Here is a 55,717-nt window from a genome sequence, read left to right on the forward strand (position 1 = left end):
CGAGGCCGGCGCCGTAGGCGACCGGGATCGCGCCCAGCGAGCGCAGGTAGTCGTGGTTGCCGGGGGAGGCGGTGCCGATGACCGTGGCGCCGCGGGTGACCGCGAGCTGAACACCGACGGCGCCGGTCACCCCCGCGGCTCCGTTCAGCAGGAGCGTGTCGCCTTCCCCGACGCCGAGGGCGTCGAGCACGCGGACCGAGGTCTCGACGGCGACGGGCAATGCCGCGGCGAGGTCCCAGTCGAGGTCTGCGGGCTTCGGGCCGAAGTCGACGGCCAGCGCGTGCTCGGCGTACGCGCCGGTGACGGTCCAGCCCAGGACCTCGTCACCCACCGCGACACCGGTCACGCCTTCGCCGACCTCGTCGACGACGCCGGCCGCCTCCACGCCCGGGATCACCGGGAACGGCGGCGTCACCTGCGGCCTCCACCCGTTGCGGATCTTGGAGTCGAGCGGGTTGACCCCGGCCGCCACGACCTTCAGCCGCACCTGCCCGCGTCCGGCGTGCGGCTCGTCGACCTCTTCGAGGCGGAGGACTTCCGGGCCGCCGAACTCGGTGTAGGTGATCGCCTTCATGTCCTGCTCCATTGCTCGTCGAGCTAGGTGAAAGATCAACCTCGACCTGAACCGGCGGGCGCGGTCCAGCCGGTGGATCGGATCCACTCGGCCAGGTCGAGGGTGGCCGGCTCGATCGCCCGCACCGCCGCAAGATCCGACGGGTGTTCCGCCGCCTTCGCGAACTGGCGGAACATCGCCCGGTCGAGGTCGCTGGGAAGCACGCTCACCGGGAGGGCCTCGTACCGTGCCGGGAGCCCGGCGCGCGCGCCGAACGCCGCGGCGATCTGGGGGCCCGTCAGCTCGTCGCCGACGAGCTCGACGGCTCCGCCGGGTGCCTCCGCGGTGCCGAGCAGGAGCGCGGCGGCGACCCGGCCGACGTCCCTGACCGAGATCATCTTCAGGGCGATGTCCTCCGGCAGCGGCAGCCTCAGCACGATCTCTCCGTGCTCCAGGCTCGGTGCCATCTCCTCCATGAAGGGGGTCGGGCGAACCATCGTGGCCCGGAGGCCGGACTTCCTCAGGTGCTCCTCGATCGAGTGCTTCGAGTCATGGTGCGGCACACCCCGCTCCCGGTCCGCGCCGAAGACCGAGTTGAACACGACGTGCGGAACCCGCGCCGCGACCGCCGCGTCGACGAGCGCGGTGCCGATGCGGATCTCCGTCTCGACCTCTTCGACGTTGTTCGCCTCCGGGGTCATGAAGTAGAACGCCTCGACCGCCGTCAGCGCGGCGGCCAACGACGCCGGGTCGTCGGTCCGGATGGCCGCCAGCTCGACGCCGCGGGCGGCCAGCGCCTGAGCCCGGTCGGATTGCGGGTTGCGGACCAGGGCCCGCACCGTGACCTTGTGGTCCAGCAGCGCGTCGAGCACCGCCCCGCCCTGTCGCCCCGTCGCGCCGAAGACTGCGATCGTGCCGGTCGTCTGGGTGGCGGTGGGGGAGGACGACGCGGGCGCGGCGTCCTCGAGCTTGATCTGTTGTGACATGTCTCCACGATGCGTCTGCGGCGCTAGGCTTACCACCGGTATCGCGCCAGGTTTTCCCGATAACCCGCCAGTGTCGGGTGGCCTCGATCGCGTGTCCGACCCCAGCGGCGAGCCGTTCTGCTGGCCGATGGCGCCGACGTGGCCGCGCACTTCCACGACTACGGCCAGCTCGGGTGCTGTCGCCGCCCGTGACGCTGACCGGACAGCTGCCGGCCGAGCCGTCGGTCTTCGTGGCGAGCGCGTTGCTGCGCGAGGCCTATCTGGCACTGATGAGCGAGGGTGAGCCCCCGTGCGCGGCTGCTGATCGACGTCGTACTCGCCGAGCTCGCCCGCGCCGCACAGGAGCCGAGCGACCGGTGTCTCAAGGCGGTCACCGACCCGCTCCACGTGGACCCGGCAAGCCCGGCGACCCTGGCCGAGCCGGGCCACCGCACCGGCGCCGGCGAACGCACCCTGAGCCGGCTGTTCGGCAGCGAGCTGTCGATGAGCTTCCACGCCTTCACCGAGCTGGTCGGTCAGGCACCTGGGGGTTATCGCTCGTCGGCTCGGTCCTCCCGCGGCTCCCATGGGTGAGAGCACCTGCGCGGGCGTGGCCGGCACCGCCTGATGTCGCAGGTTCGGCACCCCGGGTTTGAGGGGTAGTCGTCGTCCGCGGCGTCGTCGGTGGGTGTGGTGACGGACATGGCAACTCACGCGCTCTCGGTGAGCGCGGCGGCGCGGGTGGGGAACACGCTCAGGCGCCCGCCCATCGGCATGAGGGACGTTGGCCACGTCCGGCTCACCGGGCGTCCCGCAAGCGATCTTCGAACGAGGACGCCAAGCACGTTCATCCGTACACGACTGAGCCAGCAACTCAGTACGCCGACAACTGTGACACCGACGCAACTGCGACAGCTTTGACTGTTCAATCGGAGGTGCGGGCTCGCAGATTCCGGTTCGCAACCGAGCGGAAAGTGGGCCCGGCACCCGCCCCGAGCGAGTGCCGAGCCCACTCTGGCCGGCCTCGTGGGCCGGTCAGTTTCCCGCTGGAACGGTCCCCGCCTGGCCGGTGATGGCGGTGCGGACCGAACTGTAGGAGGTCACAGTGTTGGCTTTGATGCCTTCGATCCCCGCGTCGCCTCCCGGCGTCAACTGGGTCGTCCGTTCCCCGATGAACTCGCCGGTGTCGCAATCGACGATGATCTCGTAGAGATAGCCACCGTCCGGGGGTGTGACACCCAGGGCGACGCCCTTGCGGCCGTCCAGGTTCGCCACCTGCGCGGTGATCTTCAGCCCGGGGATCTTGGCCAGCGCGCGGTACACCGCTTCCTTGAGATCAGCGGGTACGACACCGGTCTTCAGCAGATCGGCAGCGAGTCTCAGCACACCTCCGCCGCGGGGCTTGTTCACCAGATAGGGATCTTTGAGCATGAGGTCGTAGAGCTGTTGCGGGTCGCGGGGCAAGTCGGCCAGCTGCCGTTCGGTGGGGGCGCCCCATTCGCCGGCGCTCCGGCCGGCGAAGATCAACGCTTTCTCGGGGAACTGGCCACCCCGCGCACGCCACTCACCGGACTGACGGATTTCGTTCACGTTCTGGCCCTCGGTGGTGGTGGCGGTTTGCTCGTTGCCCACTAGCCACTGCTTGTTCCCCGTCTGCCCGATCTTGAGCAGCCATTCACTGTCGAAGTCGCTCGGCTGCCAGGTCTGCCTCAGCTCTTCGGCGAGGAAAGCGAACTGCTGCCCTTTCGTGGGCCTGGCGACCAGGTACCAGCCGCGGGTCTCGGTGTACCGGAATTTCCCCGCGGGAATGGGTGCCTCGCCCGTGACATGGATCATGTCGGCCGCTTTGTCCAGCGCCTGCCGCACCGACGCGAATTTCACCGCCGGCACTGACGACACTGACGACGTCGACTGGGCCGACGGGGCACCGTGGTCTCCGCCGGTGATCGCGACGGTGGCGCCGACGGCAACGACCACTACCGCGGCGGCCGCACTGAGCCACCAGCGACGTCCGGCGGGGAGCCCTGGCTTTCGTGTCAGCTCGTTCACCGGATTGGTGTCGGCCACCAGGGTGTCCCTTCCTTCGAGTGAGCGCACTGCGTTCAACAGGGTGGTTCGTGCCTCGGCCAGGGGCTGCCGGTTGGCGAGTTCGCCGGGGCGCATCAAGATCAGCCCTTCGTCCAGCTCTTCGTCGGTCCACAAGCGGTGGACGTTGTCCTCAGTCATCGGCCTGTACTCCTTCCTCATCGCGCGCGGAGCTGGATGCCGCGGACGCCTTCAGCAAGCGCCGGATCCGGTGCAAGCGGGAGCGCACGGTGCCGGCGGGAACACCGAGCGCCTCGCCGATCTCGGTCGGCGCCAGTTCCGCCCAACTGGTCAGCAGCAGCACGTCCAGATCGTTCGGCGAGAGTTTCGCCAACGCCACAGCCAGGTGCTGCACCCGCGTCTGCGCGTCGATCCGTTCGGCCACCCGATCGGCATGCCCGTGCACAACCCGCCTGCTGTGCTCGTGCGCGGCCAGGCGCAACTGCCTGCGTTGGGCAGCGACCTCGTTGCGGACCTCCGTGCGCAGCAGGTTCGTCGCGATACCGAACAGCCAGGACCGGGCGCTTCCTCGCTCACCGTCGTAGCGGTCGCGCTGCTGCAACGCGATCAGGAACGTCTCGCTGAGCAGGTCACCGGCGATGTCGGCACCGATCCTCCCGACCAGATAGCGGTGCAGGACCGCGGCGTGCTCGTCGAACAGACGCCGGAAAGACTCCTCGAGATCACCGCGACGCAGGTCAGGCCGATCATCACCGCTTGCCGGAGTTGATTGCCGCGTCATAGTCACAGCAAGTATTGGGATTGCGCGGCGGAAGCGTTCACGAGGGGGCGCTGTCGGTGCTGGACGAGCACTTCGACCACCACACGATCAGCACCGTGGAACGAGCGAAACGGCGTCGGCACGGACTCGCCGACTACTGGCTCATCCGGTACTCGGACGACTTCGTGATCATGGTGTCCGGCAACCGGGCACGGGCCGAAGGGGGCTGCCCAGACTTCGGTTGACACCGGGGCTGGCTGGTTTCAGGCCGCTGGTGCGGTGGTAGATGGTCTCAAACTCGACCGGTTGAGCTTGCCCAGGGCGCGTTGGCGGCGTTTGCAGTGGTACCGGCTTCGGCCGCCGCGCACTTTTGGGAGCTGATCGAGCAGGTCGAGGACCTGGAACTGGATCTACCTCGCGCCGTCTGCCGGGATCGGGCCCGGTGAGCGGACCGCAACCCCTATGTGGAGCCGGAGGACGTCTCCGAGGCGATCGTTTGGCCCGTCTCGCCCACAGGTCGCTTCATCACCGGCGCTGCGCTGTCGGTGGATGGCGGTACCGTGACGCCTTGATCGGCCCGGCGATTGCTCAGCCGGGGCGCCGCGCTGATGGGTCAACGGGTACGCGATGGGAGCGATTTCCGTCGCCTGCCCGGGCAGCGCCCCGCCTGAACCGAAGATCTCCGTGCCCTTCGAAGACGGCCGCCGGGGCTCGCCCCTGACCTCGACGTCGGTCCAACGCCGGACAGCGTATTCGCCGGCGGCCGCTGTAGGCGGGCTGTTGAGCGTGTTCTCGACGGTAACGCCGTCCTCGTCGATTACGACCTGAGCGTTGGCCGGCGAACTGCCGTTCGCGCCAATGACCTTCACTCCACGCCGAAGTTGCCGTGCTCTGGTAGCCATGCGAGTCAGCAGAGGCGGGGCACCACGCCCCGTGCCGCGTGGCTCAGGATCCGCAGGTCGTCCATGAAGCGTTGGCGGTGGGAGGCGGGTAGGGGCGCGAGGAAGTATTGCTCGATGTTCGCCACGTGCACCCGTGCAGCCTGTACTGCCTTCTCCTCGCCCAGCGTGGTCAGGCGCACCAACCGGCCTCCGCCTGAGGGGCTCGCCCAAGCCCTGCTTGCTGGTCTTCGGGTATGTCGACGAGGCGGTCCCCGGCGAAGGAAGCTGCCTTGGAAATGCTGCCCGTTCGACGATCCACCACGCAAAGCCTGGAGCCGCCGAGGCGCCCATTGCCGAGTAGGCAGCCGAGCCCTGTCGACCTGCAAAAGATCAACAGGTCCGGGCGCTCAGGGCAACTGCGGGTAGATCGCCGAGACGCCCCCGGCCAGCGCGGCCTGCGCCTGGCGGGAGGCGTTGTCCGCGAGGATCTCGTAGGTGCCGGCGGCGAGGCCGTCGACGGCGATCCGGGCGATGTCGGCGGGGTCGGACTTTTCCGAGGTGACGTCACGGACCAGGTCGGTGTCCATGTAGCCCACGTGCAGCGCGGACACCCGGATGCGCCGGCCGGCGAGCTGCTGGCGCAGAGCATTGGTGAGGGACCATTCCGCGGACTTGGCGGCGCAGTACGCGCCGGCCTCCGGGAAGCTGACCCAGGACAGGCCGGACAGGACGTTCAGGATCGCACCGCCGCCGTTGGCCGCGATCTGGGGCGCGAAGGCCCGGGTCACTTCCAGGGTGCCGAAGAAGTGGGTGTCCATCTCCACACGGATGTCGTCCAGATCGCTATTGAGCAGGTCGGCATTGGGTGGCGAGCCGGCGTTGTTGATCAGGATCGTCACGTCACCGGTGGCCTGGGCGGCAGCCTCGACGGAGGTGGGGTCGGTGATGTCGAGCGCGATCGGCTTGGCGCCCGGCAGGTCGACCTGGTCGGGGTTGCGGGCGGCGGCGTAGACCGTGGCGCCGCGGCCGAGCAGTTCGGCGGCGAGTGCCCGGCCGAACCCCCGGTTGGCTCCGGTGACCAGGACGGTGCTGGCGGAGAGGTCCATCGAAAGCTCCTGGTGAACTGAGAAGAGTGATAGGTGGGCCGGCGGGGATCGGCCATGTTCAGTGCCTGGCGGCCGCCGAGACCGCCGCCAGCTCCGGCGCTACCGTGCGAGGAATTCGAGTGCCTTCGTCACGAACTGTCCGTGGTACTGGAAGATGCCGCCGTGGCCGGCGTCGGGGTAGATCACCAGTTCGCTGTCGGGCAGGCGGCGCGCCAGGTCGTAGGTGTTCTTCGTCGGGACCATCCGGTCGTTGTCGCCGTTCGCGACGAGCACCGGCTGGTGGATGACGGAGAGGTCGGACGGCTTCGCCAACCCCCAGCGGTGGATCGCGGTGAGCTGGGCACCGTAGGACCTGAGGGAAATCGCCTTGTCCCGGTTGGCTTTGCGTTCCTTCAGGCGGGCCAGGAACTCTTTGCCCGCCCGCTTCCCGTTCGGCGTCCGGGTGAAGAAGAGGAACTGCTTGGGGTCCTGGCGCGTGAGCAGTGCCCGGATCGTGTCGAGGTGGGAAATCCACGTCACGTTCTTGATGCCCTCGCCACCCGCGGGCCCGGTACCGGCGATGATCAGCTTGCGGACCAGCTCCGGTTCGTCGTGGGCGATCACCTGGGCGATCATGCCGCCCATGGAGAAGGCGAGGATGTCCACTTCGGTCAGGCCGAGGGCGCGGATGAACGTGACGGCGTCGGCCGCCATCGCCTCGATGGTCTTCGGGGTGGTGCCGGTGGATGCGCCGACGCCGCGGTTGTCGAAGGTGATGACGCGGTGCTTCGCGGCGATGCCGTCGACCACCCGGGGGTCCCAGTTGTCGAGTACCGCGGCCAGGTGGGTCAGGAAGACCACCGGGACGCCGGTCTTCGGGCCGAGTTCGCGGTAGGCGAAGTCGACGCCGCCGGCGGAGACGGTGCGGGTCGGGGCGTCCTGGTAGGAGGTGATCACGCGGTCGCGGGATTCTTTTTCGCTGCTCATGGTTTTGCCTTTCGGTTGATTGTGTGGGTCAGTGGCCGAGGAAGAGGTTGATCTGCGCGACGAACTCGTCGATGTGCTGGAACAGGAAGGCGTGCCCGGCGTCGCTGTAGAGCACGAGCGTGGAGTCCGGGACCTGCTCGACCGCCTTGTACGAGCTGACGGCGGGGATCATCACGTCGTGGATCCCGTTGGCGTAGAGGACCGGCTGGCTGATCGACCGCAGCTCGGCTTTCAGCTGGTCCCATTCCACGGCCAGGAGCCGCCCTACGGCGGCGAGCTGCCCCTGGGCGGCGTCCTCCGTCACCGCGGGGCCGCCGCCTTCGAGGCGCTTGGCGACCTTCGCGAGGTGTTCGAGCCCGGCGGCGCGGCCCTGTTCGGTCTCGGGGTAGAAGAGGTAGAGCAGGTCTTCGGCGTCCGCGTCCGGCTTGGCCATGATGGACAGGACCCGCTCGCTCATCTCCGGGGTCCCCGGCGCGACGCCCGGTCCGCTGCTGCCCGCCACGACGATCTTGCGCACGAGGTCGGGCCGGCGAAGGGCGACGTGCTGCGCCACGATGCCACCGAGTGACCAGCCGAGCAGGTCGACCTGCGTCAGGCCGAGAGCCTCGATGAACTCGATCGCGCCGTCGGCGAACCCTTCGGACGTGTCGCGCGGCTCGCCACCGGTGTAGCCGATGCCGACGTTGTCGAACAGGATGACGTCGCGGTCCGCGGCGAGCCGGTCGACGAACTCCGGGTCCCACCAGTCGATGGTGCCGCGGAACCGCATCAGCAGGACCAGCGGCACACCACCTCGCGGGCCGGTGCGGCGGTAGGTGAACACCGCGGACGGTCCGGCGGCGGTGTGGTTCTCAAGGGTGTCAGCCGTGTAGGTCGTCGTCATGCTTTATATTATGACCATACTTCAATGAGGGGTGCAAGCCGAAGGGTCACCGAGATGAAGTGACCCCGCTGACAGGGCGGATTCATCGCCAGGCGACGCGTCCGGCGAGGACCGCCCTGACTTTCGCACTCTCGACCGTCGGGACGCCGCCGACGCTCTCGCCCGGGCTGACTAGCCCCGTTCCTCGGCTGCTGACCCAGAGGTGGCCGCGTGGCCCGCCCGCAGCGCGGGCTTGTCGATCTTGCCGACCGCGTTCTTCGGGATGGCGTCGAGCACCAGCAGTTCGGTCGGTCGCTTGTATCCGCTGAGGCTGTGCGCACAGCGGTCCCTCAGCACGGCGGGGTCGACGGTCCGACCGGGCCGTGGCTGGACGTAGGCGACGACCACTTCTCCCCATTTCTCGTCGGGTACGCCGATCACGGCGGCTTCGAGGACCGCCGGGTCGCCGATGAGGACGTCTTCGATTTCCTTGGGGTAGATGTTCTCGCCGCCACGGATGATCATGTCCTTCGAGCGGCCGACCAGGGTCAGGTAGCCGTCGGCGTCCAGGTGGCCCACGTCGCCGGTGTGCAGCCAGCCGTCGACGACGACCCGGGCGGTGTCGTCCGGGCGGCCGAGATAGCCCCGCATCACGTTCGGGCCACGCACCACGACCTCACCGTCCACACCGGACGGAACTGTGGCGCCGTCCTGGTCGACGATCCGGATTTCCTGTCCGGGGAAGGCGATTCCCACGGTCCCGGGGCGCCGGGGTCCCGCGACGGGGTTGATGGTCGAGGCACACGTTCCTTCGGACAGCCCGTACCCCTCGATGAGGGGGAACCCGTACCGGGCCTCGAACCGGGCCGGCAGGTCGGCCGATGCGGGCGCCGCACCGCAGATCCCGAACCGCAGGGACGAGGTGTCCGGCCGGACGTCGGCGGGCAGCGCGGCGAGCATGCCGTAGATCGTCGGTACCGCGCTGAAGTAGGTCGGGCGGTGCTGCTCGACGACGTCGAAGAAGGTGTGCGGGGAGAACCGGTCGGCGATGACGACGCTCGCGCCGGCGAGCAGGGGCATGAGGACGCTGACCACGATGCCGTTGACGTGGAAGAGCGGGAGGATCAGCAGGCATCGGTCGGCCGGTCCGATGTCGAGGGCGCGTTGTCCCATGTCGGTCATGGCGTCGAGGTTGGCGTGGTCGAGCATCACGCCCTTCGGGACGCCGGTCGTTCCGCTGGTGTAGATGAGCAGAGCCAGCGCGGACGGGTCCGGATCCCGTGCGTGGTCCGGGCCGCCGGGCTCGGTGGGCAGGTCACCGACGGCGAGTGTGGGGACGTCACCGGCTCCGCTCGCGCTGTCTTCGACGACGAGCAGGCGCGCACCGGAGTCGTCGAGCTGCCGGGCGACCTCGGCGTCGGTCAGGCTCGGGTTCACCGGCGTGACGGTCGCGCCGAGCCGCCATGCCGCGAACAGCAGGAGGACGAACTCGAGGCGGTTGGTCAGTTCGAGCGCGACGACGTCGCCTGGGCCGATGCCGAGGTCGTGGAGGTGCGACGCGGTCGCCTGGACCCGGCTGAGCAACTGCGTGTTGGTGAGAAAACCGGTGCGGTCGGATACCGCGGGGCCGTGGGGGTCCAGCCCGGCGCGCCGGTCGGGTAGCGAGGCGAAGTTCATGGCGCACCTGCCGCGGTCGCGGACGCCGGGTTCAGCTGCCGGGTGAGGAATTCCGTCTGGTCGCGGACCAAGGCTTCGAACGGAGCACCGAGGTAGAAGTCGAAATGACCGGCGTCGTAGGTCTTGATCTCGCCCCGAGGCGCGGTCCGCGCGTAGCGGAGAGTTTGGGCGGGCGGGGTGACCGTGTCGGTGTTGCTGACGCAGAAGAGGATGGGGATGGCGATCTTCTTCGCGGCCCGCCCGGGCCGATAGCCGGCGATGGCCGGCACGACCCGGGCCGCGACCTCGTTCCGGAAAGCCGTCCCCGCCGGGACGAGCGCCTGGTAGCCGGGCAGCGCGTCCGGAGCGGTCATGAGCGCCGGCGAACCGGGCGCGCCGGCGAGCGGGATCGTCGCCGGCTCGGTGCGGCGGACTGCGGCCACGAGATCCCGCGCGAGGACCGGCGCCAGCTTGAGGGAACCCACCGGGCCCAGCGCGACCGCGGAGGCGAGACCGTCGGTGAACGGGCACTGGGCCACCGCCGCGCGCAGCTCCGGATGGCGTGCGGCGACGGTGATGGCGTGGCCACCGCCGAAGGAGCTGCCCCAGACCGCGACGCGCGAGCCGTCGACGTCGGGCCGGGCTTGGACGTGGGCGATCGCGGCGTCCCAGTCGGCGAGTTGCCGCCGGATGGAGAGCAGCTGCCGGGGCCGGCCGCCGCTGTCGCCGAAGTAGCGGTAAGTGAAGGCCAGCGCCGCGAATCCCGCCTGGGCGAACCGCTCGGCGAACGCGTCCAGCCGCATCTCGCGGGTCGCCCCGAGACCGTGTCCGAGGATGACGACCGGGGGTGACGGGACTCCGGACGGGAGGTAGAGCCAGGCGGCGCAGGTGGTCTCGCCGGCGGGGAAGGAGACGTCGTGCCGGGTGAACGCGGTCATGACTGCGGCACCGCCGATCGGCGGGGAACGCTGCCGGTCGTGAGGGCCTGCTCGTAGACGTCCGGGTCGTAGAGCGGGAGTTCGCCGGTGGCCTCGGTGGCTTCCAGGTAGTCGAGCATCAGCTGCTGCCCGTCCGCGGACTGGTCCTGAACGAGGAATTCACTGCGCTCGACGTGCAAGCCTTCGGCGAGTGACATCGAGCCACCGAGGTAGACGGCCCGCTTGATGGCCGCGATCGAGGTCTTCGACCGGGACCCGAAGTGCTCCGCGAGCTCGGTCGCGCGCGTGACCACCTCGTGCTGGGGGACGACGTCGTCGACGGCGCCGTCGGCGAGCGCTTCCGCGGGGGTGAAGGGCTTGCCTTCGAGGATGGCGACCAGGGACCGGTGGGTGCCGACCAGGCGGGTCAAGCGTTGGGTTCCGCCGCCGCCCGGCATGATCCCGAGGAGGATTTCCGGCTGGCCGATGAAGAAGTCCCCCTCGGCCATGACCCGCAAGTCGCACGCCCAGGCGAACTCCGCACCGAGGCCGAGCGCCGAACCGTTGAGGGCGGCGACGTAGATGACGCCGCTGGAATTCATCCGCAGGAACGTGGCGTGCAGGCGGTCGAGCTCCAGCGCGCCCCGCAACGGGGTTCGCCGGACCACCGGCTCCACGGCACGGGCCCGGTCCACCCCGCGCGCCATCCGCACCACCGCGGAGGCGCCGCGCCGGCCGAGCGAGGGGACAGCGGCGCCGCCCTCCTGCAGCCACCGGACGTCGGCGTGGCTGACGAACCGCTCCGGATGCGCGCCGGTGAAAACGACGGCGCGCACTCCCGGATCGCTGTCGACCCGGTTCACCAGGTCCTCGAGCTGCTGGGCGAGGTCGAGACCGAACAAACCATGGGGGCCGCCGTCGACACGGACGATCAGGACGGCTCCACGGTCCTCCACGTCGAGGTGGCCTTGCTCTGTGTGTGCCATGACGTCTGCTTCCGTCGAATGATTGTAACGAAGTTACACTAGAATGTAACCAAGTTATAGTGAGCTGGCAAGAGCCGGCCGGCGTGAGGGGAACCGTGAGCAACAGGGCAGAGGACGTGACGTCGGGCAAGGGCGTGCCGGAGCGGCTGATCCAGGCCACGATCGCGCTGCTGGCCGAGCAGGGACCGGCTGCCATCAAGGCGCGGACCGTCGCCTCCGCGGTGGGGTTGTCGCAGACGTCGGTCTACCACCACTTCGGCGGGATCGTCGAACTCGTCCGCGCCGTCGCCGACTACGGCTTCACCGAGCTCGGCCGGGCGTTTTCCCAGGTACCGGTGACGGAAGATCCGGTCGCCGACCTCTTCGCGATGGCGTTGGCCTGCCGCCGGGCCGCCCGCGGGAACCCTCACCTCTACGATCTGATGTTCGGGTTGTCCACCCGGGCGACCTACCGGCCGCCGGCCGAGCCGGCCCCTCGGCCGAGTGGCCGTTCGGCGGCCTTCCGCGATGCCTACGCGCACGTGACCGACGTGTGCGCGCGAGCCGTGCGCTCCGGCAGGTTCGAGCCCCAGGAGCCCGAGGTGGCGGCTGCCCAGCTCTGGAGTTTCGTCCACGGTTACATCACCCTCGAACTGGCGGAACACTTCGCCGAGTTCACCGATCCGGTCACCCAGGTGCTGCTGCCCATGGGGGTGAACTTCGCTGTCGCGCTCGGCGATAGCCGGGAAGACGCCGAGAACTCACATCAGGCGGCCCTGCGCGGCCACGGCACGCCTTAGCCGGTCAGGACGCTTCGGCGTTGCCCCCGCCGGGGACGAGCTGGTCGTTCCGCCCCAGTGCCTCGACTTCGCGCTCGAGGGCCGGAACCGCGTGGGCCGCGAACCGCCTCGTCCAGGGCCATGCCGCGGGCGAGTTGAGGCCCGCCTTCAGCCAGTTGGCGACGACAACCGCCCGCGGCACGTACACGCGGCTGCGTCGCCGCGCGAGTCCGTCGACGATCGCGGTGGCCACCCGGTCGACGCTCGTGGTCACATTGCCCGGATAAGGCAACCGGTTGCGTAAGCGCCGGAAGGACGGGAGGTCCGCATCGGCGCCGCGAACGATGTCGGTGTCGATCCACGACGGATGGACGACGCCGACCGTGACGCCCAGGTGCGCGACCTCCTGGCGGTAGGTCAGAGCGAGCAGTTCGGCTCCGGCCTTGCCGGCGCCGTAGGCGGCCATCCCGGCCAGTGGCATGAACGACAGCGCGGACGCCACGACCGTCACGTGACCCCGGCTGCGCTCGAGGTGCGGTGTCGCGTACTTCAAGGTGCGGAAGACGCCGTTCAGGTTGATGTCCAGGACCCGCTCGAACGACGTCTCGTCGATCTGCCGCACCGTCCCGTAGGCCGCGACCCCGGCATTGGCGACGACGAGGTCGATGCCGGCCATGGCCTGCGCGCAGCCGTCGATCGCCGCCTTCAGGGCCGCACCGTCTCGCACATCGGCCTCTCGCCAGATCGCGGCAGGCCCCAGTTCCCCCGCGAGGGCGCGCAACCTCTCCGGTTCGAGCCCGATCAAGGCGAGGCGCGCGCCCCGGGTGGCGGCGAGCCGGGCCACCCGCTCCCCGATCCCGCGGGCCGCTCCCGTCACAACCAGCCGTCGACCTGCCAAGTCTCGTTTCATGACGGCAATGTAACTTCGTTACAGCCCGAGGGCAACAGGCGTGGCGCGGCGACTCATCCTTCCGGTGCGTCCAGCACCGTCAAGGCGTTGCGGATCCCTTGCTCGAGAATGTCGTCGGAGAGTTGCCGATCGGCCAGCGCGCGGGCGAGCTGCAGGGTCCCGACCATCAGGGCGTAGATGCTGAGCGTCTTGGTGCGCGCCGACCGCGGATCGCCCGGCGCCAGGCGGGCGGCGATGTCGTCGATGACGGCCAGCACGCTGCCCGTGTAGGTCTGCTTGGTCGGATCCGTACAGCGGCCGAGTTCATCCAGCAGCGCGGCGGACGGGCAGCCCTCCTCGGGATTGTCGCGATGTTCGGGCGAAAGGTAGGTGCGCACCATCAGCTCGACGCCGTCGCGTCCGGGCGGGAACGAGGTGAGCCACTCCCGCTGGCCGCGCAGCTGCTCCGAGACCGCGGTGGCGACCAAGTCCTCTTTGGATTCGAAGTGAGCGTAGAAGGCGCCATTGGTCAGGCCCGCGTCCTTCATCAGCGTGGCGACCCCGGAGCCGTCGATCCCGTCACGCTTGAGCCGGCGACCCGCCATCTCGATGATCCGCTGCCTCGTCGCCTGCTTGTGCTCTTTCCCATACCGCGCCACGCGCTTCTCCGCTCACTCAACGGGCTGCCCATCACCCATGTTAGTACGATCATAATCTGAACGCGTTCCACCTCTTGCCTCAAGGTGTCCACTCTGCTTATGGTATTATGACCATAATGCAAAGCAGGGTTTCGAGGAGAGTTACGCCATGAAGGCAGCCATCGTCGATCGCTACGGCACCAACGTTCGGGTCGGCGACATGCCGGTGCCCGAGGTGGGCGAGCACGACGTGCTGGTCCAGATCCACGCGGCCGGCGTCAACGTGCTGGATTCCAAGATCAGGGACGGCGAGTTCAAACTCATCCTTCCTTACCGCCTGCCGCTCATCCTGGGTAACGACGTTGCCGGCGTCGTGGCCGGCGTCGGGCCGGGCGTGCGGAAGTTCAAGCCCGGCGACGAGGTCTACGCGCGACCCGGGAAGGACCGGATCGGCGCCTTCGCCGAATACATCGCCGTCGCCGAAGACGACCTGGCCCCGAAGCCCGAACAGCTCACGATGGAGGAAGCGGCAGCCATCCCGCTGGTCGGACTGACCGCCTGGCAGGCCCTGGTCGAAATCGCCGGCCTACGAGCCGGCCAGAAGGTCTTCATCCAGGCAGGCTCCGGCGGCGTGGGCACGTTGGCGATCCAGCTGGCCAAGCATCTCGGTGCGACCGTCGCCACGACGACCAGCGCGGCCAACGCCGATCTGGTCAAGCGCCTCGGCGCGGACGTCGTGATCGACTACCGCAACGACGACTTCGAAGCCGTCCTGCACGACTACGACGTGGTGCTGCACAGCCTGGACAACGAGACCCTCAAGAAGTCCCTGCGGGTACTGAAGCCGGGCGGAAAGCTCATCTCGATCTCCGGCCCGCCGGATCCCGGCTTCGCGCGGGAGCTCGGCAAGCCATGGATCCTGCGACCGATCATGGGGCTGTTGAGCTATCGGACCCGGAGGGCGGCCAAGCGTCGTCAGGTCGGCTACAAGTTCCTCTTCATGCGGGCAAGCGGGGACCAACTGCGCCAGATCACCGCCCTCGTCGATTCCGGGGTCATCGAGCCGGTCATGGACCGGGTCTTTCCCCTCGAATCGACCGCCGAGGCGATGGCGTACGTCGACAAAGGACGCGCGAAGGGCAAGGTTGTCGTCAAGGTCAAATGACACGGCGCTGTCGGAAGTGGTGCAGCATCAGGGCAGCCGAGTGGTGGTCGCCAGGCGGTTGAAGGCGTTCGCGACGATGGCGACCCACAGGAGCGGCGGCCGCGGCGAACCTGGTCCATCGGTGCGCTTCGGCCACCAAATCGGTGCAGGACACCGGCGCTCCGCTGCGCACGCCGTCGACGCAGGGGGCGTCGTCGGTCTGCACCGCGAACAGCTCCAGCAGCTCGGCCCGCTGCGAAAACGTGGCGACCACCTGCAGCTTTGCCACGGCACCCGATGACCGCACTTCGCCGCGCCCCCCGAAGTACCTGCACGAGCTTGCCGGAAGCGAGCGGCTGTTCGCTGCGCTCGGACTCGGCCTCGTCGTCTTGCTCGCTGCCGTTGCCGCGGCAGTCGGACGGCGGGCGCCGGCGTCGAATGCCGTGGTGGGCAGTGTCCGGCGACGAGTTGTTCGGCCATGTCGCTGCCGGCCCTGTGATGACACGCGATCTTGGTGACGGACGGTCGAGGTCCGGCCGTGGAACGCGAACCGCAGGCCCTTCGATCCTGTCGATGGAACGGGATGCCGCCCGGCTCCGGCTGCAGCCGTTGGCGCCGACGGCGGTGCCGGACTACCCGTTTCCCGGTGCTTCGGTTCGCCAGCCGAGAAGGACCGCGCGGAGCGCCTGCTCGGCGAGTCGCCGGGCGCGCTCATTGCCGATGGTGCCGAGATAGCCGAGCGAGGCTATGCCGTAGAGCGTGCCCCAGATGATCTCGCAGGCCTCATCGGGGTCGGCCAGGACGACGTCATGTGCGTCCGACCAGGCGGCGAGCAGTTCCTTCAGGACGGCGATGGCCGGTTCCGCAGCGTGCCGGCGCTCGTCCGCGTCGACTACGGCACCGTTCATCACCTCGTAGAGGTGTGGGTGCTCGCCGGCGAACCGGACGTACTCGGACGCGATGCGCATCATGCGCCGGTCGATGGCGGGCTCCTCGGCGGCCTGCCGGAACTCGGCCAGCATCAAGCGGTGGCCGTGCGCGACCAATTCCAGTACGAGCGCGTCCTTGTTGGCGAAGTGCTGGTAGACGACGGGTGCGGAGTATTCGATGTCGGTCGCGATGCGCCGGATCGTCAGCGCCGCGACGCCCTCTGTCTCGAGGACGTGCAGTGCGGCCTCGATGATCCGGTCGCGGGTGCTCGCCCGTTCCCGGGCGCGTCTGGTGCTGGTTGGCATGTTCCGTCACTTCGCTTCGGTGATGTCTCGGACACTAGCCGCCACTCTTGACGGCGATGTCTCGGCGTAGCTAAGTTAACGTTGTTAGGAAATCTAACGATGTTAGAAGTGAGGAGTGCGGCATGATTACCTCATCAACCGGGCCACGATGAAGGCCACCGTGACGCCCGAGCAGATCGAGGCGGCGCTGGAGAGCTGGCGCACCCCAGGGCCGGTCGAACCCCGCGATCAAATCCTTCATCGTGCCGCGACCACGGCGGCGACTACGAGTACAGCTCGGTGTTCGTCGTCGAGGACCTCGATGGGCTCTTCGAATATCTGAAGCACCCGACCACGTACCAGACCGACCACCTCGGGCTGACCCTGGTCGAGCGCCTCGGGATCTTCGACGTCAGCGACGACGATCCCGAGCTGAACGCGAAAATCCAGCAACTGCACCGGCGCCGCAACGAGCTCGACCCCGAGGTCGCCGGAATGCCGGCCGAGGTGCCGGCCTACGTCGGCTCCCGTGTCGACGACTGACCGGGATCCCAGGACTCTCAAGGAGAACCCCTTCATGGCCGAACATGTCATCATCGGCGCCGGCTCCATCGGCACGAATGTCGCCCGCCTGCTGGTCGAGCGCGGCGACAGCGTCCGGATCGTCACACGCAGCGGCTCCGGCCCCGAGCACCCGCTGATCGAGCGGGTCGCCGCGGACGCCTCCGACCCCTCACGCATGACCCAGCTGTCCCACGGCGCGAAGGTGATCTACCACTGCGCGAACCCGCCCTCGTACACGATGTGGGAGCGCTTGTTGCCGCCCCTGCAGACCGCAGTGATCGCCGCCGCAAGAGCCAACGACGCGGTCTTGGCGCTCACCGGCAGCCTCTACGCCTACGGACCGCAGCCCGGCGGCCGGATGCGCGAGCACACCCCGATGGCCGCCACCGGGCGCAAGGGCCGCCTGCGCAAACGGATGTGGGAACAGGCCCTCGCCACGGGCATCCGCACCGTCGAGGTCCGCGGCTCCGACTACATCGGCAAGGACGCCAACGGCATCTACTCCCTGCTCATCGAGCCGGCCTTGGAGAAGGGCCGCGCCGCTTGGATCACCGGCCACCTGGACATGCCGCACACCTTCACCTTCAACGGCGACATGGCCCGGGCCTTGATCACGCTGGCCCAGGACGAACGCGCCTGGGGGCGGGCCTGGCACGTGCCCTCCCCACCGGCCGTCACCATCCGCGAGCTGGCGCGGCGCTACGCCGTCGCCGCGGGTCGGCCACCGGTCAAACTGATCCAGATGCCGCGCTTCGCGATGCGCGCGGCCGGGCTGGTCGTGCCGATCGCCCGCGAGATGGCCGAGATGGACTACCAGTGGTATGCGCCATTCCACATGGATGCGACGGAGACGGCGGACACCTTCGGCCTGACCGCCACCGACCTCGACACCGCCGTCCGCGACCAGGTCGGCGCGATCAGGGGGGAACACACCGACAAGGGACCGCGGCCGAACAGGTGACCAGCTTGCCGGCCGGACCCAGCCCTGCCGCCCAGTCTTGAGGAGCCGCTGATCGCGCGCTCAGCACCGTGCTCGGCCGTGCCGACGACGAGCGGTCTCCGGCGCCGACTCCCCGGATTCGGCGCCGTCCGTTTCCAGCGCGCGGAACGGCGATGCGGGCGAAGACCCGCCGCGTCAGTGGGTGGCAGGCAGCCCGGCCGCGGTCGCGGCGATCATGTGCTGCAGCGTCGGCCGGAACGGCGGGAACACCCGGGCGATCTCCGGCTTGCGGTCATACAGCTCCCGCAGTGCGGCCGAGGGACGGGTCAACGGGAACAGTTTCGCGACGAACGCGCTGGCCGCCATGACCAAGGAAGCCCCGTCCGTGCCGGTCAGCTCGGGGCAGGCGGTGGTGAGCTGCCGACCTAGGGTGAAGTAGGTGTCGATGGCCCACCGCTTGTAGACCTCCAAGACCGCGACCGACACGTTGTGCTCCAGCATCGTCTCGGCATGCGTGGTGAGGTCGCAGTACAACGGCCGGTCGGCGTAAGCGTCGGCCAGAGCCGCCGCCGCCGCGGAAAACCCGCTCGCCCCGTGCAGCGCGGCACCGGCGGCGGCTGCCCAGTCCGCGCCCTCCCGCATGGTCAGCTGCAGGTAGATCTCCTCGCGCGTGCCGAAGTAGCGCAGGACGTTGGACTTGGCCAGCCCGACCGCCGCGGCGATGTCGCCGAGGCTGACCCAGGCCACGCCCGACGCCCGGGCGAGGTCGCCGGCGGCGGCGAGGATCGTCTCCCGCCGCTGGTTCTTCTGCTCCGGGCGCCTGGCCCGTTGGAACGACGCTTCCATGGCGGTCACCACCCTAACCCCACGCCTAGCGGAACGGCGTTCTCTTGTTAAAGTTACGCCGTTCTTATAATCTCGGCCGAACCGTCCCCCATCCCGAAACGGCAAGCACATGACCGTCGGCAGCACCGATCTCGGCCAGACCATCGACGCCTTCGTGGCCTCCTTCAACGACCCCGACCTCGACCGGGTCATGTCCTTCTTCGCCGAGGACGCCCGCTACCTGCCCGGCCGCGGCCCCGAGCTGCGCGGCCTCCCCGCGATCCGGGCGGCGTTCGCGCCGCAGTTCGCCGGCCGCTACGGCGCGATGACCTTCGACGTCCACGACCGGGTGATCGACGAGTCCCGCGCCCGGGCGACGATCCGGTGGGCGTGCCGGTTGGACCTGACCGGCGCGCACGGCAAACGCGCGATCCCGCCGCTGCGGTGGTTCGCCCGGCTCCGCTACCGCGGCCGCATGCAGTGGCACGGCTTGGACGTCTTCCACTTCGACTCCGCCGGGAAGATCACCGGCAAGTTCACCTACGCGACCTTTCGCCTGCCGCTCTGGGAACGCGCGAGCTGACCACCCGCACCGGCAGCGAGGAGGCGAAAACCGACGCACCGGGCCGGGACGCCGTCGCGTGGCTCTGGAATCCCGGTCGTCTGCCGGCCTCGCACCACGGCACGGTGGATCTTCCGCACCACCGGGAGTCCAGGGCGCGGGCCTCCAGGGAGTTCGGCATACCAGCGACAGGCGCTGGCCCTGCATCACCTAGCACCAGGCAGGGACATTGCTCGGTACCGCCGGCCAGGGGACCGGGCTTGAGGGTCGGCGTCGCGTGCTCAGGTCACATGCTGTTTGACGGCTGCTCGCCCGTGCCGCCACGCGCGGGTGAGCAGCGTGGGGTTGCGGCGGGCGCTGTGCCCCCTCGGAGAGCCGGCGCGTCGGGAGACGAGCCGACCTTGGTGACGCTCGTTCGGCTGTCCTCAGCTCAGCGCCCGCTCGCCCGTCTCGCCGAGCCGGTGGCCTTCGAAGAACTCCTCGCGAAGCCGTCCGAGCTCCTCACGGTAGCGATGCACATTGCCCACCTTGATCTGCTCGTAGCCCCGGACGAGGTCGGGGAGTGCGGCGATCTTGGTCGCGGTCGCCGCGGTGCGGGGGCTGAGCCGGGGGAGCAGTTCCTCGACCGCTTCGCGGTACTGCCTGATGAGGTCACGCTCCATCCGGCGCACCGAGTGGTAGCCGAACACGTCCAGACGAGTTCCTCGGCGGCGGCGCAAGGCGTAGAGCAGGCGGAACACCGGGCGTGACTTCGCCGTGAACGAAATCTTCCGCTTCAGTCCCATTGCGCGCAGCAGCGGCGGGTGCAGTTTGACCCGGTAGGTCGCGTCCGGGCCGAACTCGCGCCGGATCGACGCGTCGAAGGCTTCGTCGAGGATGAGTCGGGCGACTTCGTATTCGTCTTTGTAGGCCATCAATTTGAACAGGTGGGTCGCCACGGCTTCGACCAGTTCGGCGGACCCTGGGATCGCGGTTTCCTCGCTGGCGCGCACCTTCTCGACGAAGGTGACGTAGTCCCGCGCGTAGGCCGTGTCCTGGTAGGCGATGAGCTCGGCGGTGCGACGCGTGACGAGATCGGCGAGCCGTGAGCCGCTGCTCGCCGCCACCACCGACGCCAGCCTGGCCACCTCGCCGGAAGGAGCCGGGGCGGCGAGTGGTGGTTCGGTCCCCGGGGTGAGCACCGCGCGCAACGCGTCCGGGTCCGATATTGCCTGGCGTCCCCGGCGGAAGGCCTGCAGATTGGTGACCGCGGCGGCACCGTTGAGCGTGATGGCGTTCTCGAGGGCTTCCGCGGTGATGGGAATCCGGCCGAGCTGGAACGCCGAGCCGACCAGGATCATGTTGGCGTACTGCTCGCTCCCGAAGAGCTCTTGTGCCAGGCGGCCCGCGTCGAGGGACACGGTGCGCGCCACCGCGCTGTCGAGGGCGCTGCGGATCGCGCCCGGTTCGGCGAAGCGGATCCCGGTGTCGACGATCATCTTTCCGGTGGGGACCTGGGTGGTGGACAGCACGGCGAGGGTCTTGTCCGCCGATGCCGCCTTGAGGTTGATCGGATCGGTCCCGACCAGCGAGTCGCAGATCAGGTACAGGTCGCACGATCCGGCGCGGAGCTTGGGAGAGGACTCCGACGGCGTGGCGGTGAACTTGAGGTCGGACACCACGGCGCCGCCCTTCTGGGCCAAGCCGGTCTGGTCGAGGCTGCGGACCGCGCGGCCGTCGATGGCCGCGGCGGTCGCGATGATCTGGGCGACGGTCACCACGCCGGTCCCGCCGATCCCGGTGATGCGCATCGCGAAGTCGTCCGGGTCCACCTGGATGGTGGCCGTGGGGATCGCGTCCGGCTCCAGGTCCGCGACCGCCGTCCGCTTGGCCGTGGCGGTGCCGGGCGTCACCGCCACGAACGAGGGGCAGTCGCCTTCGAGGCAGGAGTAGTCCAGGTTGCACGAGGACTGGTGGATGCGGGTCTTGCGGCCGAATTCGGTCTCGACGGGGTGCACCGACATGCAGTTGGACTTTTCGCCGCAGTCACCGCACCCTTCGCAGATGCGCTCGTTGATCACGATCCGTGTCGTCGGTGTCGGGGTGAGGCCGCGCTTGCGCTTGCGGCGCTTTTCGGCGGCGCACTCCTGGTCGTGCACCAGCACCGTCACCCCGGGGACCTGGGCGAGCTCCTCCTGAAGGGCGAGGATGTCACCACGTTCGTGGACGTCCACTCCCGCGGGCAGCAGCCGGCCCGGCACGCGGTTCCGGTCCTCGGTCGTGATGACCACTTTGGACACGCCTTCGGCGAGAAGCAGCTTCGCCACCTGGTCCAGGGGCAGGCCGCCGGCGGGGTCCTGGCCACCGGTCATCGCGACCGTGGCGTTGTAGAGCAGCTTGAAGGTGATGTTCTCGCCCGAGGCGACCGCGGCGCGGATCGCGAGGCTTCCGGAGTGGGTGAACGTGCCGTCACCGAGGTTCTGGATGAAGTGGTTCTCGGCCAGGAAGGGCGCCATGCCGAGCCACTGGGCACCTTCCCCGCCCATCTGGGTGAGGCCGATGACCTCGCCGGCCTGCTTGCCGTCCATCATCAGGACCATGGCGTGACAGCCGATGCCCGCGCCCACGAGCGTGTCCTCGGGCACCTTGGTCGAGGAGTTGTGCGGGCAGCCGGAACAGAAGTACGGCGCGCGGGTCAGCAGGGGAAGTGCCGTCCGGTTCGTGACCGGACGGCGTTTCCAGGCCCGCGCCGACTCGATCCCGTGCACGTCGCCCAGACGGCGGCTCAGCGCGGCGGCCACCTGGTCGGCGTCGAGTTCCCCGACCGGGCTGACCAGTTCGCGGCCGTCCGGGTCCGTCTTGCCGAGCACCATCGGTGCCCGTGAGACGCCGTACAGGATTTCCTTGACCGCGCTTTCGAGGAAGGGCCGCTTTTCCTCGACGACGATGACTTCGTCGAGTCCCGCGGCGAACTCGGTGATCACCTGGGGGTCGAGCGGCCAGATCATGCCGATCTTCGCGACCCGGATGCCGTAGCGACGCAGCTTTTCGTCGTCGAGCCCCAGCGCGTCCAGCGCCTCGCGAAGGTCGAGGTAGGTCTTGCCGGCGGCCACGATGCCGATGCGGTCCCCGGACGAGCGGGTGACGATGCGGTCGAGCTTGTTGAGCCGGGCGTAGGAAAAGGCCCGCGGCAGACGTTCGGAGATCATGCTTCGCTCGAGGCGCAGCAGAGCGGGGCCGGCCAACCTGGCGTCAGGGGTGAAGGTGCTCTCGGGCAGATCGCCGTAGGTCGGCAGGACACGGTCGGGGTGGACGGTCGCGGTGCAGGCGGCGTCGGCCACCGCGGTGACGATCTTGAGCCCGGACCACAGGCCGGTGAACCGGGACAGGTAGGGCGCGTGGAGGCCGAAGTCGAGCACGTCCTGGGAATCGGCGGGGAACAGGGTGGGGATCGAGAGGTCGGCCAGCGCCACCTCGGAAGAGCAAGCCAGCGACGAGGATTTGCCCGCGGGATCGTCACCGACGAGGGCCACGGCCCCGCCGCGGGGATCGGTGCCGACCAGATTGGCGTGCCGGATCGCGTCCGAGGCACGGTCGAGGCCGGGCGATTTGCCGTACCAGTATCCGGTCACTCCGTCGTACTTCGGGGTGCCGACGCGCGAGGTCAGTTGCGAGCCCATGACCGACGTCGCGGCGAGTTCCTCGTTGACGCCGGGGCGGTGCACGACGTCGAGCTCGTCCAGCATCTTCCTGCGCCGGGCGAGCTCGAGGTCGTAGCCCGCCAGCGGCGAGCCCTCGTACCCGGAGATGAAGGACGCGGAGGACTGCCCGCGGAGCCGGTCGAGCCGCGCCCGGTCACGGACTGTCCGGACCAGCGCCTGTATGCCCGACAGGTAGATGGTGCCTTCGTCGAGCCGGTACCGGTCGTCCAGGGAGAAGTTCATGCGGGGGATACCTTTCGAGGCCGGATGGAAGTCATTCGGGGGCGGGCCGGCCGCTGGTGCGGAGGACGAGTTCCGTCAGGTTGGCGCTGGTCCGGATGGTGCCGAGCAGGGCGTCTTCCGCGGCTTGGGCGGCGATGCAGGCGTCGGCGACGGCCGGAAGGTGCTCGAAGGGCACCACACAGACGCCGTCGGCGTCGGCGACGATGTAGTCGCCGGGACGGACGGCAGTGCCGGCGATGGTCACCACGTCGTTGATCGCGACGGCGTCCACCCGGTAGCGCGCTGCGCGCGGGGATCGGTTCGCGCTCCACACCGGGAGGCCGGAGCCGACGATCGTGGCGGTGTCGCGGACGGCGCCGTCGACGAGGCAGCCGGCGACCCCGGCCTTGCGCGCCCATTCGGCCGAGAGCCCGCCTGCGACGGCCCAGTCGCGGTTGCCGCCGCAGTCGAAGACGGCCACATCGCCGGGACACGCCACGCCGTACAGGTCACGGTCGGCGACGACCAGCCGGGTTCCGGCGGACCGGACGACCGCGGGATCGGCGTTTACTCGGACGTAGCGCAAGGTGACTGCGGGGCCGCAGACCCGCATGTCCGGCGCCAACGGTGCCAACGCGTCGGTGGTGAGTACGGCACCGACCCCGAGCTCGTCGAGCGCGTCGGCCACGGCCGAGGCCAGGTCCGGGAGATCGAGCAGCTTCACCGCCACGGCGGCGTCGTGCCGCGGTACGTCCACCGTCTTGATCCGGGAGAGGGGCACTCGCCCGGTCAGCCTGTGCCGGACCGCGTCGGGAATGTCGCCCGTCACGCTACGACCTCGGGACGGGTGACTTTCGGCATCGACGCGCGGCGGCGGGTTTCGTACCTGGTGATGTCGTCGTCGTACCGCATGGTCAGCTCGATCTCGTCGATGCCGTTCAGGACGCGCCACCGGAAATCGTCCGGGTACTCGAACGTGAACTCGTGGTCGGCGACGGAGACGACCCGGCGCTCGAGGTCCACGGTCAGCGGCGTCCGTGGCTCGGCTTCGATCTGCTCCCACAGCGCTTCGATCGCCCGGCCGGGCAGCGTGGCGGCGACGAGCCCGTTGTTCGCGGCGTTCGCGCGGAAGATGTCGCCGAAGCGTGCTGAGAAGATCACCCGGAAGCCGTAGTCCGTCAAGGCCCAGACGGCCCACTCACGAGACGATCCGGTGCCGAAGTCGGGACCGGCGACGAGGATCGAACCACCTGCGTACTCGGGCTTGTTGAGCACGAAGTCCGGGTCCTTGCGCCACTCGCCCATGAGTGCCGCGGCGTGACCGGTCTTGGTCATGCTTCCGGTGAGAAGGGCCTGCGCCGGGTAGATCTGGTCGGTGTCCACGTTGGACTTCCGGAGTGGCACGGCCGTGCCGGTGTGGGTGCGCAGCGGCTTCATGCCCGGCCCTCCAGGTCGCTCGGTTCGGCGAGGTGGCCGAGTACCGCGCTGGCCGCGGCCACGGACGGGGAGACGACGTGCGTGCGCACGCCGGGCCCTTGCCGTCCCTCGAAGTTGCGGTTGTTCGTCGATGCGGTCCGGGTTCCGGCCGTGAGTCGTTCGCCGTTGATCGACACGCACATCGAACAGCCTGAATTCCGCAGCGGGACACCCGCCGCCTCGAACACGCGGTCCAGGCCCTCGGCGACGGCCTGCCGGCGCACCGTCTCCGATCCCGGGACCAGGTAGACCTGCATGTCCGGGGAGATCCGCCGTCCTCGCCAGACCTTGGCGACCTCTCTGAGGTCTTCGATGCGGCCGTTCGTGCACGATCCGATGAACACCGCGTCGATCGGCACCGTTTTCATCGGTGTCCCGGGCGTCAGGTCCATGTAGGTGAGCGCCTGCTCCGCGGCGAGCCGCTCGACGGGATCGGCGATCTCCGCCGGCGCGGGCACGACTTCGTTCAACCGCACGGTCTGGGAGGGGTTCGTGCCCCAGGTCACGTGGGGCGCGAGCAGGGAGGCGTCGAGCCGGACTTCCTTGTCGAAAACCGCGTCTTCGTCGCTGGCGAACGTCTTCCAGTACTCGACCTCCTGGTCGAACGCGGAGCCCTGGGGTACGTGCGGCCGGCCCCGCAGGTACTCGAAGGTCACTTCGTCTGCGGCGACGAGGCCCGCGCGCGCTCCGGCCTCGATGCTCATGTTGCACAACGTCATCCGGCCTTCCATCGACAGGGCACGGATCGCCGGTCCCTGGTATTCGATGACGTGCCCCTGTCCACCGGCCGTGCCGATCTCGCGGATCATGGCCAGTGCGAGGTCCTTGGCCGTGACGCCGGGCGGCAGCGTGCCGTCGACGGTGACCCGCATGTTCTTCATCCGCCGCATCGGCAGCGTCTGGGTCGCCAGCACGTGTTCTACCTGGCTCGTACCGATACCGAAGGCCAACGCGCCCAGCGCCCCGTGCGTGGTGGTGTGCGAGTCGCAGCAGACGATCGTCATGCCCGGCTGGGAAAGACCCAGTTCCGGGCCGATCACGTGGGCGATGCCCCGGGACCGGTGACCGAGGCTGAACAGTTCGATGCCGAATTCCTGGCAGTTGCGCCGCATCTCGGTCACGTACCGCCGGGTGAGACCGTCCGCGATGTCCCGGCCGCCGATCGTCGGCGTGACGTGGTCTTCGGTGCCGAGCGTGAGGTCGGGACGGCGGACCGTGCGGTTCTTCTCCCGCAGGCCGGCGAACGCCTGCGCGGTGTTGGCCTCGTGCAGGAGGTGGAGGTCGAGGTAGACGAGGTCCTGCCCGCCGTCGTCCGCGCGGACGATGTGCGCTTCCCAGATCTTGTCGGCCGCCGTGCTGGCCATCTGCGGTTCCTTTCCCGTGAGCCTTGATGTCCGAGGCGCGTCAGGCGCTGCGCTGCGGTACCGGTTCGGCGGTGGCACGGTCGCCGGTGCCCGCTACGGCCTCCAGGTTGCGGCCGTTGGTTCGTGGGCCCAGAATCGCCAGGTCGAGGCAGGTGACGGTGGTGATCACGGCGGCGACGACGAAGACCAGGGTGGGTCCGAAGTCGTCGAGGATGGCCAAGGCGCCGAAGGGAAGCAGGCCTGCGGTGAGCCGCGAAAGCGAGTACGCCACCCCACTGGCCGTGCTGCGCACCTGAGTGGGGAACAGCTCGGCCTGATAGATGTGCCAAGCGCTGGAGACGACGGAATTGCACACTGTGATCACCGCACCGGCGATCACGATGACCGCGGCGCTGGTCCCGTTGCCGAAGACGATGCCGGCGACGGCGATGAGCACGAGGCCGCCGATGATCAGGTGCTTGCGTTCCACCCGCTCGACCAATGGGACCGCCAGGAGCGCGCCGACGGGAGCGCCGATGAACGACACGGCCGTGTAGAGCAGCGAGGATTGGATGGTGTAGCCCTTGCTCACCAGAATCAAGGTCGCCAGCGACGCGAAGCCGTACTGGCCGACGGTCTGGGTGATCTGGAAGATCCACATCATGACGGTGCGTTTGAGGTAGGGCGGGCGGAACATCGCCCGGAACCGGATCTTCTTCACCGGCGCGAGGACGGCAGGCTGGACTTCGGGCAGGCTGCGGCCGAGTTGCCGCTCCACGGTGCGTTCCACTTCGGAGACCACTGCGTCTGCCTCCTGGGGACGGTTGCGCTCGGCCAGCCACCGCGGGGACTCGGGGAGGTGCCGGCGCAGCCAGAACACCAGGAGTGCGCCGATGCCGCCGGCGAGGAGCATCCAGCGCCAGCCGTCGATCAGGAAGTGGGTCTTGACGATGAGCAGCCCGCCGAGGCCGGCCACGACCGGTGTGCCGAGGAAGCCGATCGCGTAGGCGACGGAGATCAGGCGGCCGCGTGCGGTTCTGGGCAAGAGCTCGCTCAGGTAGGTGTCGACCAGGATGAGCTCTGCGGCCAGGAACACGCCGGAGACGAGCCGCAGGGCGATGAGCATCTCCACGTTGACCGAGAAGGCCGCCACGACCCCGAGCAGCGAGTACGCCGCGAGGTTGTACATGAACAGCTGCCGTCGCCCGAAGCGGTCGCTGAGCATCCCCAGGAAGATGGCGCCGAAGACCATCCCGAAAAACGGTGCCCCGACCAGCAAGGACGTGCTGAACGACGTCAGGTGCCATGGCTTCTTCAGCACGCTGCCGAGGATGCCGCTCATAAAGATCTCGTAGGAGTCGAAGAACGTCGCCAGGCCGACCAGCGTGACGAGCTTCCAGTGCCAGCGGGAGACCGGGAGGCGATCAAGCCTCGCGGCGATCTGCCTCGGCCCGGAGCCGGACAGGTCGGGTTTCAGGTCTGTCATCGTGCGGTCGTCTCCTCGGCAAGTTGATCCACATTGATCCACTTCGCTCGCCGGAATCGGGCAGCTGCCACCTAGCCTATCCGGCGAAACGCCAGGTCAGAGCCTGATATATCTTGAATACTTCTCTGATGCGACTCAAAGTATGCTTCTGGTCCATCCGTTGTCAACGGCGTGATACTTTGGCTCCGTGACCAGTCGGCTCGCCGGTAGGAGACAAGGGCAGTGAGCAGCAGCGACCCAGAGCCGCGTGATCCGCGCCTGTCCCTGACCGAGCGGACCCACGCCCTCATCAAGGAGGACATCCTCACGGCCCGCCGGCTCCCCGAGAGCATGCTCGTCGAGCACGAGCTCGCCCAGGAGTACGGGGTGTCCAAGACGCCGATCCGCGAGGCCTTGCGGCTGCTCGCCCACGACGGCTGGGTGCTGGTCCTGCCCCGCAAGGGCTACCTGGTACGGCCGCTCCGCTTCGAGGATGTGCGCGAGATCTTCGCGCTCCGGCAGATGATCGAGCCGCCGCTGGTCGTCGAGGCGGCCAAGCGCAGCAGTCCTGAGCAACTCGACGCCCTGGAACGGCACATCGACGACCAGGCGGCGGCGACCTCCACGGAGGACGCGCTGAAGGCGGCGACCGCCTTCCACCTGGACATCGCCAGGTTGTCCGGAAACCGGCGCGCTGAACGCATCATGCTCGGTGTGACCGACGAGGTGCGTCGGATGCACTACCTCGCGCCCAACCTGCGGAGCAGGCTCACCGAGGAAGCCGAAATCCGGGACCACCGGGACCTGGTATCGGCCATGAGGCGACTCGACATCGAGCGGGCCCACGAGATCATGGACCGGCATTCCCAGGAGTCGTTGCGGCAGAAGCTCGAAGGCCTGACCACGATCTGACGACCTATCGCCCGGCTCGAACTGCTCGCCCGAGGTGACCCGGCTTGCCGGATCGGTTGGCAACGCCATCGGACGACGAGGCGTGCCTCGGGGTGGGCCGGGCCGTCGCAGGCGGCGACCCGGCGGCCTTGGAACCCTCGGCGGATACCGCGTTCGCAATGCTGTTACGGGGATTGCTGAGCCCGGCGTTCAGCAGACGTAGTTCGCCCGCCGGGCAGTGGCCAGTATCCTCGCGGCGTCTGCACTGCCGAGCCGCCAGGCATCGACCTTGGTCCGGACCTGGCGCACCAGTGCCTCCTTGGTCGCGAACGGCGCGTCCGCCCAGATGTCGTCGAGCAGTGTCGTCCCGGCCGCGGCCGGGTTCGCGACCCCTGAATCGAGGCCGCCGAAGACCACCGTCGGCTCGGCGCGGTGGAAGTACGCGTGCGTCGGATCCTCCGTGCCTTCGAAGAACGGCGCGAACTCGACGTCGCCGAGCCGGAAGTGCAACGGCTTGCCGGGGACCGGGGCGAACGACGGGAGCAGGTCCCCGGACAGCCCGGCGTTCCGGTACAGCCCGAACTCGAGGAACGTCGTCCGCGGGTCACGCGCCACCAGGTTCACCGGGCCGAAGAACAGCGTCTGCGTCTTCGGGTCGTCGAGCGCCCGCTCGGCGCGCAGCCGGAACGGCGTCCGGACGACGACCGTGTCCCCGTCACGCCAGGTGCGGGTGAGCACCGGGCCCGCCGGCTTGCCGTTCACCTTGACCGAGAAGGTGTCACGGCAACAGGACGGGACCCGCAGCCGGAGCGTGAACCGCGCGGAGCCGCCGCGGACGACGAGCGTCGACCCCTGCTCGTACGGGAAGTTCGTCCGCTGCTCGATCGTGACGCCCTTCCACGACAGCTTCGACGGGCTGTACAGGTTCACGTAGAGCGTGCTGTCGTCCGCGCTGCGGAAGTAGACCGTGTCCTGGTACTTGGTCGCGCTCTCCATCCCGGTGCCTTCGCAGCACGTCGTCCCGGCCTTCGGCGTGTAGTCGCGGACGTGGCCCGGGTTCAGCCCGATGAAGTAGGTGACCAGCGGCTTCTCGGCGTCCGGCCGGTCCTGTTTGGACCCGAGGACCTGGTTGTACAGCCCGCGCTCGTAGTAGTCGAGGTAGCGCGGGTCCGGCTCGTGGAAGAACAGCATCCGGCTCAGCTTCAGCATGTTGTACGCGCAGCACGTCTCGGCGTTGGTGTCGCCGAGCGTGCCGGCGATGCTGCCGGGCTCCTTCCAGAACTCGCCGAGGCTCGTCCCGCCGATGCCGTACATCCGCGTCGGCACCACCATGCCCCAGAAGTTCCGGGCGGCGTCCAGGTACCGCTTTTCGCCGGTCTCGTCGTACAGCCGCACCAGGCCGGTCAGGATCGGGATGTGCTGGTTCGCGTGCATCCCGGTGAGGACGTCGGTGCCGGCCGCACAGCTGTCGATGAGGTGGTCGAGGTCGAACAGCTTCGCCAGCGCGAGGTGCTCGGCGCGGCCGGTGACGGCGTGGACGTCGCAGATCGCCTCGACGATCCCGCCGAACTCGCCGCGAAGTTTGACCAGGCCGGTCACCGATGAAGGAATTCCCAGAACGGCGTGAGCAGTCCGGCTGACTAGGTTGCGACGGCGCGGCCGGTGAGCGGACTATCCCCGGTAGTGGTCGTTGAGGAGGTCGCGATAGCTAAACAGAATGGCGTGTACAAGCGTTGCAGCTGCAAGGATGCGGTTGACGGAAGCCGGCTCGGGGTCCGCTGCCCGCGGCGGGACGAAAGTGGCCATGGTTCGTGGTACTTCTCGCTGGAGCTGCCGGTGAGCCGTGATGGGCAGCGACACCGCGTACGGCGTGGCGGGTTCCATTCACGTGCCGCCGCGGAACAAGCGCGGGGATACCTGCTCGGCGACGATGTCGATCCGGCCACGGCCGTGGTCACCGTCGGGCAGTGGCTGGATATCTGGTTGGAGATGCGCCAGAACTTGAGCTTCTCCACTCGGAGGCTCTATACCCAGCACGTCTGCGACTACCTCAAGCCGTACCTGGGAAGCGTGCCGTTGCGGTCGTTGACGGTCGCGCGGGTGCAGGCAGTGTTCGCAGCGTTGATCCGCACGAACTCGAGCCGCCCCCGACCCTTGTCCTACGCGACGCTGCAACGCATCCGAGGGGCGCTTCATGCGGCGCTCAACGGTGCGATCCGCCGGGGATTGGTGGACCGGAACCCGGCACATTGGATCGAACTCCCCTCCGGACGCCGGCCGCGGGCTGTGGTGTGGACCGAAGGTCGAGAAGCGCATTGGCGTCAGACCGGCGAGCGCCCGGCCGTGGCCGTCTGGACTCCGACGCAGACTGCGGCGTTCCTGGAGAGTAGCTACGACCACCCGTTGCACGTGCTGTATCTGCTCGTCGCGCTGCTTGGCCTGCGCCGGGGTGAAGCGGCGGGGTTGCGGTGGTGTGACATCGATCTGGACGCACGCGTGCTGCAGGTGTCGCATCAGGTTCAAGACCACAATGGTCAGACCGTGATCTGCCCACCGAAAACCGAGAACAGTATCCGCGCGCTCGCGCTGGACAGCATTTCGGTATCGGCATTGCGATGCCTGCGCGCCGAGCAGAGACGCCGGCTGCCGGGCGATGCGGCGTTGACGGGGTTCTTGTTCGTCAACCGGTACGGGAATCCGATGAGTCCCGGCTACGTCACCCATGCTTTCCGCAGGCTCATCGCTGAGGCGGACCTGCCGCCGATCCGGCTGCACGACCTCCGCCATGGTGCGGCGAGTCTGTCGCTGGCCGCTGGGAATGACCTGAGGGTGGTGCAGGCGATGCTGGGTCACTCGAGCATCGTGCTGACTGCCGATACCTACACCAGCGTGCTGCCCTGCCTGGCGCACCAGGCTGCCGAAGCCACCGCCAACCTGGTCATGAAAGCGCGCGGCGGACGGCGAAGAAGGTCCGCCGCAACTCGCGGAAAGCCACACGCCACTACGGCACGAAGAAGAACCGCAGGCCAGGGTCGAAGCGGAAGTCGGCTCACAAGGTCGCACCGTAGAGGGACCCCTACGCGCCAGCTGCTCTGAGAACCTGGAGAAGATCGTCGACGTAGCCGGGCCACCGATGAGGGAGATAGGCACCGTAGATCGGAGCGAGTCGCAGTAGGCCGTCGACGGCAGTACCAACCCAGCTCGCCGATCGCTCGCACCGCAGATTTGCAATAGTGAACTGATGGGTGTCTTACGCCTGATTCCGGCGCCACGGAGGAGGTCTGAGGCGTTAAGACGGTCGGAATCGGACGTCGCCGCCGCGGCTACGCCCTACGGACGTCCTAAGAGGACCAGGCACCCCGCGGATTCGGCCCCATTCGGCCCCACGCCGGTCCCACCCATGATCAAAGCCCACCGGCAAGATCCTCGTGATCAAGGATACCCGCAGGTGGGCTTCGATTCAGTGGGGTGCGCCATCAGGGACTCGAACCCCGAACCCGCTGGTTAAGAGCCAGCTGCTCTGCCAATTGAGCTAATGGCGCCGGTGTCTGCCGGAGGCTTCCCTCGGCGACGTGGAAAAGATTAGCACCCCTCTCCGGGGCCGTTTCAGGGGGGTGCCCCAACCCGGTTCCGGCATTGCCGCCCCGGTGTCCCGGCTGGTCGGGCACACTGTAGTCGGACATCGATGGCGAAACAGGCGGGTGGGCATGCGGGGTATGACGGTGCGGCTGCTGGTGGCCGCCGGGGTGATCGGCCTCTCCTTGGCCGGGTGCAGCAGTAGCCCTTCGGGTGAACCGCCGCGGGTGTCGGACTCTCCGACCAGTAGCGCTCCCAAGCCGGCGCTGAAGGCCGCTGTGCTCACCCTCACGCCTGCCAAGGATGCGAAGGACGTCGCGCCCGGGGAGCCGGTGAGCGTCACCGTCGCGGACGGGAAGGTCGGGGACGTCAAGCTGACCGGGGCCGAAGGCAAGGTCGTCGCCGGCAAGGCGCGGGCCGATGGCTCGGGGTGGGACTCCGCCGAGCCGCTCGGCTACAACAAGACCTACAAGCTGGTCGCGACCGCCACCGGCTCCGACGGCAAGCCGGTCACGTCGGAGTCGACCTTCAGCACCGTCAAGCCGGCGCGGCAGCTCGGCGTGTCGGTGAACCTCGGCGAAGGCGAGACCGTCGGGGTCGGGTTGCCGCTGATCTTCACCTTCACCGGCAACGTCGCCGACAAGGCCGCCGCCGAGAAGGCGCTGAAGGTCACCGCGGAGCCGGCCACCGAGGGCGCCTTCCGCTGGTCCGGCGACAAGCAGGTCACCTGGCGGCCGAAGGAGTACTGGAAGAGCGGCACCAAGATCAAGGTCGACGCCGCCGTCTACGGCAAGCCGCTCGGCAACGGCAGCTACGGCCGGGAGGACAAGGGTGCCAGCGCGACCGTCGGCGACAAGCTCGTCGCCGTCGCCGACGGCGGGACGCACCAGATGACGGTGACGATCAACGACAAGGAGGTCAAGACCATGCCGACCTCCATGGGCAAGTCCGGCCACAACACGCCGCAGGGCACCTACACCGTCATGAGCGAGCACACCGGCTACACGATGAACTCCGCCACCTACGGCGTACCCGAGGACGCACCCGGCGGCTACAGCACCTTCGTGCAGTACGCGGTCCGCCTGTCCTACAGCGGCATCTTCTACCACTCCGCGCCGTGGTCGGTGCGGCAGCAGGGGCACAGCAACGTCAGCCACGGCTGCCTGAACCTGTCCACCGAGAACACGAAGTGGCTGATGGACACGTCCAAGAAGGGTGACGTCGTCACGGTGCAGAACAGCGGCGGCCCGAAGCTCGAGCCGACCGACGGCTGGAGCGTCTGGCAGCTGTCCTGGGACGAGTGGCGGGCCGCGGCGAACTAGCCGGAGTCGCGGACCAGCTCCCGCGCCTCGGCTTCGGTCGACACCGCGGGTCCCGAGCCCCACAGCGGCTTGTTCGCCGTCTCGCGGCTGAAGTACACCGCGACCGCGCCGATCGCGCCGGCCGCCATCATGTACCAGGCCGGCCAGAAGTCGTGGCCGGTGGCGGAGATCAGCGACTGCATCACCAGCGGGGTCGTGCCGCCGAAGAGCGACACCGAGATGTTGAACGCGATGGACAGCGCGCCGTACCGGATCGCCGTCGGGAACAGTGCGGGCAGCGCCGCGGGCATCGACACCTCGAAGCAGAGGAGCAGCAGGCCGAGTCCCATCAGCCCGAGGAAGGTGAGGACGAGCCCGCCGTCGTGCACGAGCAGCATCAGCGGCCAGGACAGCACGAGGAACCCGAGGCAGCCGGCCATCATGACGGGCTTGCGGCCGACGTGGTCGGTGATCCGCCCGCCGACCATGATGATCAGCATCATCACGACCATGACGACGATGATCAGCAGCAGCCCGTGGGTGGCGTCGAGGTGCAGTTGCTCGGACAGGTATGTCGGCATGTACGACAGCAGCATGTAGTCGGTGACGTTGAAGACGAGCACCAGGCCGACGCACACGAGCAGCGCGGGCCAGTAGTCGGTGAACATCTTCCAGAACGGCTCCCCGGACCGCCCCCGCTTCTCGGCTTCCTCGGCGTGCTTCTGGAACGCCGGCGTCTCCTCCAGCTTCAGCCGCATGTAGAGCCCGATGATCCCGAGCGGCCCGGCGACCAGGAACGGAACCCGCCACCCCCAGTCGAGCAAGGTCTCGTGCGGCACCCAGGCCTTCATCCCGGTGACAACGGACGCCCCCAGCACGTACCCGGACAAGGTCCCGAACTCGAGCCAGGACCCCATGAACCCCCGCCGCTTGTCCGGCGAGTATTCGGCGATGAAGGTGGTGGCGCCCCCGTACTCACCACCGGTGGAGAACCCCTGCACCATCCGCGCAACGACAAGCAGGATGGGCGACCACACCCCGATCGAGCTGTACGACGGAATCAGCCCGATGCTCAGGGTCCCGATGGCCATCATGATCATGGTGACGGCAAGAACCTTCTGCCGCCCGACCCGATCCCCCAGCGGCCCGAAGACGAGGCCACCAAGCGGCCGCATCAGGAAGGCGGCGGTGAAGGCCCCAAAGGTCCCGATCAGCCGAACCCCAGGAGACACACTGGCCGGAAAGAACACCTCGGCAATGGTGTCGGCAATGTAGGCATACACCCCGAAGTCGAACCACTCCATGGCATTACCAAGAGCAGCAGCGCCCACAGCCCGCTTCAGCAGCGACTGATCGACAACGGTGATGTCCTCATATCGAAGCTTCTTCTTCCGGCCCCTGACCTTCGCACCAGTACGTTCCACCCAACCACGGTGCAACGAGAGCCCAAACCCCGCACGCTGAGCCATCCAGTCGTGACCGCTACCACGAACGGCCCAACCCAAACACCCCCAAACCGCCCAAAGCTGCGCCCACCACCTCACGCGACCACCCGGACGGGGGTCCGGGGGCGAGCCCCCGGCGGGGGCGTGGGGGTTCGACCCCCACAAAAAGGCGAAACCCCGACACGGGGAAAGAGCCGCAGGCTCTGACCATGCCGGGGTGATGGGGTGAGCGACGGGTTTCGAACCCGCGACCTCCTGGACCACAACCAGGTGCTCTACCAGCTGAGCTACGCCCACCATCTTCGAGGGAACCGCAGTGCGATCACCTCGTTGACGGTAATCGTAGCGGGTGCCCTCGCGGGGTTTGCAGGGGGTTACCTCTGGTGCTGTTCCTGCACTTCAGCAGCGGCTGCCTTGGCTTCTTCGCTGGTGGGGCCGGGCTGGGGGACGAAGGCGACGCGCCGGTAGTAGTCGAGTTCGCCGATGGATTCGCGGATGTCGGCGAGTGCGCGGTGGGCGAGGCCCTTCTCGGGCTTGGCGTAGTAGATGCGCGGGTACCAGCGGCGGACGAGTTCCTTGACGGAGGAGACGTCGACCATGCGGTAGTGCAGGTGGGTGTCGAGGGCGGGCATGTCGCGGGCGATGAAGCCGCGGTCGGTGGCGATGGAGTTGCCGGCGAGGGGGGCGGTGCCCGGTTCGGGGACGTGCTCGCGGATGTAGTCGAGGACGCGGCGTTCGGCTTCTTCGAGGGTCACCGTGGAGCGGCGGACTTCTTCGGTGAGGCCGGAGTGGGCGTGCATCTCCCGGACGACTTCGGGCATCCCGGCGAGTTTTTCCTCGTCGGCGTGGATGACGATGTCGATTCCTTCGCCGAGCACGTTCAGTTCTGCGTCGGTGACGAGGGCGGCGATTTCGATCAATGCTTCTTTGCCGAGGTCGAGCCCCGTCATTTCGCAGTCGATCCAGACTAGGCGGTCGGTCACCTGGTGACCCTAACCCGACACGGGGATGTGAAGGGCGTTACCTGCGCGTACGGCGCGTTACGCTCGCCGAGCCGGGTTGGGTGTGGTGCAGGACACAGATCGGGGAGCGGGCAGTGGCCGAGCAGGAGTCGCCGGCGAGCGAGATCGCCGCTGGTTATGCGAGTGAGGGTGCCGCGCTGGAGCTGGGTGCGGTGGTGATCGACGGGCAGGTGGACGCGGCGGCGGCCGTGCGCCTGCCGTTGGCGACGCTGAACCGGCACGGGCTGGTCGCCGGGGCGACCGGGACGGGCAAGACGAAGACGTTGCAGCTGATCTCGGAGCAGCTGTCGGCGGCCGGGGTGCCGGTGGTGCTCGCCGACGTCAAGGGCGATCTGTCCGGGCTGGCCGCGGCGGGCGAGGCGAACGACAAGGTCGCGAAGCGTTCGAAGGAGCTCGGCGACGACTGGGCGGGCGCGGCGTTCCCGGTGCAGTTCCTCTCGCTGGGTACCGGCGGGAAGGGTGCGCCGATCCGGGCGACGATCACGAGCTTCGGGCCGGTGCTGCTGTCGAAGGTGCTGGGGCTGAACGAGACGCAGGAGTCGACGCTCGGGCTGATCTTCCACTGGGCCGACCAGCGCGGCCTGGCGTTGCTGGACACGAAGGACCTGCGGTCGGTGATCACGCACCTGACCGGCGACGAGGGCAAGGAGGACCTCAAGGGCATCGGCGGGGTTTCGGCGGCGACGGCCGGGGTGATCCTGCGTGCGCTGTCCAATCTGGAGGCCCAGGGCGGCGAGGACTTCTTCGGCGAGCCCGAGCTGGACGTGCACGACCTCATGCGCGCACGGGACGGTAAAGGCGTCGTCACGCTGCTGGAGCTGGACAACCTGCAGGCCAAGCCGGCGCTGTTCTCGACGTTCCTGATGTGGCTGCTGGCCGAGCTGTTCGAAGAGCTGCCCGAGGAGGGCGATCTCGACCAGCCGAAGCTCGTGTTCTTCTTCGACGAGGCTCACCTGCTGTTCGCGGACGCGTCGAAGGCGTTCCTCGAGCGCATCGAGCAGACCGTGAAGCTGATCCGGTCGAAGGGCGTCGGTGTGTTCTTCTGCACGCAGTTGCCCACGGACGTCCCGAACGCCGTGCTCTCGCAGCTCGGCGCGCGGATCCAGCACGCGCTGCGGGCGTTCACCCCGGACGACCAGGCGGCGCTGGCGAAGACTGTGAAGACCTACCCGAAGACGAAGTTCTACGAGCTCGACACGGCGTTGACGTCGCTGGGCATCGGCGAGGCCGTGGTCACGGTGCTGTCGGAGCGGGGTGCGCCGACGCCGGTGGCGTGGACGCGACTACGGGCGCCGCGGTCGAAGATGGGTTCGATCGGCGACGAGGCGGTGGCCGCTTCGGTCGCTTCGTCGGATTTGCACGGAAAGTACGCCGAGACGATCGACCGGGAGTCGGCCTACGAGAAGCTGGCCGCGAAGGTCGCCGCCGCGCCCCCGCCCGAGGCTGCTCCGGCGCCGGCTCCGGAGGCGCCGGCGTCCGGGAAGGACGAGCCGGGGTTCCTCGAGTCCGCCATGAAGAACCCGGCCGTGAAGTCGTTCATGCGGTCCGCGGCGAGCGCGCTGGGCCGGGAGATCACGCGCGGGTTGTTCGGCAACCGGAAGCGCTGACAAAACCTGACGCAAGCTGTCAGGTATGGCTGGCAGGCTGGGCTCACCTTCGAAAGGAAAACCAGCCATGACCAGCACTGCCACCGCGTCGTTCGTCCTCGACAAGTGGGACCCGCAGGCGACCGAAGAGGCCAATGGCACCGAGTTCGCCCGGGTGGCGATCGGCAAGACGTTCACCGGCGCGGTCGAGGGGATCAGCACCGTCGAGATGCTGACGGCGTCCAACGCGACTTCGCGCGCGTACGTCGCCTTCGAACGTCTCGAGGTCTCGGTCGACGGCCGCAAGGGCGGCTTCGTCCTGCATCACTCGGCCGACGACTCCGGCTTGGCGCTGAAGATCCTCACCGGCTCGGGATTCGGTGAACTGGCCGGGATCGCCGGGACGGCGAACATCGAGATCGACGAGGAGAAGAACCACCTCTTCACCCTCACTTACACGCTGTGAGCAGCACGAAGGCCGTTTCGAGAGCCCCCGATAGACTCTCGAAACGGCCTTCGCGGTGTTCTCCCCGCTCCCGGAAGCGGGTGGGACGGACCGCCCCGACCACGGCCCGTCCGCGTCCTAGTTGTTCACGATCTGGTCGACGATCTTCTTGGCGTCGTTGATCGGGATGGCGAAGCCGATCCCGACGCTGCCCGCCGAGCCGTTGGCCGAGGCCGAGGGGCTGTACAGCGCCGAGTTGATGCCGATCACGTTGCCCTGGGCGTCGATCAGCGCGCCGCCGGAGTTGCCCTGGTTGATTGCGGCGTCGGTCTGGATCGCGGTGTAGCTGGGCGAGTCGCTGCTCTGGTTCGACGTGCGGCTGAACGGCGAGCGCTGCTGCTGCTCGCCCTGGCCGATGTCGGACAGGTTCCGGTTCAGTGCGCTGACGATGCCGGTGGTGACCGTGTTCTGCAGACCACCAGGAGAGCCGATCGCGACGACCTCCTGGCCGACGACGAGCTTGCTCGAATCGCCGAGGCTCGCGGCGGTCAGGCCGCCGGCGTTCTGCGCCTGGACCACCGCGATGTCCGCCTTGGTGTCCGCGCCGACCACGCTGGCCTGGTACTTCTTGCCGTCGGAGGTCGTGACGACGACGTTCTGGGCGCCGTTGACGACGTGCGCGTTGGTCAGGATCCGGCCGTCCGCCGTGAGGATGACACCGGAGCCGATGGCCTCGCCCTGGTCGGTCGTGACGTTGATCTGGACGACGCTCGGCAGCACCTTCGCCGCGACGGCGCTGACGTCGCCGGACGTCGAGTTGGAGACCGTCTGCCCGTTCGCGGCCGGCGTGGTGACCGACGTCGTCGCGCCGTCCGCCGAGTTCGTCGTGAGCCCGACGATCGCCGCGCCGCCGACGCCGCCGACCAGCGCGGCGCCGAGCGCGGTCGCGCTGACGATCATCGCCACGCGGCCGCCCTTGCGCGGCTTGGCCTTCAGTGCCGTGGGGACCTGAGGGCCGGGCGCTTGGGGTGGCGTGAAGAGCGGATTCGGCGCGGCCTGCTGCTGGTAGGCGTACTGCGCGTACTGCGCGTACGGCCCGTACTGCTGAGTGCTCTGGTGCGGCTGGTGCCCACCGGGTGAGGCGGGGCCGGGCCGACTCTCGTTCTCGGTCATGGGACTAGATTCGCGCCCGTGCTTGTGAGCAGCCTGTGGAAATACCTCAGGCTTTGCTGAGAAGAATCTGCTGAGAAAACTCAGGTAATCCTCAGGCGTCAGAGGAAGAACGACGGGACGTCCAGCGCACCTCCCGCCGCCTCGAACTCGTCCTGCACCGCTTTCCGCAGGTCGGAATCGCCGAGGTAGTCGGTGGCGGTCAGCGCGAGCCCCAATGCCCCGTCGCGGACTCCCGCGTCGCCCGTCTCCGACCCCGCCGCGGCCGCGAACTCCTTGGTGTGCAACGCAACCGTCGGACCCGAGACGGCGAGCATGGGGTGCAGCGCGGGGATCCGATACGACAAGTTGCCGAGGTCGGTGGAGCCCGTGAGCGATTCCGGCACGATGCCCGGCGGAAGCGGCTTGCGGCCGGTGATCACCTGGTTGGCCGACCACCGTCCGGCGAGCGCGGTGTTGAACCGGATCGGCAGGTAGGCGGCCTGCGCGTCCCAGATCAGCTCGACGCCGCAGCCGGTCATCGCCGCGGCGCCCTCGGCGATCGACGTCATGCGGGCGGCGAGGTCGCGCAGGGTTTCCGGGGTCTGGGAGCGGACGTAGAACAGCAGCGCGGCGCGGGCCGGGATGACGTTGGGCCGGGCGCCACCGTCAGTGAACACGCCGTGGACGCGGTCGCTCTGCGGGAGCTGCTGGCGCAGCGCCGAGACGCCTTGGTACGCGGCGACGGCGGCGTCGAGCGCGTTGCGGCCCATGAACGGCTGGGCGCTCGCATGCGCGCCGACGCCGTGGAAGACCATCTCCAGCTGACGCCGCCCGAGGAACGGGTGCAGCGCGATGTCGTGGCTGAACGGGTGCAGCATGATCACCGCGTCGACGTCGTCGAACACGCCGGCGCGGGCGAGGATCTCCTTGCCGCCACCGCCTTCCTCGGCGGGCGTGCCGATCAGGCTGACGCGACCGCCGAGCCGCTCGGCGACGGTGGCGGCGCCGAGGAAGCCGCCCGCGGCGGTGGTGCAGATGACGTTGTGGCCGCAGGCGTGGCCCAGCCCGGGCAGCGCGTCGTACTCGGCGAGGACGGCGATGTGCGGGCCCTCCTGTCGTGGGGTGCTGACGCGCAGCGCGGTGTCGAGTCCGCCGACGCCGACCGTGGCTTCGTGGCCGTGGCGTCGCAGGAGATCGGCCAGGGCACGGACCGACCGGTGCTCGGCGAACCCCTCCTCGGGGTGGGCGTGCAGATCTTGGCTCAACGCCACCAGATCGGGTGAGCTGCGCTCGACCGCCGCGGTCACTTCGGCCCGCGTCGCCTCGTCCGCGCCGGTGTGCGGCGAGGACAGCGGTTCGGCGGCCGCGACGGCGTCGGCGGTGGCCTCGACCAGGGAACGCAGGTAGCTGTCGTCCGGCGGGACGGGTTCGGCGTGGGTCATGGGGCGATGCTAACCGGCACCTCCGACAATCCGCGGCGCTCAGCGGAGCCGGCCTGCCACGATCTGCGTGACACCGGCGTACCGCTCGGTGATCTCCGTGAAGCCGCGGGCGCGCAGGCTCGCCGCGATTTCGCCGCGGTCGAACATCTTCTGGCCGCTCACGATCCCGCCGACCGTCTCGATCAGCCGCGCGGGTTGGCGGCCGCGGCGGGCGCTCGTCAGCAGCGCGATCCGGCCGCCCGGTTTCAGCACGTGCGCGAAGGAGTCCAGCGCGGTCTCCGGCTCGGCGAACATGTGCAGCGCGGCGAAGCAGCAGACCGCGTCCACTGTGGACGGCTTCAGCGGGAGGTGCACGGCGTCGGCGCGCAGGTAGGCAACGGTGTCCGGGCCGCCCTCGGCGACGGCCTTGGCGAGCATGGTGCGGGCACCGTCGAGCCCGATCGCGAGTCCGTCCGGGCCGACGGCCGCGCCGAACGCGCGGGTGAACCGGCCGGTCCCGCAGGCGACGTCGAGCACCGTGTGGCCCGGTTCCAGCCGGAGAAGCTTCGTCGCCAGCCTGACCTCGCCCGTCATGCTCGGTCCGGACGGGCCTTTGAGGGCGCGGCCGAGGGCGGGGCGCCAGTACCGCTCGTAGACCTGTGGGAGCAGGGTGGTGCGCATGAGGCGCTGCGTGAGCCCGGTCGGCGGGCCGGCCTGGTCCGCGGCGCCCAGCAGGTCGAGGTAGCCGTTCTCCGTCTCGGCCGACGTCCCGAGGAGGGACTGGAGACGGTCGGATGCGCTGGTCGGCACGGGCTCTCCTCGCTTTCGAATACCGGCAGTATGCCAACTCCTCGACCACTCGATCGAGTGAACAAATCCGCGCTCAGGCGTTCGACGCCCGAAATTGTCGGTCCCCCTTCCTAACGTCGCAGGCAAGGTTCCGATCCGATCCGAGGAGGACAGATGACGACGATTTCCCGCCCGTGTGGCGAGATCGCGGTGCACGGCGAGTTCGACCTGGCCGCGGCGGCCCGCTTCCTGACCGGTTTCGCCCCCGCCGGGCAGCCGGACTCCGAACCGGGCGCGCTGCGGGTGGCGTTCACGCTCGACGGCGAATGGACACCGGTGGGGGCGGTGCTGCGGCAGAGATCGCCCGGCGAGATCACGGTCGAGGTCCACGGCCCGCCCGAACACACCGACGCGGTGGTGGCGCAGGTGCGGCGGATGTGCTCGCTGGACATCGACGGGACGGCCTTCCCGGAGGCCGGCGCCCGTGATCCGGTGGTTTCGCTGCTGCAGGCGCTGCACCCGGGCCTGCGCCCGGTCTTGTTCGCCTCGCCCTACGAGGCGGCGTGCTGGGCGGTGCTGAGCCACCGGATCTGGATGACGCAGGCGGTCCGGCTGCGCCGTCGCTTGACCGAGCGCTACGGCGCCGAGGTCGACGTGGGCGGGAGCAGGTTGAGGTCGTTCCCGGCGCCGGCCGCCCTGGCGACGGTGGAGTACCAGCCCGGCCTGCCGGGCCCGAAGCTACCGCGCCTGCGCGCCATCGCCGAGGCGGCAGCCGAGGGGAAACTGGACGCGGCGACGTTGCGGGCGATGCCGGCCGAGGAGGCGCTGAAGCAGCTGCAGCTGCTGCCGGGAGTCGGCCGGTTCAGCGCGGAGCTGATCCTGATCCGCGGTGCCGGCCACCCGGACGTCTTCCCTCGAGGCGAGACGCGCCTCCACGAGATCATGCGCGACGCGTACCACCTCACGGAGGCGGGAGCCGCGGAAGTCACGGAGTTGGCGGAGATCGCGGAGGCCTGGGCACCGTTCCGCAGCTGGGTGTCGTTCCTGTTCCGCGTCGAGGGCGAGGCCCGGATGCGGGAGTCGCGATGACCTGACCTCGCTCGGCTCGCCCGCCGCGGAGGGAGCTGCTTGCCGAGGCCGCGTCCAGCGGGCGCCGGCGATGCCCCCGGTTCGTTCCGTGGCCTCCCATTTGCTGCCCCGCGTGCTGGCCGGTCCGCACCGGTCGCCCCGACAGAACGGAGATCGCCACGACCCAATACCGGAGGCCGTGCAGCGATGAGCGGTGGGGACTCACCGTAGCCAGATATCGCCTGTGGTGAGGTGTCCGGGTGAGCTCGCCCGTTCATCCCGCCCTCGGCGGCCCGGTCGGTGACGCGCTGTCAGCGTTCCGCGTGGCTGCCGCCACTGACGCTTCGCCGGCCGGTTCGCTGCTCGAGCAGGCCCAGGCACCCGCGGTGATCACCCTGATCGCCGGCGGCGTGGCCCTGCTGGTGGTGCTGGTCGGCGGCACGCCCTGGCGACGGGCACGGAACGTCGTGACGATGGTGCACGAGGCCGGCCACGCGCTGGCGGCGGTGCTGGTCGGACGGCGCCTGCAGGGCATCAAGCTGCACTCGGACACCTCGGGCGTCACCGTCTCGCGCGGCAAGCCCGAGGGACCGGGCATGGCGTTCACGGCGATGGCCGGGTACCTGGCGCCGTCGGTTCTGGGGCTGCTGTTCGCCAGCCTGCTGGGCGCCGACCTGGTCGGCACGGTGCTGGTCCTGATCGCGCTGCTGCTGCTCGGCGTGCTGGTGATGGTGCGCAACGCGTACGGGGTGTTCACGGTCGTCGCCAGCGCGGCGGTGCTGGCCCTGATCGCGTTCGTCGCTCCGGTCGAGCTGCAGGCCCCGTTCAGCTACTTGGTGACGTGGTTCCTGCTGTTCGGCGGCGTGCGTCCGGTGGCCGAACTCCAGATCAAGCGCCGCCGCGGCCAGGCCCGCGACTCCGACGCGGACCAGCTGGGCCGCTTGACGGCGGTCCCGCCGGTCCTGTGGGTCCTGGTCTTCGCGGTGGCAACGATCAGCTGCCTGATCGCCGGCGCGCTCTGGCTCCTGGAGCCGGTGGCCAAGTAGCGCGGCCCGGCCCGGCCACTGACCCGCCCGACGGCCACGGCCCTCCGCCCGACCGGCCAAGGTTCGGCCCGACCGGCCAAGGCCTGGCTACGGCCCTACCTGACCGGCCGCGGTCAGGCTTGCCGCGGCCCCGACTGGCCAAGGCCCGGCTACGGCCCTACCTGACCGGCCGCGGTCAGGCTTGCCGCGGCCCCGACTGGCCAAGGCCGGGCTACGGCCCTGCCTGACCGTTCGCAGTCCGGCTGCCGCGGCCCCGCCAGCCATGGCCTGCCCGACCGGCCGCGGTCCGGCCGGCCACGGCCACGGCCCGGCACGACTGGCCATAGTCCGGGCACGACCGGCCACGCCAGGCCGGCCACGGCCCCGTCCTGCCCGGAGCAGCCCGGCCGCGCCCCGGTTCGGCCTGGCCACGGCCCGACCTCGACCCCGGCCCGGCGATGGCCCGCCCCGGCGACGGCCGGACCGCTCAGCTCGGACCCCGCCCGAAGCTGCTCGGGCGCGCCCCTGCCTGCACGCCCGGAGCTGCTGCCCGGCCGGCCAAGGCCGCCCGGGCGGGGCCGGCCAGCGCCACGCCCGCCCCCGGTCGAGCAGGCCGCCGCGCCGTCAGACGGCTCACAGCGGTCCCGGTGGCCGGCACCGCTCGGCAAGCCGGGCGGCGCCGGCGCGCGGCGGCCCGCGCCGCGATGACCCGCGGCGGAGCCCGTGGCCGGTCACCGTGGTGCATGCGGCAAACTGGTGGTCCGCGCGGAGGGAGACGAACGATGGACGAGGTCGCCAAGGCCGTCGAGGAGTGCGCACGAGCGGCGAAGCTCGCCGCGCCGTCGCTGGCTGCCGCGAGCGCCGAGGCCGTCGATGCCGCTCTGACCGGGATGGCCGAGCGGCTGCTCGCGCACCGTGACGAGATCCTCGAGGCGAACCAGGCCGACGTCGAACGCGCCAAGGCCGACGGGATGAGCGCCGGTCTGCTCGACCGGCTCACCATCACCCCCGAGCGGCTCACCGGCATGGCCGAACAGCTGCGGCTGCTCGCCGGCGCGCCGCACCAGGAGCGCTCCGTCGAGGTGTCCACCCTGGACGGCGGGCTGAAGCTGGTCGAACGGCGGCGTCCCGTCGGTGTCATCGGTGCAAACTACGAGGCGCGGCCGAACGTCACCGTCGATGTGGCCTCCCAGCTCGTCAAGTCGCGCAACGGCGGCGTGCTGCGCACCGGCTCGGCCGCGCTCGGGTCGGCCCAGCGGCTGCGCGAGGTCGTCATCGCGCCGGCGCTCGCGGACGCGGGCATCGACGCCGACTGCGTCCAGCTCGTGCCGCGTGTGGAGCGCGAGGCCGCGTCCGCGCTCGTGCGGCTGCCCGGCCTGGTGCCGCTGGTGATCCTGCGGGGCAGCGGGGACAGCACCCGCGCCCTCGCCACCGAGGCGGCCGTCCACGGCGTGCGGACCCTCGCCCACGCCGATGGTGGCGGGGTCCTCTACGTCGACCGGGGGGCGGACGTCACCAAGGCGCGCGACCTCGTCCACGCCAGCCTCGACCGGCTGGGCGTCTGCAACCGGCTGAACCTGCTCCTCATCCACGAGGACATCCACGACGACGCCTGGCCCGCGATCTCCGACGCCCTCGCCGAGCGCGGGGTCACGCCTTCGCTGGCCCCGCACGAGCACGCCATCGGCTACGAGTGGGCGCTGGACTCCGACCGCGAAGCGACCGTCACCGTCGCCAAGGTCGGCTCGCTCGGGGACGCCGTCGAGATCGCCAACGAACGCACCTCCGGCCTGGCTGCGGGCATCGCCACCGAGGACGAGGGGGCCGCCGACGCCTTCTTCGACGGCTACACCGGTACGGGCGTCTTCTGGAACGCCCCGACCCGCCTCCTCGACGGCTTCAAGCTGCTCGCCGTCCCGGAAACCGGCATCAACCTCGACAAGGTCCCCGGGCCCCGCGGTCCGGTGACCTACACCGACCTCTACGTCCGCCAGTACGCCGTCCTGCCGGCCTGAGCCGGCATGCTTCTCCCGATCGACGCGGCGGACATCCGCCGCGTCGAGCTCGTCCGGATCTCGAGCTCTCGCGAATGGGATGAATGGGACGCCGTTCCGGGGGAGACGCTCGGGACGGCGGAAGGAGCGGCCGCGGAGGCGCTCGTGGAGCTCGTCGCCGGTCTTCCGGACGGCGAATCGATGCGGTGCTTCATCCCGGTGTACGCCCTCAAGGTGCACGGGGCGGCAGACGTCCTCGTCGAGATCGCTTTCTGCTTCCGCTGCCACAACGCCCTCGTCGTCGTCCCGGGTGGGGGCCGTCCCGGACTCGTCGCGTTCGAGCCGGATTCGCCGGCCGGGCGAAAGTTGCTCGCCCGGTTCAAGGCCGCGGACCCGGCTGCGCCCACCGAGGCGTGAGACGGCGCCGGGTCAGCGCGTCGGCGGAACGCCGGCGAGCTTGCGCAGCTCCTTGACGGTGTCCGCGGCGTTGGTCACCAGCTCGGTCCGCTCGTCGGCGTCGCCGGAATACCGGTAGATCGCCGTCGGGCCGTCGCTGATGGCGATGGCCGCGACCAGGCGGCCTTCGGGGTCGCGGGTGAGTCCGGTCGTCACCGACACCTCCCGGCCGACGGTGTCGACCGTGGTGAGCGTCCGTTCCTTGTACCAGCCTCGCATGGTCATGTTCCGCAGCTCCGGGGGATGGGCACGACAGGGGGATACGTCGTAGGACGCGGGGACCGCCCCGGGCGTTACGGCATACTGGGCCGGGTGATCTCCCGGCCGCACGTCCTGCTGTCCGCCGCGCAGTCGCTCGACGGCTACCTCGACGACACCTCGCCCGAGCGGCTCGTACTGTCCACAGAGGACGATTTCGCGATCGTCGACCGGTTGCGGGCCGAGGCCGACACCATCTTCGTCGGGGCCGGGACAGTGCGGGCCGACAACCCGCGGCTGCTCGTCCGCTCGCCCGAGCTGCGGCGGCGACGGCTGGAGCAGGGGAAGCCCGAACAGCCCGTCAAGGTCACCGTGACCACCCGCGGCCTCGACCCGGATGCGCAGTTCTTCACCGTCGGGGACACCGAAAAGATCGTCTACGCCCCGCCGGGCGCCGCGGACGCGCTCAAGAACGTCGCCACCGTCGTCGATGCGGGGGATCCGCCCGACTTCGGGCGCATCCTCGACGACCTCGGTACACGCGGCATCGAACACCTGCTGGTCGAGGGCGGCGGCGGGATCCACACGCGCTTCCTCACCGAAGGTCTCGCCGACGCGCTGCGGCTGGCGATCGCGCCGTTCTTCGTCGGGCAGCCGGACGCGCCGCGGTTCGTCGGACCCGGGCGCTACCCGCGGCCGCTCGTCCTCACCGCCGCGAACGAACTGCAGGGGATGGCGATCCTCGAGTACCGCGCCGCCGCCGAACCGACCGGCCGGGATGTCCAGCGGCTCAAGGAAGCCATTGCGCTCGCCGCGCAGTGCCCGCCCAGCCACACCTTCCGGGTCGGCGCCGTGATCACCGACGCCGACGGCGAGGTCGTCGCCACCGGGCATTCCGGCGAGGGCGATCCGCACAACCACGCCGAAGAAGCCGCGCTGGCCAAGTGCGCCGGCGATCCGCGCCTGGCCGGCGCGACCATGTACAGCTCACTGGAACCGTGCAGTCACCGCAGTTCCCACCCGCGCAGCTGCACCCAGCTCGTCCTCGACGCGGGAATCCCGCGTGTCGTGTTCGCCTGGCGCGAGCCGCCGGTCTTCGTCGACGCCCGGGGCACCGAGCTGCTGCGGCAGGCCGGGCGGCACGTCGTCGAGGTGCCCGCGCTGACCCCGGAGGTTCAGCGCGAGAACACCCACCTCGACTTCTGACGACCGCGAACTAGCAGGCGCCGTTGTCCTGCCAGACGCCCCACTCGCCGGTCGTGCCCGGCTCTTCGCCCTGCGTCCACCACTTGGCCGCCCACTGGTGGCTGTTGTGGGAAACGACGTTGTCCTTGACGTAGACCTTCGCCCGGTCCCACTCCGCCGCGGTGCAGGAGCCGCCGCCCGGTGTGGTCGGGGTGGTCGTCACTGGCGGAGTCGTCTGGGGCGGCGTCGCGCCGGCGAAGCGGACGCTGAACTTCGTGAAGTCCCAGTCGTTCTGCGGGACGTTGCTGCAGACGCCGTTGTCCGTCGTGCCGACGCAGGCGCGGTCCCGGTTGACCGACCAGAACGTGAAGCGGCCGAGGCCGTGGCTGGTCGCGTAGTCGTACACCGTCTGGAAGTCCGCGGTGTAGAACATCTCCGCCGCGTCCGACTTGCCGTTCATGCCGGAGAATCCTTCGTGCGCGTACGCGGTCGCGCTGTCCCAGCCCAGGTGCGACATGAGCAGACCGTGCAGGGCTTCGAGCGCCGACACCTGCGACGAGCCGCCGTTGAAGCCGCCGTCGAACGGCATGATCGAGAAGTTGTTCGGCGTGAAGCCGATCGACTTCGCCTGGTCGATCAGCTGGGTGCCGAACCAGCCGGTGCCGGCCGCGGTGCCCGGCATGGTCACCGAGACGAACAGGCCGGGGTTGCCGGCCTGCAACGTCTTCGCGGCGCCGAGTTCGTTCGCGATCGCGGCGGTGTTCTCGTACTCGGGCTCTTCGAGGTCGAAGTCGATCGCCTTGAGCGAGTACTTGGTGATGACCTGCTGGTACGCGGCGGCTGTCGCGGCCACCGTGCCGCAGGTCTGGCCGAGCTTCGTGCCGCCGTAGCCGCCGACGGACACCGAGACGTCGCCGCCCGCGCCGCGAATCCGCGAGATCACGCCCGCGACCGCGGTATCGGAGGAGACGGCGGACGTCCCGTCCCAGGTCGGGCTGCACCCGCCGCCGTTCGGCGCCAGGATGAACGCGAGCTGGAACGCCTTGAGCCCGGTCGCGTTCATCACGGTCACGGGATCGGGCGGGTTGTTGCTCTGGGGCATCAGGTACGGCGCCGCGGCGTACCAGTTGTTGCTCAACGCCGCGGTCGCCGGCGGTGCGCCGAGCACGAGGCTGACGGCGGTGGCGGCGAAAGTGGCGGCGGCGAGCCCGACGGCGGCCAGTCTGCTCCTGCGCATGAGCTGTCCTCCCGGTGGGGATCGAGGTGGACAGATCATTGGACTAGACCATTGACGAAGTCAAGCCACCAAGGTCGGGAGATCCCGATCGGCGGGCGAAACGTCCCGCGATATCCGAAACTTGTCCGGCTACGGGCGGCTGTGCTCGGCGGGATGTGACCGGTGGGCTGTGGCCCGGCGGGGAGCCGGGCCACAGCCGAATCCTCAGCTGTTGTCGTTCAGGAAGTCGTAGTCCTCGCACTCGCCGGTGTGGACCCGCTTGTCCGCCACCCAGTACCGGCAGAACTTGAAGCCGACGCGGGACTCGGGCAGGTCGTAGACCCCGCCGTTGGCCGCGCTCCTGGTGATGCAGTTGCCCTCGCCGCCGACGTGCATGCCGTACAGCTGGGTGCCGGTCGCCGGGGTGCCCTTGTACACGTAGATGGCCACGCCACGGCCGTCGGCGTCGGTGTCGCAGATGTGGACGCGGTCGCCTTCCTCGGTGAACACGCCTTCACCGCTCCAGCCGGTGACGCTGCCGAACGCGTCGCCGGTGTGCATGTGCTTCGTGTGCTCGGCGGCGGAGGCGGGCGCCGCGAGGGTGAGCAGGGAGATCAGTGCCGCGGCGGCGACGCCGAGAACCTTCTTCAAGTCTTCGTCCTTCCTCGGTGGGAAGGCCGAGCGTAGCCGCCGCGGCCTGCAATTCGCTTGCAGTCACTCCGATTCGAGGTCGCCCTCCAGCGACAGGTACACCTCGCGCATCTTCTCCAGCAGCGCCGGGTCCGGCTCCGCCCACAGCCCGCGGTCCGCCGCCTCGTTCAGGCGCTCCACGATCCCGCGCAGCGCCCACGGGTTCGCCTGCCGCAGGAACTCCTGGTTCACCTCGTCCAGCACGTACGACTCGGTCAGCTTCTCGTACATCCAGTCGCCGACGACACCGGCCGTGGCGTCGAAGCCGAACAGGTAGTCCACTGTGGCCGCCAGCTCGAACGCGCCCTTGTAGCCGTGCCGGCGCATCGCCGCCAGCCACCGGGGGTTGACCACGCGGGCGCGGAACACCCGGGCCGTCTCCTCGCCGAGCGTGCGGGTGCGGACCGCGTCCGGTGACGTGCTGTCGCCCACATAGGACGCCGGAGCCGCGCCCGTCAGCGCCCGGACGGTCGCGATCATGCCGCCGTGGTATTGGAAGTAGTCGTCCGAGTCCGCGATGTCGTGCTCGCGGGTGTCGGTGTTCTTCGCCGCCACCACGATGCGCTTGTACGAGCTTTCCATGTCCTCGCGCGCCGGGCGGCCGTCCAGGTCGCGGCCGTAGGCGAAGCCGCCCCACACCGCGTACACCTCGGCGAGGTCCTTGTCGTCGCGCCAGTTCCCGCTGTCCATCAGCGGCAGCAGGCCCGCGCCGTACGCGCCCGGCTTCGACCCGAAGATCCGCGTCGTCGCGCGGCGGGCGTCGCCGTGCTCGGCGAGATCCGCCGAAACGTGCGCTCGGACGAAGTTCTCGTCGAGGGGCTCGTCCAGCGCGGCCACCAGCCGCACCGCGTCGTCCATCAGGGCGATCACGTGCGGGAACGCGTCGCGGAAGAACCCGCTGATCCGGATCGTGACGTCGATCCGGGGCCGGCCCAGCTCGGCCAGGGGGATCGCCTCGATGCCCGTGACGCGCCGGGAAGCTTCGTCCCACACCGGCTGGACGCCCAGCAGCGCCAGGACTTCCGCCACGTCGTCGCCGGACGTCCGCATCGCCGACGTCCCCCACACCGAGAGCCCCACGGAGCGAGGCCAGTCGCCGGTGTCCTCGCGGTAGCGCTTCAGCAGCGAATCGGCGAGGGCCTGCCCGGTTTCCCAGGCGAGCCGGCTCGGGATCGCCTTCGGGTCGACGGTGTAGAAGTTCCGCCCGGTCGGCAGCACGTTGATCAGCCCGCGTAGCGGCGACCCGCTCGGCCCGGCCGGGATGTACCCGCCGTCCAGCGCGTGCAGCACGGCGTCCAGCTCCGCGGTGGTCCCTGCCAGCCGGGGCACGATCTCCTCGGCCGCGAAGGAAAGCACCTTCGCCACCTGCGCGTCGGGGGCGACCGACGCGACCGCGGTCGCGTCCCAGCCCCGCATCTCCATCGTCCGGACGAGCTCACGGGCTGTCTTCTCGACCGCGTCCACTTCGGACATCGGCGCGTCTTCCTTGAGGCCCAGCGCCGAGCGCAGGCCCGGCACCGCGCCCTGCTTGCCGCCCCACATCTGGGACGCGCGCAGCATCGCCAGCACCAGGTTGACGCGCGCCTCACCGGTCGGTGCCGCGCCCAGGACGTGCAACCCGTCGCGGATCTGCGCGTCCTTGACCTCGCAGAGCCAGCCGTCGATGTGCAGCAGGAAGTCGTCGAACTCCGCGTCGTGCGGCCGTTCGTCGATGCCGAGGTCGTGGTCCAGTTTCGCGGCCTGGATCAGGGTCCAGATCTGCTGGCGCACGGCCGGCAGCTTCGCCGGGTCCATCGCCGCGATGTTCGCGTGCTCGTCGAGCAGCTGCTCCAGCCGCGCCATGTCGCCGTAGGATTCCGCGCGCGCCATCGGCGGGATCAGGTGGTCGACGATCGTCGCGTGCGCCCGCCGCTTGGCCTGCGCGCCCTCGCCCGGGTCGTTGATCAGGAACGGGTAGACCAGCGGCAGGTTTCCGAGCACGGCGTCCGGTGCGCACGACGCCGAGAGCCCCGCGGTCTTGCCCGGCAGCCACTCCAGGGACCCGTGCTTGCCCAGGTGGACGACGGCGTGTGCGCCGAACTCCTCCTCCAGCCACCGGTACGCGGCCAGGTAGTGGTGGCTCGGCGGCAGGTCCGGGTTGTGGTAGATCGCGACCGGGTTCTCGCCGAACCCGCGCGGCGGCTGGATCATGATGATCACGTTGCCGCTCTGCAGGGACGCCAAGACGATGTCGCCGTCGTCGACGTACAGCTCACCCGGCGCCGGGCCCCAGTGCTCCTCGACGCCGGCACGCAGCTCGGCCGGGAGCGCGTCGAACCACTCCTGGTACCGCGCGGCCGGGACGCGGATCGGGTTCCCGGCCAGCTGTTCCTCGGTGAGCCATTCCGGGTCCTGGCCGCCGGCGGCGATCAGCGCGTGGATCAGCACATCCCCATCAGGCTGGTCGGTGCCGGTCGGGTCGACGCCGGGGAACGCGTCCGGCCCCAGGTCGTAGCCCTGCGCGCGCATCCGCCGCAGCAGTTCGATCGTCGACGCGGGCGTGTCCAGCCCGACCGCGTTGCCGACGCGAGAGTGCTTCGTCGGGTACGCGGACAACATCAGCGCGATGCGACGTTCCGCCGCGGGCGTGTACCGCAGCCGGGCGTGCGCGAGCGCGATCTTCGCCACCCGGGACGCGCGTTCGGCGTCCGGCACGTACCGGGGGAGCCCGTCTTCGTCGAGTTCCTTGAACGAGAACGGCACCGTGATCAGCCGTCCGTCGAACTCCGGGACGGCCATCTGGTTCCCGGCGTCGAGCGGCGAGAGGCCGTCGTCGTTGGCCGCCCAGGTCTCGCGGTCGCTGGTCAGGCAGAGCGCCTGGAGGATCGGGACGTCGAGGGCGGCCATCTCGGCGACGTCCCAGGCTTCGTCGTCGCCACCGGCGCCCACCTCGGAGGGCCGCGTGCCGCCCGCCGCGAGCACCGTGACCAACAGGGCGTCGACCTTGCCCAGCTCGGCCATCATCTCCGGCTCGCGCGTACGCAGCGAAGCACAGTGGATCGCCAACGCGCGTCCGCCCGCGGCTTCGATCTGGTCGGCGAGGGTGTGCACGAACGCGGTGTTCCCGGACAGGTGGTGCGCGCGGTAGTACAGGATCCCGATGACCGGGCCGTCACCTCGCGAAGGACGTTCGAGGACGCCCCAGGTGGGCTGCTCGGCGGGCGGCTCGAAGCCGTCGCCGGTCAGCAGCAGCGTGTCGGAGAGGAACCGGTGCAGCTGGGTGAGGTTGGCCGGGCCGCCCTGCGCGAGGTAGGCGTGGGCCTCGGCGGCGATGCCGGCCGGGACGGTGGAGAGCTTCATCAGCTCGGCGTCCGGCGTCTGCTCCCCGCCGAGGACGACGACGTGCGCGCCCGCCGCCCGCAGCGTGTCCAGGCCGTCCTGCCAGCTGCGCGGGGTGCCGAGGATCCGCGCGACGACGATCTTGACGCCGTCGAGCAGGGCCGGCAGCTCGGCGACGTCGAGCCGGGACGGGTTGCCGAGCCGGTACTCGCGGTCGCTGGAGCGGGCGCTGAGCAGATCGGTGTCCGAAGTGGACAGAAGCAGGATCACGAGGTTCCTCCTCGGGGTCCGCGCCCCGGGTCGACGGGCGCGCCGGCCGGAGTTCCTGGCTCCCGGAGAGGCCTCTCTCCGATGACAGTGGCGGGACCGCCCCGGACTCTCACCGGGTTCCTCCACCTGCCGACGCGTGGGTATCGCCCTCACTCTCCGGTGCCGGTCGAAGTGCGTCAAGGTGACGTTGGCCGGTGCTCGGTAACCTGACGGCTTGGAATCCCTGATCCGGAGCTTCACCGCCGCGCAGTCGACCCGGCAGCCGTACCGGCGCCCGGCCCCCGCCGAGCTGGCGGCCGCCGAAGCCGGGTTCGCCGCGTTCCTCGACCGGGCTCCGCACCGCCTGGGTGAGCTGGGGTTTTCCGCGGCGGACGACTCCCTGGTCGTCCAAGAGGCCGGGACGGAGCGGGCATGGGGGCTCTACGCGATCGACCGGTCCACGCCGCCGTCGCTGGTCGTCGAGGTGCCGCATCCTTCGTCCGACCTGCGGACCGATCGGATCGGCCTGGCGCTCTTCCGGCAGGTGCCCGGCGCGGTGCTGGTCGTCGCGGGCGCCCACCGCCGCCGGGAGGACCCCGCGCACGACACGCGGACCGTCTTCCACGTCGTCACGACGCTGCTGGCCCGCCGGGGCCTGCCCCAGGTTCAGCTGCACGGCTTCGACGACCGGACCCTCCCCACGGCCGACGTCGTGCTCTCGGCCGGGGTGGCGGACGTGGGTGACGCGGCCCGCCGGGCGGCGGACCGGCTCGAGGCCGCCGGGTTCCGCGTCTGCCGGGCCTGGGCCGAGCCCTGCCGCGGCCTGGCCGGGACGACGAACGTCCAGAGCCAGGCCGCCGACGGGACGTTCCTGCACGTCGAACTCAACCGGACGATCCGCGAGACCCGCCGCGACGACGTCGTCCGCGCGCTCGCCGAGGCCGATCTGCGCAAGCCTTAGGCGGACCGCTCGCCGAGCCGCGGGAACGGCTTCGTCGAGAACAGCACTTCCACCGAAACCTCGAAGAACTCCGCGATCCGCAGGGCCAGGTAGAGCGAAGGGCTGTACTCGCCGCGCTCCAGGTAGCCGATCGTCTGGTAGTGCACGCCGAGGGCGTCCGCCAGCTGCCGCCGCGAGATCGACCGTTCCGCGCGCAGCATCGCGATCCGGTTGTAGACGGTCTCACTCATGACTACCCCACACGCTGCATGGCCTTCTCCCGGCGTTCGGCCAGCGACGAGCCCGCCTCGCGCCGCGCCATCCGGCGCAGCAGAACCGGGGCCAGCGCGAAGCCGGCCACCGCCCACGCGAGCAGCACCGCCAGCGTCGCCACCGGCCGCCACGACTGGCCGATCTCGACGGCCAGCGCACTGTCCGGCAGCAGTGCCGAGCGCATCCCGAGGCCCAGCCAGTACATCGGGAACACCTGCCCGATGTCCTGCAACCAGCCCGGCAGCGCGGTGATCGGGTAGAAGATCCCCGAGATCGCGCCCATGCCCATGACCGGCAGGGTGATCAGCCCGATCGCGCGCGGGCTGCTGGTCAGCGCACCCAGCGCCGCGCCGATCGGCATCGTCGCGACCATGCCGAGCACCAGCACCCCGAGCAGGTGCAGGTACGACCAGACGCCGTCGGGCGCGAGCACGGAGAACGCGAACAGGCACGGGATCAGGACCGCCGCGATGGACGCGAGCTGGGCGAGCGACAACGCGGTCGTCTTCCCGACCAGGTACCCGAGCATCCCGTTCGGGGTCGCCTTCGCGCGCAGCAGCGTGCCGTCCTCCCGGTCGACGGCCAGGTAGCCCGCCGCGGCGGTCAGGCCGTTGAACACGATGCCGGCGCCGAGCACGCCGGGCACGGTCGCCGCGCCCAGCGAGAACGACGTGCCGGGCAGCGTGGCGTTGCGCATGAAGAACAACGTACCGAGGAAGAGCACCACGAAGATCAGCTGCCCCACCACGTCGTCGACGTTGGTCCACGTCTGCTTGAACTCGATCCAGCCGCGGGCCAGCCCGGCGCGCAGCGCGGCTGTCCTGGCGTTCATCGCGCACCCGCTTCCTGGAGACCGAGCTCCGTCTCGCCGCCGGCCTCGGCGCGGTGGACCAGCGTCATGTAGGTGTCCTCCAGCGACGCCCGCCGGACCTCGAGGTCCGCGACGGCCTCGCCGTGCTGCTTGAACAGGCCGTACACGTACTTCGTCGCTTCGGTCGTCAGGTGGACGAAGCGCTGGCCGTCGACGGTCCAGCGGACCTCGGCCTCGCCCGAGATCTGCCGGCTCAGCGCGTCGGCCGAGCCGTCGGCGATGATCCGGCCGCCGTTGAGGATGAGGATCCGGTCGGCCAGCTTCTCGGCCTCGTCGAGGTCGTGCGTGGTCAGCAGGATCGTGGTGTCCAGCTCGTCGGAGAGGCGGTGCACCAGGTCGTGGAACTCGCGCCGGGCCTCGGGATCGAAGCCCGCGGTCGGCTCGTCGAGGAACAGCAGCTCGGGGCGCCCGACGATGCCGATGGCGACGTCGAGCCGCCGGCGCTGGCCGCCGGAGAGCTGCTTGAGCTTCTTGTGCGCGTGCTCGGTGAGCCCGACCGTCGCGATCAGCTCGTCGGCGTCCCACGGCCGCGGACGCGACGCCGTCGAGTACGGCGCGTAGTACCGGCCGAGGTGCGCGAGCAGCTCGCGGACGCGCCACTTCCCGTGGTCGCGCCAGGACTGGAGCACGACCCCCAGCCGTGCCCGCCAGTCCTCGCCGCCCTGCGCCGGGTCGACGCCCAGCACGCTCGCCTCGCCGGCCGACCGCATCCGGAAGCCCTCGAGGATCTCGATCGTCGTCGTCTTGCCCGCGCCGTTCGGCCCCAGCAGGCAGACGACCTCGCCCCGGTACGCCTCGAAGTCGACGCCGTGGAGCACGTCGTTGGTGCCGTACCGCATCCGCAGCCCGCGCACTCGGACGACGGGATCGGCTGGATCTCTCATCGCGGTCACCCCCATCTGACTGATGCGATCGAATGTAGCACACCTACTACATTTGATCAGACTTCTACGTCCACGGGAACTTGACCGGCGGTCATCCGGTTCGCCGGGGCATGGGAACTTGGCTGGGCCTGGCCCTTCCGGGCGGCGTGGTGATCCTGCTGGTCATGGCCGCGATCGAACTGCGGCCGCGCAAGAACGGCTCGCGCTTCAAGGCGCGGCTGTCCGCCACCTACGTCGAAGAGACCACCGCGTTCCTCTACGGGACCAAGCGGCGTGAGCTGGAACACCGGGAAACGATGTCGAT

Annotated in this window: 53 protein-coding genes, 2 tRNA genes and 1 riboswitch (2 of these 56 only partly in view); of the genes, 19 read left to right on the forward strand and 36 right to left on the reverse strand. The window is 69.6% G+C overall.

Going from position 1 to position 55,717, the window contains the following annotated elements; genetic code table 11:
- Together ACLJQF_RS32995 and ACLJQF_RS33000 are read right to left on the reverse strand one after the other, a co-directional pair.
- Positions 1 to 574, reverse strand: partial view of an NADP-dependent oxidoreductase gene (locus tag ACLJQF_RS32995; protein ID WP_410614251.1) — the 5' portion only. 326 nt of this gene lie to the left of the window's left edge; the window shows 574 of its 900 coding nt (coding positions 1–574); it begins with the start codon at positions 572 to 574; the stop codon falls past the left edge of the window.
- Between the two features lie 35 nt (positions 575 to 609).
- The gene (locus ACLJQF_RS33000) at positions 610 to 1,539 is read right to left on the reverse strand and encodes an NmrA/HSCARG family protein (RefSeq protein WP_410614252.1); all 930 of its coding nucleotides are present in this window, start codon (positions 1,537 to 1,539) and stop codon (positions 610 to 612) included.
- A 279-nt stretch (positions 1,540 to 1,818) separates the two neighbouring features.
- Here ACLJQF_RS33000 and ACLJQF_RS33005 point away from each other — a divergent pair, with 279 nt between their 5' ends.
- Positions 1,819 to 2,112: a hypothetical protein gene (locus tag ACLJQF_RS33005; RefSeq protein ID WP_410614253.1), complete on the forward strand. Its 294-nt coding sequence runs from the start codon at positions 1,819 to 1,821 to the stop codon at positions 2,110 to 2,112.
- 441 nt (positions 2,113 to 2,553) lie between these two features.
- Here the strand turns inward: ACLJQF_RS33005 and ACLJQF_RS33010 are convergent, their stop codons facing one another.
- Both ACLJQF_RS33010 and ACLJQF_RS33015 read right to left on the reverse strand, forming a co-directional pair.
- Entirely contained in the window at positions 2,554 to 3,744 is a 1,191-nt protein-coding gene (locus ACLJQF_RS33010) for a CU044_5270 family protein (protein WP_410614254.1), read from the reverse strand.
- Positions 3,737 to 4,345: an RNA polymerase sigma factor gene (locus tag ACLJQF_RS33015; RefSeq protein WP_410614255.1), complete on the reverse strand. Its 609-nt coding sequence runs from the start codon at positions 4,343 to 4,345 to the stop codon at positions 3,737 to 3,739. The genes ACLJQF_RS33010 and ACLJQF_RS33015 overlap by 8 nt, the downstream gene beginning before the upstream one ends.
- A 56-nt stretch (positions 4,346 to 4,401) precedes the next feature.
- On the opposite strand from ACLJQF_RS33015, the gene ACLJQF_RS33020 reads away from it, so the two are divergent.
- Complete coding sequence (locus ACLJQF_RS33020) at positions 4,402 to 4,569, forward strand: hypothetical protein (protein ID WP_410614256.1); 168 nt, start codon at positions 4,402 to 4,404, stop codon at positions 4,567 to 4,569.
- A 662-nt stretch (positions 4,570 to 5,231) separates the two neighbouring features.
- Here the strand turns inward: ACLJQF_RS33020 and ACLJQF_RS33025 are convergent.
- The 7 genes from ACLJQF_RS33025 to ACLJQF_RS33055 all read right to left on the reverse strand — a co-directional run bounded on the left by ACLJQF_RS33025 (position 5,232) and on the right by ACLJQF_RS33055 (position 11,698).
- A complete protein-coding gene (locus ACLJQF_RS33025; protein ID WP_410614257.1) occupies positions 5,232 to 5,405 on the reverse strand; it encodes a hypothetical protein in 174 nt (57 codons plus the stop codon).
- Between the two features lie 207 nt (positions 5,406 to 5,612).
- Complete coding sequence (locus tag ACLJQF_RS33030; RefSeq protein WP_410614258.1) at positions 5,613 to 6,311, reverse strand: SDR family oxidoreductase; 699 nt, start codon at positions 6,309 to 6,311, stop codon at positions 5,613 to 5,615.
- A 99-nt stretch (positions 6,312 to 6,410) separates the two neighbouring features.
- Positions 6,411 to 7,277, reverse strand: a complete 867-nt coding sequence (locus ACLJQF_RS33035) for an alpha/beta fold hydrolase (RefSeq protein WP_410614259.1) — start codon at positions 7,275 to 7,277, stop codon at positions 6,411 to 6,413.
- Positions 7,278 to 7,305: 28 nt separating this feature from the next.
- Entirely contained in the window at positions 7,306 to 8,160 is an 855-nt protein-coding gene (locus tag ACLJQF_RS33040; RefSeq protein ID WP_410614260.1) for an alpha/beta fold hydrolase, read from the reverse strand.
- Positions 8,161 to 8,331: 171 nt separating this feature from the next.
- Positions 8,332 to 9,816: a class I adenylate-forming enzyme family protein gene (locus ACLJQF_RS33045; protein WP_410614261.1), complete on the reverse strand. Its 1,485-nt coding sequence runs from the start codon at positions 9,814 to 9,816 to the stop codon at positions 8,332 to 8,334.
- Positions 9,813 to 10,733: an alpha/beta hydrolase gene (locus tag ACLJQF_RS33050; RefSeq protein ID WP_410614262.1), complete on the reverse strand. Its 921-nt coding sequence runs from the start codon at positions 10,731 to 10,733 to the stop codon at positions 9,813 to 9,815. Before ACLJQF_RS33050 ends, ACLJQF_RS33045 begins: the two co-directional genes overlap by 4 nt.
- Positions 10,730 to 11,698, reverse strand: coding sequence for an enoyl-CoA hydratase/isomerase family protein (locus ACLJQF_RS33055; RefSeq protein WP_410614263.1), 969 nt, complete (start codon positions 11,696 to 11,698; stop codon positions 10,730 to 10,732). Before ACLJQF_RS33055 ends, ACLJQF_RS33050 begins: the two co-directional genes overlap by 4 nt.
- Before the next feature lie 95 nt (positions 11,699 to 11,793).
- Between ACLJQF_RS33055 and ACLJQF_RS33060 the strand changes: the two genes are divergently transcribed.
- Positions 11,794 to 12,477, forward strand: coding sequence for a TetR/AcrR family transcriptional regulator (locus ACLJQF_RS33060; RefSeq protein ID WP_410614264.1), 684 nt, complete (start codon positions 11,794 to 11,796; stop codon positions 12,475 to 12,477).
- A 4-nt stretch (positions 12,478 to 12,481) separates the two neighbouring features.
- Here the strand turns inward: ACLJQF_RS33060 and ACLJQF_RS33065 are convergent, their stop codons facing one another.
- Both ACLJQF_RS33065 and ACLJQF_RS33070 read right to left on the reverse strand, forming a co-directional pair.
- On the reverse strand, positions 12,482 to 13,366 hold the full coding sequence (locus ACLJQF_RS33065; protein WP_410614265.1) for a short-chain dehydrogenase/reductase: 885 nt from the start codon (positions 13,364 to 13,366) through the stop codon (positions 12,482 to 12,484).
- 53 nt (positions 13,367 to 13,419) lie between these two features.
- On the reverse strand, positions 13,420 to 14,004 hold the full coding sequence (locus ACLJQF_RS33070; protein WP_410614266.1) for a TetR/AcrR family transcriptional regulator: 585 nt from the start codon (positions 14,002 to 14,004) through the stop codon (positions 13,420 to 13,422).
- Positions 14,005 to 14,152: 148 nt separating this feature from the next.
- On the opposite strand from ACLJQF_RS33070, the gene ACLJQF_RS33075 reads away from it, so the two are divergent.
- Positions 14,153 to 15,148: an NADP-dependent oxidoreductase gene (locus ACLJQF_RS33075; RefSeq protein WP_410614267.1), complete on the forward strand. Its 996-nt coding sequence runs from the start codon at positions 14,153 to 14,155 to the stop codon at positions 15,146 to 15,148.
- On the opposite strand, the gene ACLJQF_RS33080 is transcribed toward ACLJQF_RS33075, so the two are convergent.
- Both ACLJQF_RS33080 and ACLJQF_RS33085 read right to left on the reverse strand, forming a co-directional pair.
- Complete coding sequence (locus ACLJQF_RS33080) at positions 15,141 to 15,416, reverse strand: hypothetical protein (protein WP_410614268.1); 276 nt, start codon at positions 15,414 to 15,416, stop codon at positions 15,141 to 15,143. The two genes, ACLJQF_RS33075 and ACLJQF_RS33080, sit on opposite strands and share 8 nt — an antisense overlap.
- A gap of 343 nt (positions 15,417 to 15,759) precedes the next feature.
- Positions 15,760 to 16,362, reverse strand: a complete 603-nt coding sequence (locus ACLJQF_RS33085; RefSeq protein WP_410614269.1) for a TetR/AcrR family transcriptional regulator — start codon at positions 16,360 to 16,362, stop codon at positions 15,760 to 15,762.
- A 279-nt stretch (positions 16,363 to 16,641) separates the two neighbouring features.
- On the opposite strand from ACLJQF_RS33085, the gene ACLJQF_RS33090 reads away from it, so the two are divergent.
- Both ACLJQF_RS33090 and ACLJQF_RS33095 read left to right on the forward strand, forming a co-directional pair.
- Positions 16,642 to 16,884 carry a hypothetical protein gene (locus tag ACLJQF_RS33090; RefSeq protein WP_410614270.1) on the forward strand — a complete coding sequence of 81 codons (243 nt, stop codon included), beginning with the start codon at positions 16,642 to 16,644 and terminating at the stop codon, positions 16,882 to 16,884.
- Between the two features lie 34 nt (positions 16,885 to 16,918).
- Positions 16,919 to 17,866, forward strand: a complete 948-nt coding sequence (locus ACLJQF_RS33095) for an NAD-dependent epimerase/dehydratase family protein (protein ID WP_410614271.1) — start codon at positions 16,919 to 16,921, stop codon at positions 17,864 to 17,866.
- Between the two features lie 174 nt (positions 17,867 to 18,040).
- On the opposite strand, the gene ACLJQF_RS33100 is transcribed toward ACLJQF_RS33095, so the two are convergent.
- On the reverse strand, positions 18,041 to 18,691 hold the full coding sequence (locus tag ACLJQF_RS33100) for a TetR/AcrR family transcriptional regulator (protein WP_410614362.1): 651 nt from the start codon (positions 18,689 to 18,691) through the stop codon (positions 18,041 to 18,043).
- Positions 18,692 to 18,800: 109 nt separating this feature from the next.
- Here ACLJQF_RS33100 and ACLJQF_RS33105 point away from each other — a divergent pair, with 109 nt between their 5' ends.
- Positions 18,801 to 19,253 (forward strand): YybH family protein, encoded by a 453-nt coding sequence (locus ACLJQF_RS33105; RefSeq protein ID WP_410614272.1) that lies wholly within the window; start codon positions 18,801 to 18,803, stop codon positions 19,251 to 19,253.
- Positions 19,254 to 19,657: 404 nt separating this feature from the next.
- Here ACLJQF_RS33105 and ACLJQF_RS33110 read toward each other — a convergent pair whose 3' ends face one another.
- The 5 genes from ACLJQF_RS33110 to ACLJQF_RS33130 are packed head-to-tail and all read right to left on the reverse strand — an operon-like array spanning position 19,658 to position 27,439.
- Complete coding sequence (locus tag ACLJQF_RS33110) at positions 19,658 to 23,155, reverse strand: indolepyruvate ferredoxin oxidoreductase family protein (protein WP_410614273.1); 3,498 nt, start codon at positions 23,153 to 23,155, stop codon at positions 19,658 to 19,660.
- A 31-nt stretch (positions 23,156 to 23,186) separates the two neighbouring features.
- Complete coding sequence (locus ACLJQF_RS33115; protein ID WP_410614274.1) at positions 23,187 to 23,963, reverse strand: RraA family protein; 777 nt, start codon at positions 23,961 to 23,963, stop codon at positions 23,187 to 23,189.
- A complete protein-coding gene (leuD, locus tag ACLJQF_RS33120) occupies positions 23,960 to 24,571 on the reverse strand; it encodes a 3-isopropylmalate dehydratase small subunit (RefSeq protein ID WP_410614275.1) in 612 nt (203 codons plus the stop codon). Before leuD ends, ACLJQF_RS33115 begins: the two co-directional genes overlap by 4 nt.
- Positions 24,568 to 25,974, reverse strand: coding sequence for a 3-isopropylmalate dehydratase large subunit (gene leuC, locus ACLJQF_RS33125; protein WP_410614276.1), 1,407 nt, complete (start codon positions 25,972 to 25,974; stop codon positions 24,568 to 24,570). The genes leuD and leuC overlap by 4 nt, the downstream gene beginning before the upstream one ends.
- A gap of 40 nt (positions 25,975 to 26,014) precedes the next feature.
- Positions 26,015 to 27,439, reverse strand: coding sequence for an MFS transporter (locus ACLJQF_RS33130; RefSeq protein WP_410614277.1), 1,425 nt, complete (start codon positions 27,437 to 27,439; stop codon positions 26,015 to 26,017).
- A 222-nt stretch (positions 27,440 to 27,661) separates the two neighbouring features.
- On the opposite strand from ACLJQF_RS33130, the gene ACLJQF_RS33135 reads away from it, so the two are divergent.
- Entirely contained in the window at positions 27,662 to 28,330 is a 669-nt protein-coding gene (locus tag ACLJQF_RS33135) for a GntR family transcriptional regulator (protein WP_410614278.1), read from the forward strand.
- Positions 28,331 to 28,519: 189 nt separating this feature from the next.
- Here the strand turns inward: ACLJQF_RS33135 and ACLJQF_RS33140 are convergent, their stop codons facing one another.
- Entirely contained in the window at positions 28,520 to 29,908 is a 1,389-nt protein-coding gene (locus ACLJQF_RS33140) for a beta-L-arabinofuranosidase domain-containing protein (RefSeq protein ID WP_410614279.1), read from the reverse strand.
- Between the two features lie 84 nt (positions 29,909 to 29,992).
- Between ACLJQF_RS33140 and ACLJQF_RS33145 the strand changes: the two genes are divergently transcribed.
- Positions 29,993 to 31,405, forward strand: a complete 1,413-nt coding sequence (locus tag ACLJQF_RS33145) for a tyrosine-type recombinase/integrase (protein WP_410614280.1) — start codon at positions 29,993 to 29,995, stop codon at positions 31,403 to 31,405.
- Positions 31,406 to 31,778: 373 nt separating this feature from the next.
- Here ACLJQF_RS33145 and ACLJQF_RS33150 read toward each other — a convergent pair.
- Positions 31,779 to 31,851: transfer RNA gene (locus tag ACLJQF_RS33150), tRNA-Lys, on the reverse strand.
- A gap of 174 nt (positions 31,852 to 32,025) precedes the next feature.
- Here ACLJQF_RS33150 and ACLJQF_RS33155 point away from each other — a divergent pair.
- Positions 32,026 to 33,207 (forward strand): L,D-transpeptidase, encoded by a 1,182-nt coding sequence (locus ACLJQF_RS33155; RefSeq protein WP_410614281.1) that lies wholly within the window; start codon positions 32,026 to 32,028, stop codon positions 33,205 to 33,207.
- Here the strand turns inward: ACLJQF_RS33155 and proP are convergent.
- The 3 genes from proP to orn form a co-directional block, all read right to left on the reverse strand.
- Positions 33,204 to 34,655, reverse strand: a complete 1,452-nt coding sequence (gene proP, locus ACLJQF_RS33160) for a glycine betaine/L-proline transporter ProP (protein ID WP_410614363.1) — start codon at positions 34,653 to 34,655, stop codon at positions 33,204 to 33,206. The genes ACLJQF_RS33155 and proP overlap by 4 nt on opposite strands.
- 197 nt (positions 34,656 to 34,852) lie before the next feature.
- Positions 34,853 to 34,928: transfer RNA gene (locus ACLJQF_RS33165), tRNA-His, on the reverse strand.
- A gap of 77 nt (positions 34,929 to 35,005) precedes the next feature.
- On the reverse strand, positions 35,006 to 35,614 hold the full coding sequence (orn, locus tag ACLJQF_RS33170; protein ID WP_410614282.1) for an oligoribonuclease: 609 nt from the start codon (positions 35,612 to 35,614) through the stop codon (positions 35,006 to 35,008).
- A 113-nt stretch (positions 35,615 to 35,727) separates the two neighbouring features.
- On the opposite strand from orn, the gene ACLJQF_RS33175 reads away from it, so the two are divergent.
- Both ACLJQF_RS33175 and ACLJQF_RS33180 read left to right on the forward strand, forming a co-directional pair.
- Complete coding sequence (locus tag ACLJQF_RS33175) at positions 35,728 to 37,260, forward strand: helicase HerA-like domain-containing protein (RefSeq protein ID WP_410614283.1); 1,533 nt, start codon at positions 35,728 to 35,730, stop codon at positions 37,258 to 37,260.
- A gap of 67 nt (positions 37,261 to 37,327) precedes the next feature.
- On the forward strand, positions 37,328 to 37,705 hold the full coding sequence (locus tag ACLJQF_RS33180; RefSeq protein ID WP_410614284.1) for a DUF3224 domain-containing protein: 378 nt from the start codon (positions 37,328 to 37,330) through the stop codon (positions 37,703 to 37,705).
- 117 nt (positions 37,706 to 37,822) lie between these two features.
- On the opposite strand, the gene ACLJQF_RS33185 is transcribed toward ACLJQF_RS33180, so the two are convergent.
- The 3 genes from ACLJQF_RS33185 to ACLJQF_RS33195 all read right to left on the reverse strand — a co-directional run bounded on the left by ACLJQF_RS33185 (position 37,823) and on the right by ACLJQF_RS33195 (position 41,067).
- Positions 37,823 to 38,857, reverse strand: coding sequence for a S1C family serine protease (locus ACLJQF_RS33185; protein ID WP_410614285.1), 1,035 nt, complete (start codon positions 38,855 to 38,857; stop codon positions 37,823 to 37,825).
- 98 nt (positions 38,858 to 38,955) lie between these two features.
- Positions 38,956 to 40,278, reverse strand: a complete 1,323-nt coding sequence (locus ACLJQF_RS33190; protein WP_410614286.1) for a M20 family metallopeptidase — start codon at positions 40,276 to 40,278, stop codon at positions 38,956 to 38,958.
- Positions 40,279 to 40,317: 39 nt separating this feature from the next.
- Positions 40,318 to 41,067: a class I SAM-dependent methyltransferase gene (locus tag ACLJQF_RS33195; protein WP_410614287.1), complete on the reverse strand. Its 750-nt coding sequence runs from the start codon at positions 41,065 to 41,067 to the stop codon at positions 40,318 to 40,320.
- Positions 41,068 to 41,220: 153 nt separating this feature from the next.
- On the opposite strand from ACLJQF_RS33195, the gene ACLJQF_RS33200 reads away from it, so the two are divergent.
- The 4 genes from ACLJQF_RS33200 (at position 41,221) to ACLJQF_RS33215 (ending at position 45,550) form a co-directional block, all read left to right on the forward strand.
- Entirely contained in the window at positions 41,221 to 42,135 is a 915-nt protein-coding gene (locus ACLJQF_RS33200; protein ID WP_410614288.1) for a DNA-3-methyladenine glycosylase family protein, read from the forward strand.
- 239 nt (positions 42,136 to 42,374) lie between these two features.
- Positions 42,375 to 43,160, forward strand: a complete 786-nt coding sequence (locus ACLJQF_RS33205) for a M50 family metallopeptidase (protein ID WP_410614289.1) — start codon at positions 42,375 to 42,377, stop codon at positions 43,158 to 43,160.
- A gap of 761 nt (positions 43,161 to 43,921) precedes the next feature.
- The gene (locus ACLJQF_RS33210) at positions 43,922 to 45,154 is read left to right on the forward strand and encodes an aldehyde dehydrogenase family protein (protein ID WP_410614290.1); all 1,233 of its coding nucleotides are present in this window, start codon (positions 43,922 to 43,924) and stop codon (positions 45,152 to 45,154) included.
- Positions 45,155 to 45,160: 6 nt separating this feature from the next.
- Positions 45,161 to 45,550, forward strand: coding sequence for a hypothetical protein (locus ACLJQF_RS33215; RefSeq protein ID WP_410614291.1), 390 nt, complete (start codon positions 45,161 to 45,163; stop codon positions 45,548 to 45,550).
- A gap of 12 nt (positions 45,551 to 45,562) precedes the next feature.
- Here ACLJQF_RS33215 and ACLJQF_RS33220 read toward each other — a convergent pair whose 3' ends face one another.
- The gene (locus ACLJQF_RS33220) at positions 45,563 to 45,814 is read right to left on the reverse strand and encodes a hypothetical protein (protein ID WP_410614292.1); all 252 of its coding nucleotides are present in this window, start codon (positions 45,812 to 45,814) and stop codon (positions 45,563 to 45,565) included.
- Positions 45,815 to 45,901: 87 nt separating this feature from the next.
- Here ACLJQF_RS33220 and ACLJQF_RS33225 point away from each other — a divergent pair, with 87 nt between their 5' ends.
- Entirely contained in the window at positions 45,902 to 46,993 is a 1,092-nt protein-coding gene (locus tag ACLJQF_RS33225; RefSeq protein ID WP_410614293.1) for a dihydrofolate reductase family protein, read from the forward strand.
- A gap of 10 nt (positions 46,994 to 47,003) precedes the next feature.
- Here ACLJQF_RS33225 and ACLJQF_RS33230 read toward each other — a convergent pair whose 3' ends face one another.
- The 3 genes from ACLJQF_RS33230 to cobN form a co-directional block, all read right to left on the reverse strand.
- On the reverse strand, positions 47,004 to 48,209 hold the full coding sequence (locus ACLJQF_RS33230; protein WP_410614294.1) for a chitinase: 1,206 nt from the start codon (positions 48,207 to 48,209) through the stop codon (positions 47,004 to 47,006).
- Between the two features lie 204 nt (positions 48,210 to 48,413).
- Complete coding sequence (locus ACLJQF_RS33235) at positions 48,414 to 48,839, reverse strand: hypothetical protein (RefSeq protein WP_410614295.1); 426 nt, start codon at positions 48,837 to 48,839, stop codon at positions 48,414 to 48,416.
- A gap of 63 nt (positions 48,840 to 48,902) precedes the next feature.
- The gene (gene cobN / locus ACLJQF_RS33240; protein ID WP_410614296.1) at positions 48,903 to 52,466 is read right to left on the reverse strand and encodes a cobaltochelatase subunit CobN; all 3,564 of its coding nucleotides are present in this window, start codon (positions 52,464 to 52,466) and stop codon (positions 48,903 to 48,905) included.
- Positions 52,467 to 52,515: 49 nt separating this feature from the next.
- A riboswitch (cobalamin riboswitch) is annotated at positions 52,516 to 52,589 on the reverse strand.
- 91 nt (positions 52,590 to 52,680) lie between these two features.
- Here cobN and ACLJQF_RS33245 point away from each other — a divergent pair.
- Positions 52,681 to 53,406, forward strand: a complete 726-nt coding sequence (locus ACLJQF_RS33245; RefSeq protein ID WP_410614297.1) for a hypothetical protein — start codon at positions 52,681 to 52,683, stop codon at positions 53,404 to 53,406.
- Here the strand turns inward: ACLJQF_RS33245 and ACLJQF_RS33250 are convergent.
- The 3 genes from ACLJQF_RS33250 to ACLJQF_RS33260 are packed head-to-tail and all read right to left on the reverse strand — an operon-like array spanning position 53,403 to position 55,413.
- A complete protein-coding gene (locus tag ACLJQF_RS33250; RefSeq protein ID WP_410614298.1) occupies positions 53,403 to 53,636 on the reverse strand; it encodes a helix-turn-helix transcriptional regulator in 234 nt (77 codons plus the stop codon). The two genes, ACLJQF_RS33245 and ACLJQF_RS33250, sit on opposite strands and share 4 nt — an antisense overlap.
- 2 nt (positions 53,637 to 53,638) lie before the next feature.
- On the reverse strand, positions 53,639 to 54,490 hold the full coding sequence (locus tag ACLJQF_RS33255) for an ABC transporter permease (RefSeq protein WP_410614299.1): 852 nt from the start codon (positions 54,488 to 54,490) through the stop codon (positions 53,639 to 53,641).
- Entirely contained in the window at positions 54,487 to 55,413 is a 927-nt protein-coding gene (locus ACLJQF_RS33260; protein ID WP_410614300.1) for an ABC transporter ATP-binding protein, read from the reverse strand. The genes ACLJQF_RS33255 and ACLJQF_RS33260 overlap by 4 nt, the downstream gene beginning before the upstream one ends.
- A 110-nt stretch (positions 55,414 to 55,523) precedes the next feature.
- On the opposite strand from ACLJQF_RS33260, the gene ACLJQF_RS33265 reads away from it, so the two are divergent.
- Positions 55,524 to 55,717, forward strand: the 5' portion of a protein-coding gene (locus ACLJQF_RS33265) for a DUF6191 domain-containing protein (RefSeq protein ID WP_410614301.1). 121 nt of this gene lie beyond the right edge of the window; 194 of the gene's 315 nt are visible here — the first part of the coding sequence; its start codon is at positions 55,524 to 55,526; the stop codon falls past the right edge of the window.

This window comes from Amycolatopsis sp. lyj-109, assembly GCF_046548995.1.
GTDB lineage: Bacteria > Actinomycetota > Actinomycetes > Mycobacteriales > Pseudonocardiaceae > Amycolatopsis.

Coding starts and splice junctions, on each gene's coding strand:
- ACLJQF_RS33000 (WP_410614252.1), bottom strand. CDS start 1,539: ATGTCACAACAGATCAAGCTCGAGGACGCCGCGCCCGCGTCGTCCTCC.
- ACLJQF_RS33010 (WP_410614254.1), bottom strand. CDS start 3,744: ATGACTGAGGACAACGTCCACCGCTTGTGGACCGACGAAGAGCTGGAC.
- ACLJQF_RS33015 (WP_410614255.1), bottom strand. CDS start 4,345: ATGACGCGGCAATCAACTCCGGCAAGCGGTGATGATCGGCCTGACCTG.
- ACLJQF_RS33030 (WP_410614258.1), bottom strand. CDS start 6,311: ATGGACCTCTCCGCCAGCACCGTCCTGGTCACCGGAGCCAACCGGGGG.
- ACLJQF_RS33035 (WP_410614259.1), bottom strand. CDS start 7,277: ATGAGCAGCGAAAAAGAATCCCGCGACCGCGTGATCACCTCCTACCAG.
- ACLJQF_RS33040 (WP_410614260.1), bottom strand. CDS start 8,160: ATGACGACGACCTACACGGCTGACACCCTTGAGAACCACACCGCCGCC.
- ACLJQF_RS33045 (WP_410614261.1), bottom strand. CDS start 9,816: ATGAACTTCGCCTCGCTACCCGACCGGCGCGCCGGGCTGGACCCCCAC.
- ACLJQF_RS33050 (WP_410614262.1), bottom strand. CDS start 10,733: ATGACCGCGTTCACCCGGCACGACGTCTCCTTCCCCGCCGGCGAGACC.
- ACLJQF_RS33055 (WP_410614263.1), bottom strand. CDS start 11,698: ATGGCACACACAGAGCAAGGCCACCTCGACGTGGAGGACCGTGGAGCC.
- ACLJQF_RS33065 (WP_410614265.1), bottom strand. CDS start 13,366: ATGAAACGAGACTTGGCAGGTCGACGGCTGGTTGTGACGGGAGCGGCC.
- ACLJQF_RS33075 (WP_410614267.1), top strand. CDS start 14,153: ATGAAGGCAGCCATCGTCGATCGCTACGGCACCAACGTTCGGGTCGGC.
- ACLJQF_RS33085 (WP_410614269.1), bottom strand. CDS start 16,362: ATGCCAACCAGCACCAGACGCGCCCGGGAACGGGCGAGCACCCGCGAC.
- ACLJQF_RS33095 (WP_410614271.1), top strand. CDS start 16,919: ATGGCCGAACATGTCATCATCGGCGCCGGCTCCATCGGCACGAATGTC.
- ACLJQF_RS33100 (WP_410614362.1), bottom strand. CDS start 18,691: ATGGAAGCGTCGTTCCAACGGGCCAGGCGCCCGGAGCAGAAGAACCAG.
- ACLJQF_RS33105 (WP_410614272.1), top strand. CDS start 18,801: ATGACCGTCGGCAGCACCGATCTCGGCCAGACCATCGACGCCTTCGTG.
- ACLJQF_RS33110 (WP_410614273.1), bottom strand. CDS start 23,155: ATGAACTTCTCCCTGGACGACCGGTACCGGCTCGACGAAGGCACCATC.
- leuD (WP_410614275.1), bottom strand. CDS start 24,571: ATGAAGCCGCTGCGCACCCACACCGGCACGGCCGTGCCACTCCGGAAG.
- leuC (WP_410614276.1), bottom strand. CDS start 25,974: ATGGCCAGCACGGCGGCCGACAAGATCTGGGAAGCGCACATCGTCCGC.
- ACLJQF_RS33130 (WP_410614277.1), bottom strand. CDS start 27,439: ATGACAGACCTGAAACCCGACCTGTCCGGCTCCGGGCCGAGGCAGATC.
- ACLJQF_RS33155 (WP_410614281.1), top strand. CDS start 32,026: ATGACGGTGCGGCTGCTGGTGGCCGCCGGGGTGATCGGCCTCTCCTTG.
- proP (WP_410614363.1), bottom strand. CDS start 34,655: ATGGCTCAGCGTGCGGGGTTTGGGCTCTCGTTGCACCGTGGTTGGGTG.
- ACLJQF_RS33180 (WP_410614284.1), top strand. CDS start 37,328: ATGACCAGCACTGCCACCGCGTCGTTCGTCCTCGACAAGTGGGACCCG.
- ACLJQF_RS33185 (WP_410614285.1), bottom strand. CDS start 38,857: ATGACCGAGAACGAGAGTCGGCCCGGCCCCGCCTCACCCGGTGGGCAC.
- ACLJQF_RS33190 (WP_410614286.1), bottom strand. CDS start 40,278: ATGACCCACGCCGAACCCGTCCCGCCGGACGACAGCTACCTGCGTTCC.
- ACLJQF_RS33200 (WP_410614288.1), top strand. CDS start 41,221: ATGACGACGATTTCCCGCCCGTGTGGCGAGATCGCGGTGCACGGCGAG.
- ACLJQF_RS33210 (WP_410614290.1), top strand. CDS start 43,922: ATGGACGAGGTCGCCAAGGCCGTCGAGGAGTGCGCACGAGCGGCGAAG.
- ACLJQF_RS33215 (WP_410614291.1), top strand. CDS start 45,161: ATGCTTCTCCCGATCGACGCGGCGGACATCCGCCGCGTCGAGCTCGTC.
- ACLJQF_RS33220 (WP_410614292.1), bottom strand. CDS start 45,814: ATGACCATGCGAGGCTGGTACAAGGAACGGACGCTCACCACGGTCGAC.
- ACLJQF_RS33230 (WP_410614294.1), bottom strand. CDS start 48,209: ATGCGCAGGAGCAGACTGGCCGCCGTCGGGCTCGCCGCCGCCACTTTC.
- ACLJQF_RS33250 (WP_410614298.1), bottom strand. CDS start 53,636: ATGAGTGAGACCGTCTACAACCGGATCGCGATGCTGCGCGCGGAACGG.
- ACLJQF_RS33255 (WP_410614299.1), bottom strand. CDS start 54,490: ATGAACGCCAGGACAGCCGCGCTGCGCGCCGGGCTGGCCCGCGGCTGG.
- ACLJQF_RS33260 (WP_410614300.1), bottom strand. CDS start 55,413: ATGAGAGATCCAGCCGATCCCGTCGTCCGAGTGCGCGGGCTGCGGATG.